The sequence below is a fragment of the Clostridium sp. YIM B02555 genome (assembly GCF_022320955.1).
In the GTDB taxonomy this organism is placed as follows: domain Bacteria; phylum Bacillota; class Clostridia; order Clostridiales; family Clostridiaceae; genus Clostridium; species Clostridium saccharoperbutylacetonicum.
In genome coordinates this window covers 57,672-115,342 of sequence record NZ_JAKJJY010000020.1, presented here as the reverse complement: position 1 = coordinate 115,342, position 57,671 = coordinate 57,672, and the positions used below count along the sequence as shown (strand labels likewise).

The 57,671-nt window shown below is 28.7% G+C and carries 52 protein-coding genes (2 of these 52 cut by a window edge); 6 read left to right on the top strand and 46 right to left on the bottom strand.

Features of this window, described 5'->3' with window-relative positions; genetic code table 11:
- The 14 genes from L3B98_RS22190 to L3B98_RS22125 all read right to left on the bottom strand — a co-directional run.
- On the bottom strand, nucleotides 1–461 hold the 5' end (the start) of the coding sequence (locus tag L3B98_RS22190) for an FtsW/RodA/SpoVE family cell cycle protein (RefSeq protein WP_238918282.1). It extends 670 nt beyond the left edge of the window; only the first 461 of its 1,131 coding nucleotides appear in the window; its start codon is at nucleotides 459–461; the stop codon falls past the left edge of the window.
- A 276-nt stretch (nucleotides 462–737) separates the two neighbouring features.
- Nucleotides 738–1,007 (bottom strand): cell division topological specificity factor MinE, encoded by a 270-nt coding sequence (gene minE / locus L3B98_RS22185; RefSeq protein ID WP_238918281.1) that lies wholly within the window; start codon nucleotides 1,005–1,007, stop codon nucleotides 738–740.
- A 14-nt stretch (nucleotides 1,008–1,021) separates the two neighbouring features.
- A complete protein-coding gene (minD, locus tag L3B98_RS22180; protein WP_015395285.1) occupies nucleotides 1,022–1,822 on the bottom strand; it encodes a septum site-determining protein MinD in 801 nt (266 codons plus the stop codon).
- A gap of 22 nt (nucleotides 1,823–1,844) precedes the next feature.
- A complete protein-coding gene (minC, locus tag L3B98_RS22175) occupies nucleotides 1,845–2,507 on the bottom strand; it encodes a septum site-determining protein MinC (protein ID WP_238918280.1) in 663 nt (220 codons plus the stop codon).
- Nucleotides 2,508–2,701: 194 nt separating this feature from the next.
- Entirely contained in the window at nucleotides 2,702–3,382 is a 681-nt protein-coding gene (gene sfsA, locus L3B98_RS22170) for a DNA/RNA nuclease SfsA (protein ID WP_238918279.1), read from the bottom strand.
- Between the two features lie 111 nt (nucleotides 3,383–3,493).
- Nucleotides 3,494–6,454, bottom strand: coding sequence for a penicillin-binding transpeptidase domain-containing protein (locus L3B98_RS22165; protein WP_238918278.1), 2,961 nt, complete (start codon nucleotides 6,452–6,454; stop codon nucleotides 3,494–3,496).
- Nucleotides 6,451–6,942, bottom strand: a complete 492-nt coding sequence (gene mreD, locus L3B98_RS22160) for a rod shape-determining protein MreD (RefSeq protein ID WP_238918277.1) — start codon at nucleotides 6,940–6,942, stop codon at nucleotides 6,451–6,453. Before mreD ends, L3B98_RS22165 begins: the two co-directional genes overlap by 4 nt.
- A 10-nt stretch (nucleotides 6,943–6,952) precedes the next feature.
- Nucleotides 6,953–7,801 carry a rod shape-determining protein MreC gene (gene mreC, locus L3B98_RS22155; RefSeq protein ID WP_015395290.1) on the bottom strand — a complete coding sequence of 283 codons (849 nt, stop codon included), beginning with the start codon at nucleotides 7,799–7,801 and terminating at the stop codon, nucleotides 6,953–6,955.
- A 3-nt stretch (nucleotides 7,802–7,804) separates the two neighbouring features.
- Entirely contained in the window at nucleotides 7,805–8,821 is a 1,017-nt protein-coding gene (locus tag L3B98_RS22150; RefSeq protein ID WP_015395291.1) for a rod shape-determining protein, read from the bottom strand.
- Between the two features lie 19 nt (nucleotides 8,822–8,840).
- Nucleotides 8,841–9,530 (bottom strand): DNA repair protein RadC, encoded by a 690-nt coding sequence (gene radC / locus L3B98_RS22145; RefSeq protein WP_238918276.1) that lies wholly within the window; start codon nucleotides 9,528–9,530, stop codon nucleotides 8,841–8,843.
- A gap of 46 nt (nucleotides 9,531–9,576) precedes the next feature.
- Complete coding sequence (locus L3B98_RS22140) at nucleotides 9,577–10,143, bottom strand: Maf-like protein (protein WP_238918275.1); 567 nt, start codon at nucleotides 10,141–10,143, stop codon at nucleotides 9,577–9,579.
- A gap of 326 nt (nucleotides 10,144–10,469) precedes the next feature.
- Nucleotides 10,470–11,144 carry an SPOR domain-containing protein gene (locus tag L3B98_RS22135; RefSeq protein ID WP_238918274.1) on the bottom strand — a complete coding sequence of 225 codons (675 nt, stop codon included), beginning with the start codon at nucleotides 11,142–11,144 and terminating at the stop codon, nucleotides 10,470–10,472.
- Between the two features lie 601 nt (nucleotides 11,145–11,745).
- The gene (locus L3B98_RS22130; RefSeq protein WP_238918273.1) at nucleotides 11,746–12,339 is read right to left on the bottom strand and encodes a C40 family peptidase; all 594 of its coding nucleotides are present in this window, start codon (nucleotides 12,337–12,339) and stop codon (nucleotides 11,746–11,748) included.
- 290 nt (nucleotides 12,340–12,629) lie between these two features.
- Nucleotides 12,630–14,084: an aminoacyl-histidine dipeptidase gene (locus L3B98_RS22125; RefSeq protein WP_015395296.1), complete on the bottom strand. Its 1,455-nt coding sequence runs from the start codon at nucleotides 14,082–14,084 to the stop codon at nucleotides 12,630–12,632.
- Nucleotides 14,085–14,408: 324 nt separating this feature from the next.
- On the opposite strand from L3B98_RS22125, the gene pyk reads away from it, so the two are divergent.
- Complete coding sequence (gene pyk, locus L3B98_RS22120; RefSeq protein WP_015395297.1) at nucleotides 14,409–15,827, top strand: pyruvate kinase; 1,419 nt, start codon at nucleotides 14,409–14,411, stop codon at nucleotides 15,825–15,827.
- A 61-nt stretch (nucleotides 15,828–15,888) separates the two neighbouring features.
- Here pyk and rpsA read toward each other — a convergent pair whose 3' ends face one another.
- A complete protein-coding gene (gene rpsA / locus L3B98_RS22115; RefSeq protein WP_238918272.1) occupies nucleotides 15,889–17,046 on the bottom strand; it encodes a 30S ribosomal protein S1 in 1,158 nt (385 codons plus the stop codon).
- Nucleotides 17,047–17,436: 390 nt separating this feature from the next.
- The gene (locus tag L3B98_RS22110; protein ID WP_157228389.1) at nucleotides 17,437–17,631 is read right to left on the bottom strand and encodes a hypothetical protein; all 195 of its coding nucleotides are present in this window, start codon (nucleotides 17,629–17,631) and stop codon (nucleotides 17,437–17,439) included.
- 433 nt (nucleotides 17,632–18,064) lie between these two features.
- Here L3B98_RS22110 and L3B98_RS22105 point away from each other — a divergent pair, with 433 nt between their 5' ends.
- Both L3B98_RS22105 and L3B98_RS22100 read left to right on the top strand, forming a co-directional pair.
- A complete protein-coding gene (locus L3B98_RS22105) occupies nucleotides 18,065–18,718 on the top strand; it encodes a PspA/IM30 family protein (protein WP_238918271.1) in 654 nt (217 codons plus the stop codon).
- A gap of 11 nt (nucleotides 18,719–18,729) precedes the next feature.
- A complete protein-coding gene (locus L3B98_RS22100) occupies nucleotides 18,730–19,383 on the top strand; it encodes a DUF1292 domain-containing protein (RefSeq protein WP_238918270.1) in 654 nt (217 codons plus the stop codon).
- Nucleotides 19,384–19,509: 126 nt separating this feature from the next.
- Here L3B98_RS22100 and L3B98_RS22095 read toward each other — a convergent pair whose 3' ends face one another.
- From L3B98_RS22095 to L3B98_RS22035, 13 genes are all read right to left on the bottom strand, one after another.
- Complete coding sequence (locus L3B98_RS22095; protein ID WP_015395301.1) at nucleotides 19,510–19,959, bottom strand: CBS domain-containing protein; 450 nt, start codon at nucleotides 19,957–19,959, stop codon at nucleotides 19,510–19,512.
- Nucleotides 19,960–20,083: 124 nt separating this feature from the next.
- Nucleotides 20,084–20,989: a 3'-5' exonuclease gene (locus L3B98_RS22090; RefSeq protein ID WP_015395302.1), complete on the bottom strand. Its 906-nt coding sequence runs from the start codon at nucleotides 20,987–20,989 to the stop codon at nucleotides 20,084–20,086.
- A gap of 25 nt (nucleotides 20,990–21,014) precedes the next feature.
- Nucleotides 21,015–22,811: a MutS family DNA mismatch repair protein gene (locus L3B98_RS22085; protein ID WP_238918269.1), complete on the bottom strand. Its 1,797-nt coding sequence runs from the start codon at nucleotides 22,809–22,811 to the stop codon at nucleotides 21,015–21,017.
- Between the two features lie 54 nt (nucleotides 22,812–22,865).
- A complete protein-coding gene (locus L3B98_RS22080) occupies nucleotides 22,866–23,327 on the bottom strand; it encodes a GNAT family N-acetyltransferase (protein ID WP_238918268.1) in 462 nt (153 codons plus the stop codon).
- A gap of 553 nt (nucleotides 23,328–23,880) precedes the next feature.
- Nucleotides 23,881–24,777, bottom strand: a complete 897-nt coding sequence (locus L3B98_RS22075; RefSeq protein WP_238918267.1) for a zinc ABC transporter substrate-binding protein — start codon at nucleotides 24,775–24,777, stop codon at nucleotides 23,881–23,883.
- Between the two features lie 77 nt (nucleotides 24,778–24,854).
- Nucleotides 24,855–27,587: an AAA family ATPase gene (locus L3B98_RS22070; protein WP_238918266.1), complete on the bottom strand. Its 2,733-nt coding sequence runs from the start codon at nucleotides 27,585–27,587 to the stop codon at nucleotides 24,855–24,857.
- Nucleotides 27,577–28,710 (bottom strand): DNA repair exonuclease, encoded by a 1,134-nt coding sequence (locus L3B98_RS22065; RefSeq protein ID WP_015395307.1) that lies wholly within the window; start codon nucleotides 28,708–28,710, stop codon nucleotides 27,577–27,579. Before L3B98_RS22065 ends, L3B98_RS22070 begins: the two co-directional genes overlap by 11 nt.
- Before the next feature lie 186 nt (nucleotides 28,711–28,896).
- Entirely contained in the window at nucleotides 28,897–29,085 is a 189-nt protein-coding gene (locus tag L3B98_RS22060) for an alpha/beta-type small acid-soluble spore protein (RefSeq protein ID WP_015395308.1), read from the bottom strand.
- A gap of 196 nt (nucleotides 29,086–29,281) precedes the next feature.
- Nucleotides 29,282–30,295, bottom strand: coding sequence for a hypothetical protein (locus L3B98_RS22055; RefSeq protein WP_238918265.1), 1,014 nt, complete (start codon nucleotides 30,293–30,295; stop codon nucleotides 29,282–29,284).
- Nucleotides 30,296–30,817: 522 nt separating this feature from the next.
- A complete protein-coding gene (gene lepB, locus L3B98_RS22050) occupies nucleotides 30,818–31,411 on the bottom strand; it encodes a signal peptidase I (RefSeq protein ID WP_238918264.1) in 594 nt (197 codons plus the stop codon).
- Nucleotides 31,412–31,505: 94 nt separating this feature from the next.
- Nucleotides 31,506–31,715 (bottom strand): helix-turn-helix transcriptional regulator, encoded by a 210-nt coding sequence (locus L3B98_RS22045; protein ID WP_077366328.1) that lies wholly within the window; start codon nucleotides 31,713–31,715, stop codon nucleotides 31,506–31,508.
- Between the two features lie 11 nt (nucleotides 31,716–31,726).
- A complete protein-coding gene (locus L3B98_RS22040; protein ID WP_077366329.1) occupies nucleotides 31,727–32,047 on the bottom strand; it encodes a DUF6442 family protein in 321 nt (106 codons plus the stop codon).
- A gap of 497 nt (nucleotides 32,048–32,544) precedes the next feature.
- Entirely contained in the window at nucleotides 32,545–33,582 is a 1,038-nt protein-coding gene (locus tag L3B98_RS22035) for a nucleoid-associated protein (RefSeq protein ID WP_238918263.1), read from the bottom strand.
- Nucleotides 33,583–33,845: 263 nt separating this feature from the next.
- Between L3B98_RS22035 and L3B98_RS22030 the strand changes: the two genes are divergently transcribed.
- A complete protein-coding gene (locus L3B98_RS22030) occupies nucleotides 33,846–34,406 on the top strand; it encodes a CYTH domain-containing protein (protein WP_015395316.1) in 561 nt (186 codons plus the stop codon).
- Nucleotides 34,407–34,459: 53 nt separating this feature from the next.
- Here the strand turns inward: L3B98_RS22030 and L3B98_RS22025 are convergent, their stop codons facing one another.
- Nucleotides 34,460–35,170 carry a GntR family transcriptional regulator gene (locus tag L3B98_RS22025; protein ID WP_015395317.1) on the bottom strand — a complete coding sequence of 237 codons (711 nt, stop codon included), beginning with the start codon at nucleotides 35,168–35,170 and terminating at the stop codon, nucleotides 34,460–34,462.
- A 244-nt stretch (nucleotides 35,171–35,414) separates the two neighbouring features.
- Between L3B98_RS22025 and nagA the strand changes: the two genes are divergently transcribed.
- Entirely contained in the window at nucleotides 35,415–36,557 is a 1,143-nt protein-coding gene (gene nagA / locus L3B98_RS22020; protein WP_238918262.1) for an N-acetylglucosamine-6-phosphate deacetylase, read from the top strand.
- 133 nt (nucleotides 36,558–36,690) lie between these two features.
- Here the strand turns inward: nagA and L3B98_RS22015 are convergent, their stop codons facing one another.
- The 8 genes from L3B98_RS22015 to L3B98_RS21980 all read right to left on the bottom strand — a co-directional run bounded on the left by L3B98_RS22015 (nucleotide 36,691) and on the right by L3B98_RS21980 (nucleotide 47,546).
- The gene (locus tag L3B98_RS22015) at nucleotides 36,691–37,593 is read right to left on the bottom strand and encodes an ROK family protein (RefSeq protein ID WP_015395319.1); all 903 of its coding nucleotides are present in this window, start codon (nucleotides 37,591–37,593) and stop codon (nucleotides 36,691–36,693) included.
- 13 nt (nucleotides 37,594–37,606) lie between these two features.
- Nucleotides 37,607–39,004, bottom strand: a complete 1,398-nt coding sequence (locus L3B98_RS22010) for a glycoside hydrolase family 1 protein (RefSeq protein ID WP_238918261.1) — start codon at nucleotides 39,002–39,004, stop codon at nucleotides 37,607–37,609.
- A gap of 202 nt (nucleotides 39,005–39,206) precedes the next feature.
- Nucleotides 39,207–40,085 carry an ROK family protein gene (locus L3B98_RS22005; protein WP_077366335.1) on the bottom strand — a complete coding sequence of 293 codons (879 nt, stop codon included), beginning with the start codon at nucleotides 40,083–40,085 and terminating at the stop codon, nucleotides 39,207–39,209.
- 71 nt (nucleotides 40,086–40,156) lie between these two features.
- Nucleotides 40,157–42,385 carry an alpha-galactosidase gene (locus L3B98_RS22000; protein WP_238918260.1) on the bottom strand — a complete coding sequence of 743 codons (2,229 nt, stop codon included), beginning with the start codon at nucleotides 42,383–42,385 and terminating at the stop codon, nucleotides 40,157–40,159.
- A 128-nt stretch (nucleotides 42,386–42,513) separates the two neighbouring features.
- Nucleotides 42,514–43,449 (bottom strand): type I phosphomannose isomerase catalytic subunit, encoded by a 936-nt coding sequence (locus tag L3B98_RS21995; protein ID WP_238918259.1) that lies wholly within the window; start codon nucleotides 43,447–43,449, stop codon nucleotides 42,514–42,516.
- Nucleotides 43,450–43,680: 231 nt separating this feature from the next.
- On the bottom strand, nucleotides 43,681–44,802 hold the full coding sequence (locus L3B98_RS21990; protein ID WP_077366338.1) for an SGNH/GDSL hydrolase family protein: 1,122 nt from the start codon (nucleotides 44,800–44,802) through the stop codon (nucleotides 43,681–43,683).
- Between the two features lie 60 nt (nucleotides 44,803–44,862).
- Complete coding sequence (locus L3B98_RS21985; protein ID WP_077366339.1) at nucleotides 44,863–46,665, bottom strand: ABC transporter ATP-binding protein; 1,803 nt, start codon at nucleotides 46,663–46,665, stop codon at nucleotides 44,863–44,865.
- On the bottom strand, nucleotides 46,662–47,546 hold the full coding sequence (locus L3B98_RS21980) for a 1,4-beta-xylanase (RefSeq protein WP_343073704.1): 885 nt from the start codon (nucleotides 47,544–47,546) through the stop codon (nucleotides 46,662–46,664). Before L3B98_RS21980 ends, L3B98_RS21985 begins: the two co-directional genes overlap by 4 nt.
- Nucleotides 47,547–47,761: 215 nt before the next feature.
- On the opposite strand from L3B98_RS21980, the gene L3B98_RS21975 reads away from it, so the two are divergent.
- Nucleotides 47,762–48,643 carry an AraC family transcriptional regulator gene (locus L3B98_RS21975; RefSeq protein ID WP_077366341.1) on the top strand — a complete coding sequence of 294 codons (882 nt, stop codon included), beginning with the start codon at nucleotides 47,762–47,764 and terminating at the stop codon, nucleotides 48,641–48,643.
- Between the two features lie 109 nt (nucleotides 48,644–48,752).
- Here the strand turns inward: L3B98_RS21975 and L3B98_RS21970 are convergent, their stop codons facing one another.
- The 8 genes from L3B98_RS21970 to ugpC all read right to left on the bottom strand — a co-directional run.
- Complete coding sequence (locus L3B98_RS21970; protein ID WP_238918257.1) at nucleotides 48,753–49,874, bottom strand: SGNH/GDSL hydrolase family protein; 1,122 nt, start codon at nucleotides 49,872–49,874, stop codon at nucleotides 48,753–48,755.
- Between the two features lie 84 nt (nucleotides 49,875–49,958).
- Complete coding sequence (locus L3B98_RS21965) at nucleotides 49,959–50,972, bottom strand: LacI family DNA-binding transcriptional regulator (protein ID WP_015395329.1); 1,014 nt, start codon at nucleotides 50,970–50,972, stop codon at nucleotides 49,959–49,961.
- A 405-nt stretch (nucleotides 50,973–51,377) separates the two neighbouring features.
- Nucleotides 51,378–52,394: a glycoside hydrolase family 130 protein gene (locus L3B98_RS21960; RefSeq protein WP_015395330.1), complete on the bottom strand. Its 1,017-nt coding sequence runs from the start codon at nucleotides 52,392–52,394 to the stop codon at nucleotides 51,378–51,380.
- A gap of 120 nt (nucleotides 52,395–52,514) precedes the next feature.
- Nucleotides 52,515–53,363 carry a carbohydrate ABC transporter permease gene (locus L3B98_RS21955; protein ID WP_077366345.1) on the bottom strand — a complete coding sequence of 283 codons (849 nt, stop codon included), beginning with the start codon at nucleotides 53,361–53,363 and terminating at the stop codon, nucleotides 52,515–52,517.
- 7 nt (nucleotides 53,364–53,370) lie between these two features.
- Nucleotides 53,371–54,297 carry a sugar ABC transporter permease gene (locus L3B98_RS21950; RefSeq protein WP_077366346.1) on the bottom strand — a complete coding sequence of 309 codons (927 nt, stop codon included), beginning with the start codon at nucleotides 54,295–54,297 and terminating at the stop codon, nucleotides 53,371–53,373.
- 178 nt (nucleotides 54,298–54,475) lie between these two features.
- Entirely contained in the window at nucleotides 54,476–55,762 is a 1,287-nt protein-coding gene (locus L3B98_RS21945; RefSeq protein WP_238918256.1) for an extracellular solute-binding protein, read from the bottom strand.
- A 135-nt stretch (nucleotides 55,763–55,897) separates the two neighbouring features.
- Nucleotides 55,898–56,578 carry a DUF624 domain-containing protein gene (locus L3B98_RS21940; protein ID WP_015395334.1) on the bottom strand — a complete coding sequence of 227 codons (681 nt, stop codon included), beginning with the start codon at nucleotides 56,576–56,578 and terminating at the stop codon, nucleotides 55,898–55,900.
- A gap of 251 nt (nucleotides 56,579–56,829) precedes the next feature.
- Nucleotides 56,830–57,671: the 3' portion of a sn-glycerol-3-phosphate ABC transporter ATP-binding protein UgpC gene (gene ugpC / locus L3B98_RS21935; protein ID WP_238918255.1), read on the bottom strand. The gene runs 271 nt beyond the window's last position; the window shows 842 of its 1,113 coding nt (coding positions 272–1,113); its start codon lies off the right edge, out of view; it ends in the stop codon at nucleotides 56,830–56,832.

Here is a 57,671-nt window from a genome sequence, read left to right as displayed (position 1 = left end):
GGAACTATACAATAAAATGCTAGTATAAAAAAGTTTTTAACATCATTTATTTTTCCATCCATCTCATCTAACTTCTTAGCCAGCATAAGAATAATTGCAAATTTCGCAAATTCTGATGGTTGAATATTACAAAATCCAAGACTAATCCATCCTCTTGCACCTTTTATAACTACTCCAATCCCTGGAATCCTTGTCAATATGAGAAGGACTACAACACCCCAATATATTATAGGCACATAATTAAATATTATAGTGTAATCTACTACCATAAAAATATAGAATACAACAATAGATACTACAATCCAAAAAAATTGTGCTTTTGCATAAAATTGTCCATACTGTCCTTTTGTACATAAGTAAATATTCAACGTACCATATAAAATTAAAAGAATTAAGGAAAATAGTAAAGTCTTATCCATTTCCTTAATTAATCTTGAATCTAACCTCAATAATCTAAACAATATTTCACCTCCAAGTTACTAAAAAATATATTTCAAACTAAATATATTTTCATACCTTAATTCCTATTAATTATACATTATTATATCTATATTCTCCACACTAATTAGAACCAGTAAATAAAACATAATAAATTTGTAATAATTTTTAAATACTTTTCCATTTTTATCTTTTAAATAACTATATTGAATTACAAAAATATAATAAGCATTATACTAAAGAACAAAACTTATTCTTCCTTAGTATGATGCTTATTATATTAGATATTAAGAATTATATTATCTTCCGCGTATATTTCTAATAGGAATATTAGCTACTAATGCAGAAGAGTTTTCCCCTTCTTCATCTCCACTTTTATTTACAGATATCTCAACATCATCAACTTGTATATCAATATATTTAGATATTACTTCTAAAATTTCTTCCTTTATCTTACTAATAATCTCTGGAGCAATTTCTCCCCTATCATGTATTAAAATCAACTTCAATCTATCTTTTGCAACTTCTTTAGGCGTTGGTTTATTATTAAAATTCTTAAAAAAACCCATCTTTACTTCCTCCTCTAATTGCGCTTAAATAGCTTCTTTAAAGAGCTAAAAAAACCTTGTTGCTCTTCAATATGTAAATTCATAAGCGGCACTTCTTCTCCAGTTATTCTTCTAGCAATATTTTTAAACGCTTGTCCAGCAAATGCGCCTTCTTCTAATACAATAGGTTCACCTTTATTTGTTGAAATAGTGATATTTCTATCATCAGGTACAACTCCTAATAATTCTATTGAAAGAGTTTCAATGATATCAGAAACATCAAGCATATCACCATTTTTAGTCATTTCATAATTTAATCTGTTAACTACAACTGCATGATCGTCTAATCCCTTTGCATCAAGCTTCCCAATAACTCTGTCTGCATCTCTAACAGATGTAATTTCAGGGTTTACTACAATAATTGCTTTGTCTGCTCCAATTACTGCATTTTCAAAACCTTGTTCAATTCCAGCTGGCGAATCAATTAATACATAATCAAATTCTTCTTTAAGTTCCTTAACTATCTTTAACATTTCTTGAGGACTTATATCATCTTTATCCTTTGTTTGTGCTGTAGGTAAAAGAAATAAATTTGAGAACCTCTTATCTTTTATAAGACCTTGCTTTAATCTACATCTTCCTTCTATAACATCGATAATTGTATATACAATTCTATTTTCTAATCCTAATAATACATCTAAATTTCTAAGACCTGTATCTCCATCAATAACAACTACTTTTTTCCCTAATGAAGCTAAAGCAGTTCCAATATTAGCAGTAGTGGTTGTTTTTCCAACTCCACCTTTGCCTGATGTTATTACTATAGATACTCCCATAAAAAAACTCCCTTCAACATTCTTATATATATTTATTTGGTAGATATGGTTCAACTATTATAAACCCATCTTTTATTTTTGCTAATTCTGGATACTTGGGTTTTTCAATATCATCTGGTGATATTGCTATAACATCTGCAATTTTCAATATTTCTGGCTGTAATAAAAATGCTGCAATTACTGCTTTGGTATTTCCGTTAGCTCCTGCAATTACTTTTCCTCGTATACGTCCTAAAACAATTACATTTCCTGTAGCATACACTTCTGCGCCACTATTTATGTCTCCAATTATAACTATATTTCCATTATAATTTATACATTCGCCACCTCTAACAGTCTTCCGTATAAATTTTGTTTTTCCTTCATATACACCTGAAAATATTTTAGTTTCTTTTTTCGATACTTGTTCACTTTCTATTTCTTTTTCAATATCTTCTAGCACGATATCTTTTAACTCTATTTCTGTCAATAAAGTTTCCTTAAGAGTTTCCACCTGCTTTTTATTAATAGACTTTAAATCTATTCTTAAAACCAATGTTGTATCTTTATAAAAATGTTTTCCTTTCGAAAGCTTTTTTATGAGCAGTAAAAGCATATCTTCAAAACAAGCAAAGCTATTCATATGAATAGTAGTATTTATTCCATCTTTATTACCTTTTATTAAAATTCCATCATTATTATACATTGATGACCTCCAACGAATTTTGCAGGTTAAAATAGTTAAATCTTTTGCAAATAGCAACCTCCTTAAAATTATATCATTTAAATAACTATTTTTGTATATATGTTTCAATTATTTTTGAGTAAATTTAATAAAATTACACAAAAAAGTTTATTATTCTATAAATATACTGAATTATAAATATACATTTTAATTTTTTATACTATAACTTTAACGTAATCCATTATATCAATTGTATCTTCTGTAACTTCACAGTCTAAGGCAAGTATGTGAACACCCTTTTCCTTAGCTTCTTTTAATGCATCTGCAAATTCTTTATGTGTTTCTGCATTTGGCTCAAAATGCACTACATCTTTCATTTGTATTACAAATATTATGTAAGCCTCAAAACCTTCCTTTATGCTTTCACAAAGTTCCTTTATGTGCTTAACACCTCTTTCAGTAGGTGCATCTGGAAATTTTACAATTCCTTCATTCTCAAGGGTTACGCCTTTTACTTCTATAAATGCTCTTCCTTTTTTGGTTTCAATGTAAAAGTCAAATCTAGAACTACCGTATTTTGTTTCCGGTTTAATTAGAGTAACCTCTGTAAATAGATTTCCCTTTAATATCCATTCATGAATAACTTTATTAGTAACTTGTGAATCCATATTAATTATTCTATTTCCCTTTCTGACCGCAATAAGTGAAAATTTTGTTTTTCTTTTTGGATTTTCGTTCTTTTCTACAAAAACTTCCACATTAGGAATCAATAGTTCTTTACATCTACCTGTGTTTTTAACATGGCATACTTCTGTGCATCCATCAATTTCTATATATGCTATAAATCGATTAGGTCTTGATATAAATTTTCCTTTAAAAATATTACTATATTTCATTTTCCACCTCTTAATAATATGAAAATATCTCTATTAGGATCAAACAAACAATTTTCAATCATTCTTATTCCTAATAGAGATATTTATTATTTTTGTACATTTAGATTAATTTTAATTTGCCTTGGTATTTGCTGATGTACTTCCTGTACTAGCATTACTTTGTTGCGATGTGGCGGCTGTTTTATTGTATGGATTATCAACAACGTACTTTTTAAATGTATCTGATTTAGAAGCATAGTTAGGATCTTTTTGTAGTAATCTATCCTTAAAATAAGCCTCATAAACTGCTTTAACTGCTGAAGCAATATTACTTCCATGTCCACCATCAAACACAACTGCAACTACTGCTATTTCAGGTTCACTGTTTCCATCTGCTGGAGCATAACTTACATAAGTTGCATAAGGATCTCTTCCAAAGTCCCTTTGGTCTGTTGAAACATCGGCTGTACCAGTTTTACCTGCAGTCTTTATTGGGAATGTTCCAAAAACAGTACTTGCTGTACCACCTTCTTCACTATTAACAGCTGTCATTCCTTCCTCTACTGCTTTCCTCGTACTTGGTGACATTTGGACTTTATTTAATACTTCTGGTTTAAAATCCTGCACTACATTTCCATTAGTATCAGTAATCTTATCAACTAAATGAAGTTTATATCTTGTTCCTCCATTTGCAAATGTTGATATATATGATACCAATTGTAATGGAGTAAAGTTATTCATCCCTTGGCCTATAGATGCATAAACAATCTGCGCCGGTGATTTTATTGCACCAACTTCATCATTAATTGTAAATTGTGCTATTACTTCTGTAATAGTAGAAGCCTGTGATTCTAAGTTTACCTTTTTTCCTGTTCTTGCTTCATAATCAGCAACATTTTGTTTATACTTATCAGAATTATTCATTATATTTAAAACATCACCTTTGATGCTTTTTATGAATTCCTCATGAGTTTGTATAGAATTATCATCTGTACCAACTTTGCTTAAATTCTCCGCAATCTTATCTTTTATAGCTTTTTTGGATTTTTCAACTTCCTTATTATCACTATCTGATATTCTTATATCAAATGGCACAAATGTATTTCCATAATACTCACAATCTTTTTCTAAAATTTGTACTAAATTGAGCTTAGCATAAGACATCTGAAGTTCTTTCCATGATTTAAAGTTATATGTTTGCCCAAAACTTTCTCCTATTTCTATGCCTGTTGAGCCCTTTTGATTGGTGTTTGGATCATACCCCAATCCAAATTTCCAAGCATATTTTGCAAGAGAATCTAATGCAGTAGTATAATTACTTTTCCCTCCTGCATTTGTAAACATTCTTGTGGCAGTTTCATAAAAATAAAAGTTTATAGATTGAGCAATAGCTCTTGTTAATGTTGTTGGTCCAGTTGGACCTTCTAATCCCTTTGGACCAAATGCTGTACCGAATATTTCTGGATGTATCTTAAATTCACCAACATCATTTATAACTGAATCTGGAGTAATTGCCCCTGATTCAAGTCCCGCAATAGCCGTTAAAGGCTTAAAAGTAGATCCTGGTGGAATCTGTGACATAGTTGCATAATTATAAGTAGGCTTTGGATACAAATCGTGTATGTCACTCCAATTTCCATTTGAATCCTTGAATAATTCATCAACACTTTTACTTAATCCCATTCTTTTTACATATTCTTTTCCAAAAGCTTCATAGTCTGGCTTAAAAAATTGATTTCTCTGCTCAGATGTCATCTGTCCAGGAACTGCAAACAAATTAGGATCAAAGTTAGGGTAACTTACTAAAGCTACTATTCTTCCAGTTTTAACTTCAACTGCAACTAAAGCTCCTCTAGTTGCATTTAAAAAGCTATGCCCATCTAAATCACTTTTAGTATTATTTCTTATATTTTGAATTCCATCAGCAAAAGCTTGTTCTGCTGCATATTGAACATCTCTATCTATAGTAAGGTGAACATCATTTCCTGGTGAAGGCTCCAATTCAAACAAAGTTTGTGTTTTACGTCCTTGGGAATTAACCTTAATTGTTGATCCACCTTTAACACCCTTTAATTGGTCTTCAAAAGCAGATTCTATTCCTGACTGTCCAATTAAATCTGATGAAACATCATATCCTTTAAGTTCATATTTTTCTTTTTGAGTATCATTAATTGAAGACACATAACCCAAAACTGAAGAAGCTAGATTCTTATATGGATAATCTCTTATCGGAGACAAGCTTACATTTATTCCAGATAAATCAAATTGTTTTTGCATAACTATTAAAGATGTATCCTTTTTAATGTTTTCTGCAAGTGTTACTGATCTATATCCTTTAACACTTTGAATTTTTATAGCATCCTTCACAACCATATATCTTCTAATATCATTTAAGGAATATCCTTGCTTGATAATTTCTTCTGTCAATTCCTTGTCAGACATATTAGCATATATCTTAGCCTTGTTTTTGTCATTATAATTTGGATCCACAAGTTGAATCATATTATATGCTCTTACTAAAAAATAAAATGAATCTTCTGGTGTGATTTTCATTAATTCCTGATCTAACTGAGCATTTTGAGCATCTGATAATTCTTCAACATTTTTAAACAACTTGTTTTTTAAGGAATCATTTAATCCTCTATCTTTTTTAAATCTTAATTCCTCAGCATTTTGAGAATCCTTATTATTGCTTGAGTATTCAAAATATATATTATTATTACCATCTATTTTTAATGGCAATGTATCTTGAACTGTTTCATTATTTTCATCCAATATTTTAAATAGTTCCTTCATAGTTTCATAAAAATGTTTATCTGCGTCTTCTGTCTTTGTATAGGTAATAGTATATGTCTGTCTACTAGTTGCTAAAATATTTCCCTTGTCGTCATATATTTTCCCTCTTGGAGCTTTATCTGCAATAAATCTTGTTGATGTTATATCTGCTCTTTCCTTATATTCCTGATAATTATATACTTGAAGATATACTAATTTTAATATTATGGCTGTAAATATAACCCCCATAATAATACACAAAACAGTATATCGCGAAGTTTTCTTTTTCTTTTTCTTTATTGGTTTACTTACTATCATTTAAACCTCCACCTTTGTTTTGTATATTCATCATCATATATCTTAATAACAATCTTATATACAAAAAACATCACTACTGCATTGTAAATTCCCATAATAATACTTTTAGATAAATCAACTTCCATATTTAGTAAGTGAAATATTGCAAAAATAGCTATGTATTTTATTATTGTAATGAAAAAGGTCAAAATAACAGGTATTAACCTTTTGTTTTTTATTATTCCAGCTCCAATTATACTAGCTAAAAGACATAATAATAAATTTACTAATGAATTTACTCCAAATCCATTGAAAAAGAAAATATCCTGCAACACTCCACTAACAACACCAACAAAAACTGCTTTCTCTTTTTTATTAATCAGCGAAAATGTTATAGCAAAGGTAAATAATAAACTAGGGTAAGCACCCTTTATTGAAAAAAACGGAACTAATGAATTATCTAATATAACTAATCCTATAGAAACTAAAATAATAATTAATTTTTCCATTTAAAAACCTCTAATTATATTTAATTTCTCTCGTATCTTTTGGAGAGACAATAAATAATTCTTGTAATTTATTAAAATCTACATATGGCTTCACAATTGCATTTTTCATAACTCTAACCTTATCTTCTTCTACAGAAATTACTTCTCCAATTCTAATTTTCTTTGGATAAAGCATTCCTACACCAGAAGTGAGTATCACGTCACCTTCCTTGACATCCGAGTCCATTGGAAGATCATATACTTTTGCTAAGTTTTTATTTTGTCCATCATTAAATCCTTTAATATAACCTGTAGCTTCACTAGTTCTTTCAACCATAACACTTACAGCTAAATTTTCATTAATCAATGGTTGTATTATACTCCAGTTACTATCTACACTTGTCACTTGTCCAACTAATCCTTGTGCAGCTATAACAACCATACCTTTTTGGATATTATCATTTTTTCCTTTATTAATTATATAACCATCCAAAAAGCTACCACCACTATGACCTATAATATTACACGCAATATAGTTATAGTTTTTGTTATCTTCTTCAAAATTAAGTACTTGTCTTAACCTCTCATTTTCATCTTTTAAGTCTGAATAAGTGGCTAATTTATCTTCAAGTTCTTGATTCTTATTAATCAATTCTTTATTTTGTGCTTTAACCTCAGAAAAATTCAAAAAGAAATCTAATGTTTCTTTAATTCTATTAGTTCCTTGATATAAAAGACTTTGTACAGGGTTTAAAGTACTACCGGCACCACTTTCAATAATACTTCGATTATCTCGCTTAACAGTATACACTATTAATCCTAAAAAGCTAACTGACAGTACCACAATAGTTACTGCCAGTTTATTTCTAAGAAGCCTCATAAATTAACCTCTTTGATCCCTACTAATTTTATCAAAATCTTCTAGTGCCTTCCCTGCTCCAAGTACTACGCAATCAAGAGGTGCCTCTGCAATATGTACAGGCATATTTGTTTCTCTATTAATTAATACATCTAAGCCTCTTAGGTAAGCACCGCCACCAGCAAGCATTATTCCTTTTTCCATAATATCTGCTGCTAGTTCAGGTGGTGTCTTTTCTAATGTAGTTTTAATCGATTCTATAATAGCATATACCGGTTCTTTTAATGCCTCTCTAACTTGAGTTTCAGAAATTTCAACAATCTTTGGAAGTCCCGTAATCATATCTCTTCCTTTGATTTCCATAACCATTTCTTCATCAGAAGTTTTGTAAGCTGATCCAATTTCCATCTTAACTTGTTCAGCAGTTCTTTCTCCCACCATTAAGTTAAATTCTTTTTTAACATAAGATATTATTGATTGATCCAATTCATCTCCTGCTACTCTAAGAGATTTACTAGTTACAATTCCTCCTAAAGAAATAACAGCTACTTCTGTAGTTCCTCCACCAATATCAACTATCATACTTCCTGTTGGTTCACTTACTGGAAGCCCTGCCCCAATTGCTGCTGCCATTGGCTCTTCCATTAATATTACATCTCTAGCTCCAGAAAGCTTTGTTGCTTCTTCAATTGCTCTCTTTTCTACTTCAGTAACTCCTGATGGATAGCAAACTATTATTCTTGGGTTCTTAAATGCATTTTTAGTTGACACCTTATCTATTAAGCTCTTCATCATTGTTTGAGCTACATCAAAATCTGCTATTACTCCATCTTTTAATGGTCTTATAGCTACAATATTTCCTGGGGTTCTACCAATCATAAGTTTTGCTTCTGATCCAACTGCTAATGTTTTTTTAGTCATGTTGTTCATTGCAACAACAGATGGTTCTCTTAAAACTATACCTTTACCTTTTACAAATACTAAGGTATTAGCAGTACCTAAATCTATCCCCATATCTTTTCCTGATCCAAAAAATCCCATTTGTTTTTCCCCTTCCGATTTATATTAGTCCTCTTTCTTTAAGACTAACAAATTTATTATTTCCTATTATAATATGGTCTATTAATTTTATTCCTATGATATTTCCACATTCTCTAATTCTTAATGTAATATCTATATCTTCCTTACTAGGCGTTGGATCGCCTGATGGATGGTTATGACATATTATTAAAGAAGCACTATTCCTATTTATTGCTTCCTTAAAAATTTCCCTTGGATGAATTATAGAAGTATTTAAACTTCCTTTGAATACATCCGTTACTCTAATAATCGTGTTTTTTGTGCTTAATAATACAACTTTTAAAACTTCTTGATTAAGCGAATTCATTTCTCCCATAAGAAGACTTGCTAAATCCTTTGGTGAAGTTATCTTTATATCTCTTTTTGCTGCTTTTAATGTTTTAAATCTTTTAAAGAGTTCAGATAATGCTAAAATCTGTGACGCTTTTCCATCTTTAATCCCTTTAATAGATATTATATCTTTTAGGTTTGCACTTAAAATCCCATCAAGTCCTTCTAATTCTGATAAAAGTCTATTGCTAAGTTCTAGTACATTCTCTCCTTGAGTTCCAGTTCTAAGTATAAGTGCCAATAACTCCGAATTAGTTAAGCTATCCGCCCCATAGGTTAATAACTTTTCTTTAGGTCTCTCATTTTGTGGTATATCCTTAATCTTAAGGCTATTATCCATATAATATAATCCCTCCACATATATGATATCCCTACTCCCTCAAATATCAATATACCTCTTTAAGCATACATTTTAATTTACTTAGTGGAAGACCAACAACATTATAATAACATCCTTTTATTTCTTCAACAAATATTCCGCCTATACCCTGAATTCCATAAGCCCCTGCTTTATCTAGTGGCTCTCCTGTTTTTATGTATTCAAGTATTTCATCATCATTTATTGTTGAAAAAATCACTTCTGTAGACAAACTCTCTTGTTTAATTTCATTAGTGGTTGTATTAATTACAACAATTCCAGAATAAACCAGATGTTTCCTGCCTTGGAGCGCCTTTATCATATAAAATGCATCTTCCTCGTCTTTAGGTTTTCCAAGTATCCTATTGTCTAAAGTAACTATAGTATCTGCTGATATTATTATTGCATTGTCACCTATTTTTTTCTTTACATCAAGTGCTTTTCCCAATGCTATCTCTTTAACATATCTATCTATAGACCCCTCAAAAGGAACTTGGCTTTCATCAAACTCACTAACAATTATATCAAAATTCTTAACTAATCTTCCTAAAAGTTCTTGTCTTCTTTCTGAAGCAGAAGCTAATACTATTTTCATATGCTCACATCCTAAAATAAAGAATCTATATGTTGTAACAATGAATTTTAAATTATAAACCTAAAATCAAAACTCAATTTTATTACTTATGTAAAAAAGAAATCACAACATATTATAATATATATAATTGACAAATTATATATATTATAGACATGTTAATTATTTAACCAAAAACATTTAATCAACAAAAGTATAGAAATGAATATATTCATCATTTCTATACCATATAGTTTATCATCTAAGATGTTCTTAAACAAGTCTGTAATAACAAGTTCTGTTTTTTTTTATATAAATGTAATTTTGTCGTAATAATTTAATACTTTTTCTTAGTTTTTTATTAATTTATATAACCCTTGCATATTTGAACTATTATTTGTTCTATCTATTTCATCAGGCAGATTATTTATATATTTATCTAAATCATCAAGTTTTTTAGTTTTAGTTGCACTATCATCATTTATAATTTTATCGGACCAAGTTTTAAATTCTTTTGTTTTTATGCTCTTAACTTCATTATCTTGGAATTTATTTATAATTTCTAAGAAACCATCTACGATTTCAATTATCTTTTTGTTTTCTATATTATCATTTGAAATATTCAAATCAATTTTTGCCACATCGATTTTCTTTTGTTTAAATTCATCGATTTTCTTTATTCCATCTTCTTCTGTATATAATCCTGCCATTACTCTATATTTACCATCATCCTCTACAATAAATGGCTGACAATACTTAGTTAATGAATTTATTAACTCTTTAGCATTTTCTTCCTTAGTATAATAACCACATTGTAACGCTATAACGTTTTGAATTTTACCATCATTATCTGATACACTTGTTTGCATTAAGCTGTTCCCATTAATATTTTGTAGTTCTTTTCCAGCAAAAATCAGGTTACTTACATATACTCCGCCCCCTAAAGACATTACTACAATAACAACAACGCTACATATAAATTTTAACCTGCCTGATTTTTTGTACTCATATCTTGTGTATCTCATAATATTCCCCTTTCCTATTTTTTTAAACTTTCACATTAATTTATTGAATGTGATTTTAAGTTCCATTTTATACTTATAGATATCCAAATTAATAATCAAACTTATTAATGGAGTATAAATGCATCATTGAGAAATTATAATCGTAATGCTACACTAGAAATCATATACATTTTTCTGGAAGCAGGCATGTGAAATTGAGCTGATGATGGTTATTAGTGGAAGGTTGTTTCATTTTCTGCTTGTCATAAATTTACTTTAGGAACATGCAGAAATGGGTGCAACCTTCCAGCGAAAATTTCACTAGTACTGTGGAAGATAAATGTATCTGATTTCGGTAATTGTTGCATAAGTCTAATTCTCGCTTTTGATATCTATATCTAATAAATATTAAGTTATCTACAAATTGCAGATTATAAGTCATTATATGAATTCTAATAAAAATTCATATAATTATATTTATTATGTTAATTGCCAATATATGAGTTATGTTAAATAATTCATAGTATTTATAATAAAGTTTATAGATTTCTCATATTCTTCTTAAAATAAAAAAAGCAAGCCTTAATTACTAAGACTTGCCTATAATAACTTTAAAATATTTCTACTTAACTATCCTTCTTGCCGTTGCATATCTTTGAGAATAATATCCATCACTCAATGAACTTATCATAACTGGTTTTCCAGTCCTTGGTGCATGTATAAACTCCCCATTTCCAATATAGATACCAACATGACTTATTGATCCTTCTGTATTAAAAAATATCAAATCTCCTGCCTTTAAATTATTTCTATCCACTTTTGTACCTTCATTTACTTGAGAGTATGTAGTACGTGATAGACCTATCCCAAATTTATTATATACATATTGAGTCAATCCAGAACAATCAAAGGCATTTGGTCCAGCAGCTCCATAAACATATGGCTTACCTATAAATTTAAATGCGTAATTAACAACTTCATTTCCTTTACTGACTGTTCCTCTTGAAATTTTATCATTATTATTAGTTTCTGCACCACCATCTGAAGGTGCTTGAATCACTTTATTTGTCTTAAGCTCACTTGCCTTAAGTATAATCCCTTTATTTGTTTTTAAAGTAGTATCAGCCTTTGCATTTTGAGTATTAATAAAACAAACTCCTGAAAAAACAATAGTTCCAATTATAAATCTTAGAAATAAATTTTTTTTAAATTCCATTTATATACCTCTCCATGATCTGATTTAATATACCTAAGAAAACATTTTCATTCCTGATTTCATTACCTTAAATTTCAAAACATGTTTTTAGTATATTCATTAATTGGATTTAGGTCAAACTTTTTACACTTTTATATTTCTATTTACAATAAAATATCTTATTTTTACTTGATAATTCTCTAACAAGCTATCGTTTACATCAACTTAAGATTTCTATAGCCAAAATAGTCTAATTATTATAATTTCCATTTAATAATTAGACTATTTTACAAATAACTTAAAATTATCTGTTACTTTATTTCTTTAAGAACTTCTAAAACATATTCGTAACATCTACGAGCAGAAGATATACTTAAGTGTTCATCTGGAGTGTGAATATCAAAGATATCTGGCCCAAAGCTAATCATATCTAGATCTCCCAATCTCTCTTTTAATAATCCACATTCTAGTCCTGCATGAATAGCAACAACTTCTGCTTCTTTTCCATACATTCTCTTATATATTTCTTTACATACTTCTCTGATTTTTGAATCTGCTTTATATTCCCATTCTGGATATCCTCCATGAGTTGAGAATGTTCCTTCAAAAATTTCTGTCAATGACTTATTTTTTTCAATAAGTTCTTGCTTTAATGATGCCACTGAACTTCTAACAGCGCTATGATATTCTATAGTATCTTCTTTCGTTATTACAACTCCAAGATTTGTTGAACTTTCTACTAACCCCTCTATATCTGCACTCATTGTACTAATTCCATTAGGGTATAAATATGATAAGTTGATTATCTTAGCTGTAGTATCATCTGATAATATTTTTTTGTTTTTTTCTTGAAAATCTGATAATTCCACTTTTAATTCCGAATCTCTTTTATGGAACTCTTGTTTTAAAATTCCAGCTATTTTTGAATTTACTTCGTATAATTGTTTTTCTTTTGATTGATCTACTGAAATTATTGCTGTTGCTTCTCTTGGGATTGCATTATCTTTTGCCCCTCCATTTAATGATATCAAATTAAAATCAACTTCTTTTGAAATTTCTTTTAATAATCTTCCCATTAACTTATTAGCGTTTCCTCTTTCAAGATGAATTTCGGCACCTGAATGACCACCCTTTAAGCCTTTAACCTCAATTTTATATTCTTTGGTATTTTCTTTTTTATTGATCCATTTTAGTGGTAATGTAGATTGAGTTCTAATTCCACCTGCACAACTAACCCAGAATTTCCCTTCATCTTCTGAATCAAGATTTAAAACAATTTTTCCATCAAGATGATCTCCTTTTAATGCATTAGCCCCTGTCATTCCAGTTTCTTCATCTGTTGTCACTAATATTTCAAGTGCTGGATGAGCTATTGTGCTATCTTCTAATATAGCCATTGCATAAGCTACAGCAATTCCATCATCTCCACCAAGTGTAGTTTCATCAGCATAAATATAATCATCTTTCACAATTAATTTTATTGGATCTTTCATAAAATCATGAACCTTATGGTTATTTTTTTCACATACCATATCCATATGCCCTTGAATAATTACAGTTGGTGCATTTTCATATCCTTTGGCTGCTGGTTTTTTTATAATTACATTTAATGCCTCATCTTGAAAACATTCTAAACCTAAATCCTTTGCAAAATTAATTAAATAGTCACTTATTTGCTTTTCATTCCCCGATCCTCTTGGTATTTTACTTATTTCATTAAAATGATAAAATATTCTTTCCTTTGTTAATTCCTCTAAAGTTTTCATTTTATACTCTTCCTTTCTACTATTTATGTGATAAAATATTATCATACATATCTTTTTTTAGTTTATCATAAAATACTGCTATATACTGCTATATTATGTATATTTTTATTATTTTATGATTTAAAATTTTTTCACACACTATATTATATAAAAAAAATAACAAGTCACAAATGCGATGTATATTTTTCCCAAACTAGTAATTGTGCTTATATTTAAAGTATACTTACAAAATATTGCGTAAAATAAACTTGTATAGTCTGTTATTATTTTTCTAAAAGTATAAACTAAAAGAATGATTTCTAAAATTTAATGTGAGGTGTTTATATGCAAAAAACTAAAATGATTTTTACAATTGGTCCAGCAAGTGATAATGAAGAAACATTAAGAAAGTTTATTGAAATTGGGATGAGTGCTGCAAGATTAAACTTTTCTCATGGTACACACGAAACACATAAAGAAAAAATCGAATTAATTCAACGTATTCGTAAGGATATGAATTCTGCTACAGCTATTGTCCTGGATATTAAAGGACCAAAGATTAGAACTCATAATTTCATTAATGATGGTGTAACGCTTAATGACGGAGATAATTTTGATTTCATTTGTGGCGAAGAAATACTTGGTGATGAAAAAAGATGTTCTATTTCATATGATATCCTTTATCAAGACATAAAGGTTGGTGGAAAGATTCTTGTTGATGATGGTTTATTAAAATTTAAAGTTACTGGTGTCGATGAAAAAACTATACATACAAAAGTTATTGTTGGTGGAATGATTAAAAATCATAAAGGTGTTAATGTCCCTAATGTTGTTATAAAATTGCCATCAATTACTGAAAAAGATATTGAAGATATTAAATTTGGATGTAAGATGGGTGTTGACTTTATAGCCGCTTCTTTCATAAGAAAAGCTAGCGATATCCTTGATGTAAAAAAAGTGCTTAAAGAAAATAATGGTGGGCATATCAAAGTTATAGCTAAAATAGAAAATCAAGAAGGCGTAGATAACATAGATTCTATAATCGAAGTTACCGATGCTGTAATGGTTGCTAGAGGAGATATGGGAGTTGAAATTCCAATTCAAAGAGTTCCTATAATCCAAAAAATGATCATAAAAAAATGTAATGAAGCTAATAAAGTTGTTATAACTGCAACTCAAATGCTTGATTCAATGATTAGAAATTCACTTCCAACAAGAGCTGAAGCAAGTGATATTTGTAATGCTATTTTTGATGGTACTGATGCAATAATGCTAAGTGGAGAAAGTGCTTCTGGTCTTTTCCCAATAGATGCTGCAAAAACAATGTCAAAAATTGCTCAAGAAGCTGAAGAATATTTAGATTATGACCACTTAACTTCAAGACTTAGAGAGCCATCTCTTAACGATTATGCTTCTGCAATAAGCTACTCAGCTTGTAGAACTGCAAATATGTTACATGCAAAAGCTATTGTTGCTGCAACTAAGAGTGGTGCAACTGCTAAAATTCTTTCAAGATATAGAGTTAAAGCTCCAATTATAGCTATAACACCATACGACCAAGTAAGAAGAAGCTTAAACTTAAGTTTTGGAATATGCCCTATGAAATGTGATATGTTTAATACAACAGATCAAATTTTAGAAGAAGCTAAGAATATATTACACGAATTAGGTATAACTCAACCTGGAGATGACATAATTGTAGCTGCTGGAATGCCAACAACTCATACTGGTGGAACTAATATGCTAAAGATAGAAAAGATCTAATTTATTTCATTAAATTATAATACCCAATGCACAATTGTGCATTGGGTATTCCAATTCTAATTTATTCAAATTTAAATCCTTTAAGCAAATCACCTAATGATGTTCCTGCTTCGTCTTCATCACTATCTATATAGTTCAAATATTCTTTACTACTTTCTATTGCATCTTTTATGCTTAAAGATATTCTCTTATCTTCTTTATTATAATTCAATACCTTTACCTTTACTTTTTGTCCAAGTTCCAATACATCTGAAGCTTTTGCTATATTTTCATTAGTAATTTCAGTAATATGAACTAACCCTTCTATACCATCAAATAATTCAACAAATGCTCCAAAATTAGTAAGGCGTACAACTTTACCTTCGAATATTTCTCCTTCTTTAATATCGTTGCTATGTATTGTCCAAGGTTCTTTAGTTACGTCTTTTAATATTAAAGATAATTTTTGATTTTTTCTATCAACATTACCTATGAACACTTCGACATTATCACCTTCTTTAACTACATCTTCAGGTTTGTTTACCCTTTCCCATGATAAGTCTGAAATGTGAATTAAGCCTTCAACTCCACCAATATCTACAAAAGCTCCAAATTTAACTAATTTTTTAACAATACCAGTTTTCTTTTCGCCTTCCTTTAAACTTTCCCAAATAATTTTTTTATTTTTATTATATTCTTCTTCCTCGATTACTCTTCTTGACCCTACTATTTTATTGTTTCTAAGATCTAGTTCTGTTATTCTTATTTCTAATTCTTTTCCAACTAAAGTGTTAAGTTCAACTCTCTGTCTACCTGCAAGTGACCCTGGAATAAATATTCTTATATTTCCATAATAAGCAATTACTCCACCTTTAGTTTCTTCTTTAATTTTTACAGTAATATTTTTTTGATTTTTATAAAACTCTTCTATATCTTCTTTTTCTTTAATTTGTAGAGCTCTAACTAAAGAAAGCTCAACGTAACCTTCTCCATCATTTGGAGATATTACATATACATCAATTTCATCATCTTTGCTAAGAACTTCCCTTGGATCTTTTCCATCCAATGATATTTCTTCCTTTGATATTAAACCATCAAAAGCATAGTTTATGTTAACAGATGCTTCCTTGTCATTAACATCTATTACTGTACCTTTTAAAATATCACCCATATTTAACTTCTTTACATCATATTCTTTTAAAAGTTCTTTCATGCTGTCTTGTACTTCTTCATTAAGCATTATATAATCACTCCTTAATTATGATTTATCTATTACAATATTAATCCAATAAAAACTTTTATACAATAGTTACTTATTCTTATTTCTATTCCCATTTCAAACTACTAAACTTGCTATTAAAATCAATTTTAATAACAAAGGTTATTAAATACCATTTAAAGTAATAGAAAATACTATTATTAAAGAGATAACTTAACCTATATTGAGCATATTCAATATAATCACATTTTTTAATCACTTTTAACCCAATTCCCATATTGTGTATGATGATTCTTTTTTATATAATAAATACATAATCTTTTAGGGGGCGATCACTATTCATAAGATTAACAAGAAATATGTATTAACTTTACTATTAACATTTATATTTACATTTTCAAGTTTACCAATTTATACACTACATATTACTAATATAAATCCATCTGATAGTACCACAGTATTTGCTAAATCTAGTGGTGGTAAATCGAGCTCTAGCAGCAGTAGTAAATCAAGTTCTAGCAGTTCAAAATCAAGTAGTGGATTTAGCTCCGGTTCCTTTAAAAGTTCGTCTGGCAGTTCTTCATCGAGTACAGACAAAGATTCCACTAGTTCTAAAAGTGCTGAAGGATTTAAATCTGGTAATTATTCAAATAGTAATAGCAGTAATAGTGATAACGCCTCTTCAAAATCAGATTCTAGCACTACATCAACAAGTGATGGTGCTTCAAAGGGCTTCCATAGTGGTTCCTACTCAGCTACTGATAATGGTAATTCTTCAGGAGATTCTTCAAAATCTTCTAATTCTGCTAATAACAGCAGTAATAACACTCAAACATATAACAGCGGTGGTTATGGACATAGCTCATTTTGGCCATCCTTTGGATGGGGTGGTGGATACTATAGACCCTTTTATTTTGGATCACCATTAAGTTCATTAATTAATTCTTTAATTCTAGCTGGTATCTTTATATTAGCTATTATATTAATAAAAAAATACTTAAATAAAAGAAAATAATTTGTAAATTTTGGAGGTATTAATATGGGAATTTTCACAAGAATGTCAAACATGATCAAGGCAAAGGTTAACGATACATTAGATGAGATGGAGGATCCAGTTGAATTATTAGATCAAAAATTAAGAGATATGGATGAACAATTTAACAAAGCAAAATTAAGTTCAGCTCAAATTCTAGGCAACGTTCATGAAATTGAAAAAAAATTAGAGTTGGCTAAAAAAGAATCTGAAGATTATGATCAAAAAGTAAAATTAGCTTTAAGCAAAGGTAATGAAGATTTAGCTAAAAGAGCATTAGCAAAAAAAGTTGAAACAGATAAGAAAGTTTCTTCATTGCAAGCAAGCTATGATAATTCTAAAACTCAAGCTGAAACATTAAAAGCAAACCTTCGTGCTCTAGAAGAAGAAATTACAAAAACTAGGAACTATAGAGATGAAGCTGCAGCAAGATTTGCAAATGCAGAAGCTTCTCAAAAGGTCAATGAAGTTCTTGCAAATGTTCAAACAAAAAGTAACTCAATTCAAATCGACAGTATAGAAAGAAAAATTCAAAGAAAAGAATCTCTTGCACAAGGTTTGGGAGAATTAAGAGACTTAGATAATTTTGATAGTGAATTTGAAAAGTTAGATGAAGTTGATTTAGATCTTGAACTTGCAAAATACAAAACTAATAACTAGGTTGTGATACTATGGACAATAAAGATATTGATTTTATTAATTCAGAAAGAAGACATTGGGGAAAAATATATACTGATATAGCTTATGCAATAAATGAAATATCCCCATTCCTTTCTGAAAAAGATTTAAATTCAAGAAAATATTTTTCAAAAGCTTCAGTTCTTCAGCAATACACTAAACTTTTAGATTCTGCTGAAGCTGATTGTAAAAAGAAATCGTTCTTTTCAATGTTTACTTCAAGCCCTTCAATTAGTCTTCTTCAAGATTATAAGACTAAAAATATGGAAACCTTTAATCAATTAGAAAAATGTTCAAGCTGTGAATGCTTAAGCTGTAGTTTTGAATGTAATTTCAAAAAATGCTCTAGCTGTAGAAAAGGTTCAAAGATTTACTCATGTGATAGAAAAAGAGTTAATGTGAGAAAGTTTGACAGTTACACAATTGATTTAACTAACAATGAAACTGGTCGTTCTTCAAGATATGAAGTATTAGCCATGGTAGAAGATTGTTCTTTAGACAACATATACATCTTACTAGAAAACATGAATGATTCCAATGATAAACTAGTATTATACTATTATCCTGGAATTAAAGAAGATTCCTATGGTGAAATAACAGATCCTAATGAATTCGACTTTATAGTTGAAACTTATCAAAATTCATAACAGCCAAAATAAATAAACTATTGTTTTCCTATTTCGTTGAAAACAATAGTTTATTTACTTCTAATACCATTATTGAATTTCTAAACTAGGTTCTATAGTTTGTACATTTAGTCATCAGTATTTCTATTATCCTTCATCATACATTAAAAATTGTTGAACTTCTAAATGCTTCCTTCTTTCCATCTCATTAAAACAATAATTTATTATATCACTTCTTTTTATTATGCCTATAAAAGTTCCTTCATCATCTGTTACAGGTACAAAATTTTGACTTACTGCTAATGATATTAAACTTTCTATATTAGAGGTTATAGAAACAGATTTGTGATTTATTCTTCTTGGAATCTCCTTAACCTTAATAGATTCTGTATTCTTAAAATTTAAATTGTGCGTATTTTTTAATTTCCACAATAAATCGCCTTCAGTTAGTGTTCCAACATACTTCCCTTCTCTGTCTATAATCGGTATTGCTGTATATCCATGGTGTTCCATTCTCTCCATAACTTGTCTCATTGTTGACTCTTGATTTTCGCATACGACTTCATGCTTAGGTGTAAGAAAAAAGGCTATATTCATAAATAAAATCCTTTCCTTAATTGTATTCATTTGATTTTTGTTTATAAATCTATTTTATCATACTTCAAATAAAAATTCTCCAGGTAAACCATTGCTTATTAGTAAATATTCGTTTATTCGGCTTTTAACTTCTGCTATTCTCTAATTTATAAATGTAATCTAGATATTTCTCATTTTTTAAAATACTATTAACCTCACAATACCCTTCTTCTCCCTGAAGAGTTTTTTTAACTATAACTTCGCATAAAATATTACTTTTACACTTTGGACATGTACCCACCGCTGCAAATCTCCAATTTAAAAGTTTTATTTCTGTTTCTAGTTCAATTTTCTTTCCGCACTTAGGACATTTTAACATTAGTTTTTCCTCTTCAATTTTTACATCTTCTAAATTTGATAAATGTATAGCTGGCATATTATAAATATCTTTAACTATATAATTATTAATAATTCTCGAATTATATACTCTTCTAAATACTTCTACTGTATATTTTGCATCATTTAATGCATCATGCAATTTTGTATCATCAACCTTAATTTTCAATTCATCTAAAGCTACTTTTAATCCTAATGCATTTTTATGTCCTAATATTTTTGAAACATATTCTTGAACATCCAAATATTCGTTTAGCCATTTTAAATCACTAAATTTATAATAATTTGCATTTATAATTAATTCTGCAATATCATCTTTAGCCCAAGAACATAAAATATCACCTTCTTCAAACATGCCTTTTAATTTATTTATAGCTTCTTCAAAAGGTACTCCTTTCTCATCAAGAATATCTTGATTTATCTTTGTTATTTCTGTTACTACAGGATTAATTACTGGAAATATTGTAGGTTTAACGTACTCTCTAAATTCACTTATTGGTTTCATATATTTATCAACTTTTATAGCACCTATTTCAATAATTTCATTTTCAATTCCAACATTTTTGAAATCTCCATATCTCTCAAAGAAATCCTTATGATAATTTGTTATATTTTTCAAATTATTAAATTCTAAATCAATAATAATGTACCCCATATTTAATCCTTTCTAATCTTTATATTTATTTTTCAATCTCAATCCCAGCTAACTTCATTAGCTGAATTGCATTTTGTGTTTCACTTTTTCCTCTTCTTAATATATAATCGAATTTTATTTTATTTTTTTCATAGAATTCTCTAAAATTATAATTCACTATTCTTCTATCTTCATTTTCTAAATCACATAATTCTAAATCATGAGTTGAAACAAGGCCAAATCCCCCATATTGAATCAACTGCTTTATAAGAACAGTAGCTCCAGTATGCCTATCCTTTGAATTTGTTCCTTTAAATATCTCATCCAAAAGAAAGAATATTTTTTCTCCTTTTTTACATGCTTCTATTAAAATTTTTATTCTTAAAATTTCTGCATAAAATGAAGAAATGCTTTCTTCTAAATTATCCTTTGTTCTCATACAGGTATATACATTCATAATTCCACAAGAAAATTTTTCTGCACACACTGGTGCCCCTATATAACTAAGTATCAAGTTAACTCCTATCGTTCTTAAAAATGTACTTTTCCCTGACATATTAGAACCTGTAATTAATGCAACTCTTCGATTATCAATTAGTGAAAAGGAGTTTTTAACTGCTCTTTTTCCTAAAAGTGGATGCCCTATAACTGCTCCTTCTACTCCATCAGTATCTAATATCACTGGATAAATCCACTTATCATTTTCAAAGGATAAATTACTAATACTACTTAAAGCATCTATTTCATGCATAACCTCAAGCCAAATATCTAACTTGTCACCATTTTTTTCTCTCCATTTTTCCAAATTTCTCATTAGAAATACATCTAAGAAAATTATAACATTGAATAAAAGATAATATGCATTATAAGAACTATTTCCTGCCCAATCTACTATCTTGGAAAACTTTTTCATTTCTTCAGTACAGCTGGTGGTTTCACTTCTCAATTTATCCTGCAATCTTTTCAAATAGATAGAATTAAAATTTTCATTTTCAATAAGTTCAAGAATTCTGCTATAACTATAGATTGCACACTTTGTATTTTCAAATAATTTTATTTCCTCTTTTATACCTTTAGACATTATCTTAATAACTAAATAATTAACCATAAGATCTAATAATAGAAAAGCTGCTGGAATTTTTTGTACTGCTATTAAGTATATTGAGCAAAGTGTTACAAAAATGAAAGTACATGCAATAGCAATTCTTAAATAACTTGAAGACTCACTCACTTTACTCCACTTAAGCAAACCATTTAAATCTATATCTTTTGATCTTTTTAGTTTTCCTTCAACAATTAACTTTTGCCTCCATGAAACCTTTTCTCCTAGTTCCTTTATAGCCTCCTGTCTTTCTCTTATTTCTTGTACAACTAATATTTTTTCCTTCTTTAGTACTCTTGATAATTCTTCACGACCACCTTTAGTCACTGTAGAATTAATATATTGAAAGACTGAATTATTCCCAAATATATCCAAATCATTTATAAAGGAATGTTTATTGTCTAAATACTCCTCTCCATTATCTTTAAAATATTTAAATTCACCATTTAATCTTTTAATTCCCTCTTCATTTATTTCTACTAGCAAATCAAGTTTCTTTTTACATTCAAATATATTATTATGATAAAATACTAATGCTAAAAATATAATCGAAAAAATTATAGTTACTAGTATAATTGTCTTTAAACTATTTTGAGTATATAATATATAATCAATTACAACCGCTAAAATTACTACAACAAGTCTACTCCATCCAACTATACTCACTTTTACATTTAGCTCTTGGCTTTCTTTCCTATTCTTCTTAATATTATTTTCATAAAATTCTTCAGCTAAAACCATATTACCTCCTAATTATTATTTTCAATCTACTTCATTCATTAAAATGAATAATCTTTATTCACAATTATTTTCTCTGAAAATATCTTTCGTCATTAATGCCATATCCATATCCTCATAAAAATTATTGTTCAGATAAAATTTACTTGTTCCATTCCCTTTTGAAGTCACCAGAATAATTTTAGTTACATCAAGTTCTATTAACCGTTCTTCTAATGCATTAACCAACTCACTTCCTATTCCTTTCCCCTGAAGCTCATTAGAAATAAACAATTCTTTTAAGTTATAATGAATGCCATTATAATACTGCTCACAATTACCAAGGATAGCACCTTTAACATTTCCATCTTCAGCATATAAAATTCCCACAAAATTTGGCGTCATATAAATATCGTTTAATCTTTTTTTAGCAGTTTCTGACGTCCATTTATCATTCCAAGGTTCATTGTTAAATGCTTCCACAAAAAGTTCTGAACACTTCAATATATCTTCTTTATTAATCATAAAAATTTGACCCAAAACACCTAACTCCTCCTATAATTTACTCAATCTAATAACAAGAATATTTTTAATTTAATTTACTACGCAAGTTTATTCCCAGTTACTTACCATTTCAATAGTACCATTTTATATAATACATTTCAAACCTATTCATCTTTTATCCTTATATAGATATCCAAATTAATAATCAAACTTATAAATGGAATATACATCCATCATTGAGAAATTATAATCGTAACACTAAACTAGAAATTAGATACATATTTGTGCAGGCGGCATATGAAATTGAGCTGTGATGGTTATTAGTGGAAGGTTGTTCCACTTTCTGCTTGTCATAAATTTACTTTAGGAACCTGCAGAAATGGGTGCAACCTTCCACTTAGAACACATCCAGCGAAAATTTCATAAGTCCGCTGTAATAAATATGTGTTTAATTTCGGTAAGTTCCGCATATACCTAATTCTTGCTTTGGATATCTATACAGAACAATAATATTCTTCCCTGTAAATATAATGAAGAAAGCATCAATAAATCTAAATTGATTTATTTGATGCCTCACAAACTTAACTATCTATTCTTTTGATAAACAGTCATATATTTCATTTAAATTATATTTCATTGCTTCTATATAATTTTTATCATCTTCTTTAGATTCTAAAGTTAATATTGGAACCACCTTTGCATCAACTTCTTTTGCTAAAGTTTGTGATACTTTGGGACTCGCTAATGATTCTGAAAAAACTGTTTTTATGTTATTTTCTTTACAGAAGGTTACTAATTCTTCTAATTGTTTTGGAGTTGGTTCTCCCTCTGCAAATAAATTTTCAACTGACTTTTGCGTTAACCCAAAATCTCTGCATAAATATCCAAAAGCAGCATGACCTGTTATGAAATTCTTTTTATTTAATGCATCAAATTTAGGTTTATATTCATTATACACTGCCTCTAACTCTACTTTAAACTTATTATAATTTTCTTCATAATAATCTTTATTTTTTTCATCAAGCTTAACAAGAGTATTTTTTATATTTTCACATTGTATTTCTGCATTTTTAGGACTTAACCAAATATGTGGATCAATAGCATTTCCTTCTTTCCTTACATCAACTCCTGCACTTGAATCAACAATCACTACCTTGCTATCTTTAATTGACTCATTAACTTGATCTACCCATTCTTCCATACCTAATCCATTATAAATGAATACCTTACTATCAGTTAATGTCTTGAAATCTTTAGTCTTTGGTTCATAGTCATGGGGTTCCATATTATCTGCAACTAAGCAGGTAACATCCGCTTTATCACCAGCAATTTTTTCTGTAAATTCTTTTAGTGGATATATTGATACAACAATATTTAATTTCTCATCTGCAGTATTTTGCGTTACCGTTTTTGAATTAGTCTGACAACTAATAAGCATAACTCCTATTAATAGCGCTAATACTCCTGAAATGATCTTCTTTTTCATATCTTACCTCTCTTTGCATTTGATTTGCATTTGCATCTCTGGTAATAATATTACTATTTATGCTTTCATATGTCAATTCAAAGATTAATTAAATTATATTCATATTGCTCGTCGTCCAATATATCTTTTTCTATCTCTTGGCAAGTAAAAAATATTATTTGTTCAAAATTCTCGCCCGCTAAAAGCTCTATAGCCTTTTTTCTTCGCTCATCATCATATTGAACAAAAGCATCATCTAAAAATATTGGGACATCTTTATTTTTAAACAGCATATTAATAAAAGAAAGTCTTAAAGCTAAGTATAATTGATCTTTAGCTCCATTACTTAATATTTCTGCTTCAAATAATAGTCCTTCATTTCTGATCTTCAGTTTATATTCCTCTGATATTTTAGCTTCCTCATAATGTCCATTAACTAAAAAATTAAATTTATCAATAACTTTTTTATTTAATTCTGGCCCTACATTTTTCTTGATTTCATTAAAAGATTCTTGGAGAATATCACTTGCAAGCTCTATTGCTTTAAATTCCTTTTCACGTTTTAAAGTTTTCTCTGTATTTATTGATATTTCTTCTTCAATTTCTGAAATCTCTCTTTTTCCCAAGTATCTTTTCTCTATTAGATATTCTAAGTCCTTTATTTCTTTTTCAGTCTTTAATAATTCATTAGACTGCTTCCTAATTTCAATATCTATTTCTTCTTCTGATTCATATGAATAATTTATATCGTTATTTATTATTTCCTTCATTTCTTGCTTAATTTCGTCTATGTTCCGATCCTTTATTAAAACCTTATAAGTTTCTTCAACATTTTGTAAAGCACTTCTAATTTCTTTCATTTTATTTATTTTTTCTTTATATTCCTTTAAGTTCATATGAAGATCAGCTATTTCAATATTTTCTAATCCTAATATTGAAGTTTTTTTCCTTATTTCTTTTTCTCTTTCAAGCAGCTGCTCTGCAATATTATATATTTCTTGATTAACTCCATTAATTTCATATTCATTTCTAGATATTTCTTCCCTTAATGCTTCATAAATTTCTAATTTTCCTAATACCTCATCTAAAGAATTACAAGACAATACATTACATAATGAAGAAATTACACCTTTGTTTCTATTATACTCAGTTTTTAACTTAGTAATATCAAATTTATTCAGCTCATCTTCTTTATTCTTAATAATTATCTCCATACTTTCTCTATAACTTTTATACTTATCATATTGAGCAAGCTTACTTATAAATTCTTCATATGATACACACTCTAATTGATTTATATAGTTATTGAGTTTTTCCTCATACCCTGAAATCTTTTTCTGTAGTTCATCTATGAATTCTTTATTTTTCTTATTAATCTCCTGCTTTTTTATTTCTATAGAATATTTTAAATATAAGCTCACCAATAAAATAAATATAGGTATACATACAATCATAACAGGCATAACTTGCTTTAACACACTATATACAAAAGCAACTATACTCATACTTCCAATTACATAAACAAATTTTATTTTTGTATAAGCATTTTTCAAGTTTGTCTTAACTTTATGGTAATCTTGATTTTCTATTTTATATTTTAACTCTGTCAAACCATCTCTATAACAATTTATAAGCTCTTCAATTTCTTCTCTGTGTTTGCTTATAAATTCTAAATTTCCTATTGCTCTCTCGCTTTTATTAATTTCCATTTTCAGTCTAGAAATTTCATTTTGGACACTAATAAAACCATTAATCTTTTCCTCTAAGTTTTTCACATCAGCTTTTAGAGTATATATCTTATCCTTTATATTATTGCCCATTGATAAAAACACACTATAAATCCTCATATTTTCTTTCTTTTGATGTATTTGTTCTTCTAACCTATAGAGTTTATTCAATTTTTCTTGCTTCGCATCTAGCAAACTTAGATATTTTGAACTCTTTTCATTAATTTCTTCTAGAAATTCAACTGTTATATATTCATTACCTTTTTTCAATTCTTGACTTATTACTTGCTGTTCTCTTTTAAGTTCTTCACCTTTTATTAAATAACTACTTATTTCTTTATAATCCTTTTTAAGCTTAATCTTTTTTACATACTTCTTATATAAATCTAATTTTTTAATTTGTTCTTTTATATTTTCCTTTATATCTCTCTTTTTTAGTAAATTTTCTTCATTATCTACATTTTCTTCTGCCAGTTTATAAGCTTCCCATAGCTCTGCTTTTAACAACGCATTGCCTTCCTTGAGCAAGTCAAGTTCTCCACCTTTTCTCACACTAGATAACTGCTTTTTCCTTTTCTCTAATCTCTCGAGCACTTTTTTTACTGAAGTATTTTCATCTCCAGTATTATAAATATTAGTCATCTTTTCCATTATCTCTTCTTCTTTGTCCTTTAATATCATAACCCCTAACTGACTTATAAATAGTGTTTTCATAAAAGTAGATAAATTTATATTAAAAAAATATTTTCCTGGCTCATTTGCATATTCTATATCAATTGTTTCACCAGTTATTTCATCCAAAATTTCACAGGTGTCATCTTTCCTACTATTTCCAAAGCTTCTTTTTATAATATATCCTTTTCCATTGTACTCCATTGTTAATTCACCAGAAATCTTTTCTCCGGTCAAAGGCATATACCTTTTTCTATCATTAAAACGTCCTCTTGAGCCATCAATTCCATAAAACCATATTCTAATAAAATTCTCAATAGTGCTTTTTCCCTTTTCATTTCTCCCATAAATTAAGTTGAAACCATTTGAAAAATCTAAACTTTTACTTTTTAAACCTGCAAACGCATGTATATCAACTCTTTTAATTATCAACTATCTTCACCTCATCTCCTGAAATACTTTGAAGTCCTATTTTGAGGGCTAAAGTTATAATTTCTTTTTCTTCTTTTGTTTCTGCATTTTTTAATTTTTCATATATTTTTTTTGCAAATACATTTTTAAGTGAATATCCTTTAATCAACTCAGTTATATCAAGTTTAATTTCACTTTTATCAACAATTTTTATAAAATAAAATTCATTCTTCAATAGTTCTTCCAATACTTCTTCATTTATAGTAAATTCTTCACTTACCTGCCCTATTAAAATTATTTTGTAAAAATTATTTTTTCTTTCATAATTGCTTATCTCATTCAATATGATATTTTTCACTTCATTATATCCAAAACAATCGTCAATATTTATTTCTCTTTCATAATAATTTCTAATTGAAGTCTTATTAAATTTACTTTCTACATATCTGTCCTTAAGCTGTAATAAAACTACACCTTTATCATCTAATTCATCAAACCCTCTTCCTTGTGGACATCCACTATAACTATAATAAGTATTTTTTATTCTTCTAACTTCAGAAAATTTATGTCTATGTCCCAAAGCTATATAATCCATATTGCTATTACCCATTTCTTCTTCAGTAATAGGATTATAATCATTTCCTTCACTAATTGTAGAAATCTCACCATGAAGTACCATTATATTATTATACCCTTCTACTCTTTCAACTTTACTTAATAAAGACTTATTGATATGAGTAGTATTAAACCCCGCCCCCCATACTACAGTATTTAAATCTTCTAAAAATATTTTCTCCATTTCTCCTTTGAAAATATAAACGTTATCTGGCCATTCCACAATGCTATAAAAGGATTTTTCATTAATTGGATCATGATTTCCTGGACTTATAAACACTTTGACATTCTTTATTTTTTCAAGACAATTTTTAATAAAATAAAGAGTCGTCTTATTTACAGATAGATTATCAAACACATCACCTGCTATCAACAATATATCTATTTCATCATCCAATGCTATTTGCATTATTTTTTCAAAAACTAATTTTAATTCCTCCTTATTTTTCAAAGCTTGTTTTGGTGTCATTCCACTAAAAGGAGTATCAAAATGTATATCTGCTGTATGTAAAATTTTTATTTTCCTCATAATAATCACCTATAACTTCATATCGAACTTTTGTTCTAATTTTACCACGAAAATTTAGAACAGTCCAAAAATCTTTATAAACACACAAAGAAGAGATACATTTCACTTTTGTGTAATGTATCTCCCTGCTTTAGAATATGATTATGTTTTTTAACACATAGGATATAGCTTAAAAAATGTTTTTAATTATATTCTATGTTCATATTCCTCTACCATTCTTTTTACCATTTCTCCGCCTACTGAACCACATTGTCTAGAACTTAGTTCTCCATTATATTCTTTAAATGGAACTCCTAGTTCTTGAGCTACTTCGTTCTTGAATTTAGATAAACCTTGTCTTGCTTCTGGAACTAATGCCCTATTACTATTTGACATGACGATCCCCTCCTCGGTTAATTTGGTATATATATCAGTAAACAAAGTATTTTCACTTCATCTGCCGACAATAGTATTTTAACCTTAAACGGTCATATCATTCACGTTAATTTAAGGGTAATATTAAAATTTTTACCATAATTATTCCTATTAAAAATAACTTCATAATATATATTTATTATTTTCTCTGTTTCTACTATACGACTATTTCTTTTAATACAACTTGTATCTCTCGATTTATCTCAAAAAGAAGATTATCCTTTTTATCTATTATAAATAGATTTAATAAATCAACTGCCAATATATTTAATTCATTAATATCCTTATCATTTAATACAGCTTTATTTTTAGCTTTGCTTAAATATTTATTAATATCTTTATAAAGTCTAATCATTTCATCTTTTATTTGTTCTTTTGATATTAATTCTCTATTCAATCCAGACGATATTTTAATGAAATCTATTACCTTCATTGGAATTAGAAGGTACATACTACTTTCAAATAATTGTTTAAAATCATATTTCCAACCCTTAATTATATTAACTTTGTACGCTACATTTTCACCTTCACAGTCATCTCTAAATTCATATTCATCAGGTACTTCAATACTTGAATTTAACATTATTAAGCACTTTGTAGAATCTTCTTTTAAATTGTTCTCGTTAACATATTCTTTTCTTTTTTTATTTAGACTTATAACATTATTATCATCAGACAAATCAACTTTACTTATTATTATCCCTATATTTTGTTCATCTTTTGCTTGAAACTGTATTTTATATTCAATTTTTTTATATTCATCTTCTGCTGATACTTTCAAATTATAATTTGAATCCTTCAGTATTATTACTTCACTTTTAGAACCTTCTCTATTTTTCGTAATATTAACTTTTGCAGTTTCATTAAAATCATCATTATATATCGAATTAATTAATTCCATCAATGGCATATAATTTTTTAATGAAAAAATTCTTTCCATAATCTTAATTAACTTTTTTTCAAAAACACTGCTTTTTGCTTTTGCATCATTATCATTATTTAAACTAAATAATCCTTCTCTATTTTGCAAACAGTTAAATTTTTCTTTGAAAGTAACATAAGAATTCTTATACTCTTGCTGCTCTGCATCATCTTCAATGACAGTTAACAATTTATTTCTATATTTAACTTTTTCTTCTCTTACTTCATTTAATAAAATTAACTTATTCATAACTTTTCCACCTCTACCATGGATTATTACCATAATATGCTTATATTATACGATTATTTCGAGGATTTCAATGTAAATTTATTCCATGGAAAGATTAAAATTATATAAAATTGATCTTTTGTTACTATAATTTTATTATTTTAATAAAATCATCACCTTTTCAAATATTAAAAATATAATTACTATATGATTTTTTTTATATTATTTAAAAATTCGATATTTTTCTACTTTCTTTCGACATTTACCAATAATCATATTATTATTACAATATGAAGTTTTAGTTTTTTAGAAAGATTTAAAGCATTATAATAATAACACTTTAACTTTCTAAATATATTGCTTAATTATAACTAACTTCTATATGTAGATATCCAAATGAATAATCAAACTTATAAATGGAATATACATACATCATTGAGAAATTATAATCGTAACACTACACTAGCAATTAGATACATATTTGTGCAAGCGGCATATAAAATTAAGCCTATTCTTCTGATAATCTCTGATTAGTCTTAATTATTAGTTTATACTTCCAAAATGCTCCAATGGATAAAATTTAAATTGTACTTTTCCTTCTATATAAGAAGCATCAATATAAGGATTATTCCAGCGTCTTGAATCAGCTGAATCTGGTCTATTATCTCCTAAAAAGAAGTACTTTCCTTCTGGCACTTGAAAGCTTCCATTATAGTTGTCTTTATTTTTCACATAATCTTCATTTAATTTTTCTCCGTTTCTAAACACTACTCCATCTTTTATATCAATTTTATCTCCTGGAAGTCCTATTAATCTTTTTACTAATCTTTCTTTGTATTCATCTGAATGAAAAACTATAATGTCGCCTTCTTTAAGATTTTCTGTATTGTATACTCTAGTTACAGCTAATCTGTCTTTTACGTTTAAAGTTGGAATTAATGAACCACTCATTACTTCCACATTAAAAAATAGAAATTTATGTACTAATAAAGCTACTCCTATTGCAACAATTATTGGTATAACCCAGTCTTTGAAGAAATTTTTATTACTTCCTCTAATAGATTTATCATCTGTATTTTTTTCCGAATTATTACTTACAAATTGCTTTAAATTAAGCATTTTACTATTCCCATTCATTCTTGTCACTCCATTCTCAAAAATTTTGAATAAATTCTTATCACTAAAATCAAATTTGCAATCCAAAACGACTCATATATAATAACTTATCTTTTTATTCAAAATAAAATAATTCTTCAAATTTTTTATCTAACGCTATACAAAGTAATAATGCTAGCTTTGCACTTGGACAAAATTGCCCTGTTTCTATAGAACTTATTGTCTGCCTAGATACATTAACTAGTTCTGCCAAATCTCCTTGTGATAATTTTTTTTCGGCTCTAGCTACTTTCAATCTATTTTGTAAAATCAACTTTTCTTCCATAACTCTCCCCTTTATCTAGATGCCATTATAAAAAATTGAAGCAAAGAGCACATAGATGCCACACTAAAAAGAACTCCTGATATCAATAGTTTCTTATGTTTCAAATAGTAATATTTATAAAATGATTCAGTTGCTCCATATGCTGTGAATATTGCCCATATATCTCCTGTTGGCATATGTTTATAATTCTTAAATAGTACTAATATAACAACTACTGCACTAAAAACAAGCTTAGCATTCATTCCCGCCTTACCTTCAATATACTGTTCCATTTCATCTTCGCTATCTATATTACTCTTTTTATTTCTTTCTAGTATTTCCTCTTTATTCACAATATAACTCCTCCTTCATGTCCTCATATCATTACCTAATATCCTAATATTATATAAAATGCCTTGCATTGTCAAGTATACTTGTCAAAATTTCTTTTATACTTGGCAAAATGACAACTTTACTTGAATTTTTTTCATTATAAAGGTTAATTGAAATACTAGATAAAATTTTACTGTACAATTTCAATTACAAATAACGCAAATAAGATTATCCATATTTCAAAGAATTATTAAAACTCTTTACAATATAGATAATCTAATTTATTTAATTGATATATTTTAGAAAAAACCTGTTCAATTTATTAAGACTTTAAGTATGAATTTTATTTGCGCTTTACCACTTCAATTGCTTATTGTTGGACCAATAGCTAGAGGTATTTTCTTTAAAATGCACCCTCCTATTATCAATGTTTAAAAACCTTAATTTAAATTTTATTTAATAAAACCTATAGTAATAGATAATCAAAATATTGCTATAGGTTTCTCATTTAAATTTCTTACTTTTCTATATAATTAATAACATTCTTTACTATCAAATTAATGGTACCATCACCATTCCTTTGTATTTCAAACTTGCTTGAATCATGATAAGTATCTTCATTAATATACAAATCTATCCGCTTATCTATGTTTAATCTAACTCGCTTCATCTTTTTTTCAACCCAAGTTTTATCTACTGCTACTTCTTCATTTAATCCTTGCTGCTTTATGTAACTTGAAAAGTCTTCTTTTATTTGAGGATGTTCATTAAAAATTTCTGCCGAAAGCTCATCAATATTTATAGTATCTTCTTCTTTCAGCTTAGCTTTTATGGCAGTTCTAATTTCTTCAGCTTTTCCTGCATCTTCAGTAATATTTTTTCTAGTCCAGTTCTCTGCTGCCTTCACAAAAGTTCTTGTCATATCTCTCTCATTAGTAACAATACTTGCGCCTAAAAAAGTATTTATAAAATAATTAGCTCCATATTCATCTTCTTTGCTGCTTTTTTGCTTATCTAAAATCATCAAATTATATCTGTCTTCTTCATTAATAGGTTTTATAAATGCAGCTTTTTGAATTTTTTGTCCACTACCTGGAAGCCCTGCTGATTGTGGAACTATACCTATTCCAATTTTTTGATCTATAAACTGAATTTCATGAGTAAAGTTCTTAACATAATCCATCTTAAGTATACCTATCATAGGACCTTGATCTGTTGTTAAAGATACTATTATTAAGTCTCCTGATGGAATATTTACATTGGCCTTCATTATTATGAATAATTGCCTTGCTAATTCTTTAGATAAATTAATTAAATCATTATCCACTCCATTTAAATAGTCTTGAACTACTTCCTTAACTATATTTCTTTCTAAATTAAATTTTCCATATTTAAGCTCTTCATCTTTAAAGCATTTTTCTAAGTGTTTATATAAAAAAGCATATATGTCCTCACTTAATTCTAAACTGTATTCATTTAAAATAGGATCTTCTCCATTACTATCTAATATGTGAATAATTGCTTGATTTATATTAATTTCATTTATATATTCCATAGTTTCACCATCCAATAAAATTTATACAATAGATATTATAAACTTTTATCGATTAATTTACTACAATGTTTTACTAGTAAAGAGATTTGAACTATAATAGTATATGTTCTAATTATCAATGTTCTCAATTATCAGCTTATGATGAATATTTCATTTTCTTTCAGAATCTCTTAAATTGAGATGTATAATATTGATTAGGACTTATAGGTAGTTTTAAAACTATCCTAATACTACGTTATAATTTATACTAAGGAGATTATATTATGCAGGAATTAGAAACAAGAATTATTGACATTGATGTTGATAATATTAGAAAGATTTTAATATCAAATGGTGCACAAAAAGTTAAAATGGAAGATCAAGTTAATGATATATATGATTTTGAAGATGACAGACTTTTGAAAAATAAGGGATATGCCCGTATAAGAACTGTTAATGATATGCTTAATAATAAAATTGTATATTATATGACTACCAAAAAAATGATATCTCAGGAAAGATTTAAAATCATGGAAGAAAACGAAGTTATAATTGATAATAAAGAAATGGGAGAAGGAATATTTAAATCTCTTGGATTAGTTCTTAAAGAATCTAATAAAAAATATAGAGAAAGTTATAAATTTGATGAATGTTTAATTGAAATAGATATAAATGATAAGACTTTTTGTCCATTTCCTTATTTGGAGATAGAAACCAATTCTGAAGAAAACTTAGAAAAGGCAGTTAAATTGCTCGGTTATACACTAGAAGATACAACTTCACAAACCATTTATGATATTTTAGCCCAAAAAGGTATAGTTAATAGTACACCAAAAGGCATTTAGAATATATATGGTTCCCTCTAAAGGGACCATATATTTTTAATATATTTTCTATACTACTTAATACTTACTGTTCTAAACTCTATTTTATCACTTCTATGATGTGCTATCGAATATTCGAAAGGTTGCCCATTATCTAAAAATCCTACTTGTTCAACTTCTAATATTGGGAAATTGCTATCTATTTTTAATTCTTTTTGTTCTAATTCATCTGGTAAAATAGCCCTAATAATTCTATGTGCACTTTTTATTTTTAACTTCAAAGTATTTTCTATGTAACCATAAACTGAACTCATTAAAATATCATTTTTAATTCCTGGAATGAGTACAATAGGCATATATGTATATTCAATTACGAATGGTTCATCATTACTATATCTTGCTCTTATCAAGTAATATGCAAAATCATCAACCGTTATTTTTAATTTTGTAGCAATCTCTTCTGTTGGATGCACTACTTCAAATTTAATAATTTTTGAAGTTACCTTTTTATCATTATGACTTTCAGTAAAACCTTCAAACTGTTTTGCCATGCTTAGCTTTTGAACATCAGTATCATCAAGAGCTTTTACAAATGTTCCAGCTCCTCTTCTTTTTATTACCAACCCCTGTGTTACAAGCTCATCAACTGCTTTTTTAATAGTAATTCTACTAACTCCATACTGCTCACACATTTCTTTCTCTAAAGGCAATTGTTCATTAGTATTAAATTTACCATTTAATATTCCATTTCTTATATCTTCAGCAATTTCTTCATACTTTGCCATTATATCCCCTCAACTCCTCACAACATAACTTATTCACTTATTGATTATATCATTTATTTATAATATTATACAAATAATTCGAGTAAATCTTCAAATATAATCTTTTAAAAAATTCACTTACCTTCTTTTTTTCATATTTTTATGACAAGTTTCTAAACATTTTATTAATCCTACACTCTATTTATCAAAAAATGATATACTTGACTTAATCCACTTATTAAATTTCACTTAAAGGAGAATTAATATGCTAATAAAAAATTGTAATATTGTATATTTAGATAAAATTGAAAAAGGCACAATACATATTGAAGACGGAAAAATAAAAGAAATAAATCCAATTAACTGTAGTGATAAAAATATATATGACGCTAATGGATTATATATATCTCCAGGATTTATTGATGTTCATATACATGGTGCTGGTGGTTTTGACACCATGGATGGAAGTAGTGAAGCTATTAAAGGTATCGCTAAAACAATAGTTAAACATGGAACAACTGCTTTTCTTCCTACCACTATGACTGTTTCTGTTGACGATATAAGAAAATCTTTAAAAGTAATAAAAATGCTCAAAGAGAATAGTTCTGATATTCCTCATGTTTTAGGGGTTCATCTAGAAGGACCTTTTATAAACCCAAAAGCTATTGGAGCACAAAATCCTAAATACGTTTTATCACCTTCTATTTCTCTGTATAAAGATTTAATAGATAAATATGAGGATATTATTATTTCCATAACATTGGCTCCTGAAATTGCTGGAGCAACTGAACTAATTCAATACTTTTCTTCAAAAGATATTATCTGTTCAGCAGGTCATACTGCCGCAACTTATGATGAAGCAATATTAGGCATAAAACATGGTATTTCTCACGCAACTCATCTGTTTAATGCAATGACTACTTTAAATCATAGAAGCCCTGGAGTTGTTGGAGCGATATTTGATAGCAACATTACAACTGAAGTTATTTGTGATGGAATTCATATTGCATATCCTGTCTTAAGAATTGCATTTAAGCAAAAAGGAACTGACAATGTTTTATTAATATCCGATGCCATGATGGCTTGCGGTATGAAAAATGGAGAATATTCTTTAGGTGGGCAAAAAGTAATTGTAAATAATGATGAAGCTCGTTTAGAAAACGGTGCTTTAGCAGGTTCTGTTCTTACAATTGATAAAGCTGTAAGAAACGTATATAAAAATTCAAACTTACCCTTATACGAAATAATAAAAATGGCTACATACAATGGTGCTAAGCATTGCAAAGTTGATAATCATAAAGGTTTAATCAAAGAAGGTTTTGATGCCGATTTAATATTATTTGATGAAGATATCAATATAAAGAAAGTCTTTATATTAGGAAAAGAAGCTTATTCTGCAATAAATTAATTCAAGTAGCCATATTTAAATGAGAAACCTTATACATATCTTGATTTACTTTTACAAATCAAAAATAAAATGTATATTTATAAAAAACTACAGCTATTTTTTTATAAGCTGTAGTTTTTACTATGTTAATTAATTATTCCTGTCTTTGAAGGTAATTATATAATGCACCTAACTTATTTGCATCATTTCCAAATTCACATTTCTTTAAAAATGGCTTTATTGTTCCTTCTAAATCGCTATTCATGAGAATATCTAATCGTTTATTGATCTCATCAATATATTCTTCTCTTTCACTTATAGCTCCACCTAAAATTATAACTTCCGGATCAAAAGTATATTGAATATTATAAATTCCTACTGCCATAATAAAATAATATTTATTCACTTCTTTAATGGCAATTTCATCACCATTCTTACATAATTCAAATACTCCAATCCCATCTAAGCTTCCTTCTTCTAATCCTTTTAATCTTGCAACTCCTTTTGCTAATGCTATGGTAGACCCTGCTTGACTCCAGCTTGTAAACTTTGGTTCTCCCTCAAAATCACAAGTTATTGAACAATATCCAAATTCTCCACCATGTTTATGAGTTCCACCATGAATTTTCTTATCTTTAACAATCGCTCCACCTATTCCTGAACCACATACAACAAAAGCCAAGTCATTATTATTTTTACCAGCACCAAGCCAACATTCACCTAATGCTGCACAATTTGCGTCATTTTCAAGTTCAGTTTCTAAACCTGTAGTTCCTCTTAGGATTTCTTTAAAGTTTGGACCATGTATATATGGAATAGCACTTACCCCTCCAATTATTCCTGTTTCACTGTCTACTGCTCCTGGTGCACTTATAGCTATTCCTTTAACATAATGGACTTTCTTCATCTCATTTGTTATTTTAGATAACTCATTAAAAAATTCACTTTTATTTTCTGGAACATTAAATTTATTACTTTCAACAAATTCTCCATTTGTATTAATTACAGACCACTTAACAGAACTTCCACCAATATCAAAAACCATAAAATTTTTCATAATTATCTCTCCTCTAGAATCCCTTGTTTTGAGCAACTTCTTTAATCCATCTTCCTGATTTTTTTATTGTTTTCTTTTGAGTTTCTAGATCAACAGCTATAAACCCGTATCTATTTTTATATGCATTAGACCATGACCAACAGTCAATTGGTGTCCATGTATGATATCCAAAACAGTTAGAGCCTTCACTTATTCCCTTGTGAAGATATTCTAAATGTTCTTTATAGAAATCTATTCTATAATCATCTTCTATTATTCCATCTTCATTTATATATTTTTCTTCTCCTTCAACACCCATGCCATTTTCAGATATGTACCATGGAATATTATCATAATTATCCCTTAAATTAATTGCAATATCATACATACATTTTGGATATATTTCCCAACCCCTATATGGGTTCATTCTTCTTCCAGGCATTTCATAGTTATCAAAATATTTATCTGGCATCCATCCTTTTGATTCATCAAACTCTGATTCTTTTGCCTTTACTCTTCTAGGCTGATAATAATTTACTCCAAGAAAATCAACAGTATTATTTTTAATTATTTCTAATTCTTTTTCTGTTGCCTGCCAAATCACTCCATCCTGCTCCAATATATCAAGAAGAATTTTAGGGAAATCCCCTTTAACAGCTGGGTCCAAAAATGAAGTATTGAAATAACTATCCGCAATATTAGACGCCATAGTATCTTCATCATTATTTGATCTTGGATATGCTGGTGTTAAATTTAAAACTATTCCGATTTGTCCACCTTCTTTATGGAATCCCATTTCTTTATACGCTTCAATAACTTTTGCTGATGCTAGATTTAAGTTAAACATTACTTGAACAGCTTTTCTTCCATCTACAATTTTAGGATAATGGAATTGATATAAATATTCTCCTTCAACTATTACCATAGGTTCATTAAATGTTGTCCAATGTTTAACTCTGTCCCCAAATAACTCAAAGCATTTTCTTGCGAATATCACAAACAAATCAACAACATGCTTTGACTCCCATCCACCATATTTATCATATAATTCAACTGGTAAATCAAAGTGATGCAGATTCATAACAGGAAGAAGATCATTTTCAATACATTCATCAATGACTTCATTATAAAATCTCACTCCATCTTCATCTACTTCACCAGTTTCAAAATCTTTTATAAGCCTTGTCCACTGAATTGAAGTTCTAAAACTATTTAACCCTATTTCTTTTATTAATTTTAAGTCTTCTTTATGACTATTATAGAAATTAGATGCTACATTAGGACCTACTCCATTAAAAAATGCTTCTGGTTCTATATCAAACCAATGATCAAATACACTATCATGTTTCTTATTAAATCTACCTTCACTTTGCGGACCTGAAGTTGCTGATCCCCACCAAAAATTTTCTGGAAACTTATATTTTATACTCATATCTTGTCCTCCTACTTTTTCTTGTTTAGCATTATTTTTTACAAGTTAACTAATTGTGCTAATTTTAATATTATTATTTTGAAAAGCCATTAGACTTTTCTTCCAAAATTCTAAACTCTTAACTAATTTTTAGTTCCGTATTGCATAAATGATCCGTATTGCAGCATAGCTGCTCTTTTTATAGGTGTAACTCTTAACTGAACTAAAGCATTGCTGCCCCTATAAGTCCTGCATTATCTCCAATTTCAGCTATTCTTATGTCTACCATTGAAGGATCAGCTACTTTTGTTTTCGTACATTCAATTATCTTAGGTAATAAATAAGTGTTATATATTAATACTGCTCCGCCAATAACTACAGTTTCTGGATCTACTACGGATATTATATTAGCTATTCCAATTGAAATATTATCAATCCAATTTTCTATTACTTGTACAGCTTTTTTATCATTACTTTTATATAACTCAAACACTTCTTTTGTACTTAATTTTTTTCCGTATGCTTCTGATGCTATTCTAGCTATATTAATGCCACTGCATTGTCCTTCTAATCCTCCCTTATTTGCACCTGCATGACTATACCTATCCTCATTAATTATCATATTGTAAATTTCTGCAGTTTGGCTGTGTGCTCCATTTATAATTTTATTTTCAAGAATTAATGCACCACCTACACCAGTTGAAACAGTTATATAAAATACTGATTCACAGTTCTTGGCACTACCAACCAAGCTTTCTGCAAGACCCGCTACATTTGCATCATTATTAACCTTAACTGGTAAGTTTAGTTTTTCACTTAAATAATTTTTAATATTAAAATTTCTCCATCCTTTTAGGTTAACAGGATTCAATAATTTACCCTCTCTCAAATCTAAAGGCCCTGGTACACCTACTCCTACTTTTTCTATTTCATAATTACTCCATTGTCCCTTTATGTGATTAACTAATTTGTCTAAGTTATAAGTAGGACCTTTTTCTACTTCATTTTCAACTTTGAATATTTCTAATATGTCTCCATCCTTAGATATAACTGCTGCTCTTAAGTTTGTTCCACCAATATCGATTCCTATTAAATTAGACATGTTACTCCCCCTATAGTTTTTCAAAATTGTTTTTATTATTTCTTGATATAATTATAACTACAAGCAATTTTTTATTTACATTCATTTAATACAAATAATTGTGACATAAAATCTTCACGTTTTCTTGACCAATATTCATTAGAGTTATCTGTATAATCCTTTGATAATATTATTCCTAAATTCATAAGTTCATCACCGTAATAAGTTCCTTCTCTGCCCTCTATTGAATATAACTTATTAGAATCTAACCCTTGTAACTTTATACGATTATATTTTTCATTCGGTATGCATAAAGCTTGATAATAACCTACGATAGCTCGTGATTTATCCTCCGAAACAACCATCCATGACGTTTCATTTCTTTCAAAAGGATTTAGTATTCTGTAAAAATCACCTTTTTGAAATAATGATTTATTATTCTTAACGAATTCAACTTGTTCTTTGACTATTTCTTTTTCTTCATCACTCAAAGTATTTAAATTTAGTTCATAACCAAAGGTTCCAAAGTATGCCACATTAGCTCTTGTATTAAGTGGAGTAAATCTTCCTACCTGGTGATTTGGCACTGCTGATACATGGCTTCCTATTGCACTTAATGGATAAATCATTGAAGTACCATATTGTATCTTTAATCTCTCTATAGCATCTGTATCATCACTTGCCCAAGTTTGTGGTGCATAATAGAGCATTCCAGGATCAAACCTAGCTCCACCACCTGCACAGGATTCAATTAATATATTTGGATATTTAGCAATTATCTTTTCAGCTAACTTATATACTCCAAGAATATATCTATGGAATACTTCACCTTGTCTATCTGCTTCTAGTTCTAACGAATAAGGCTCTGTTATATACCTATTCATATCCCACTTAATATAAGAAATTTTAGAGTTTCCTATTATGTTGTCCATCAAATTAAATACATGTTCAATAACTTCATCCCTTGAAAAATCTAGGATAAATTGATTTCTTCCATGAGACATATTTCTATTAGGTGTTTGAATAGTCCATTCTGGATGTTCTTTGAATAATTTAGTATCCTTACATACCATTTCTGGTTCAAACCACAATCCAAATTTCAGACCCATTTCTTCTACTTTTTTAGATAAGCCTGCTATACCGTTTGGCAACTTCTCTTTATTTACAAACCAATCTCCAAGAGAACTTGTATCATCATTTCTTCGTCCAAACCACCCATCATCTAATACAAATAGTTCTATGCCTAAGTCCTTTGCAGTTCTTACAATTGAAAGAATCCTTTCCTCATCAAAATCGAAATATGTCGCTTCCCAATTATTCACAAGAATTGGGCGTTCTTTATCCCTCCAGATTCCTCTTGCAAGCCTTGTTCTATAAAGTTTATGATATGTTTGACTCATTGCATTTAAACCATCACCCGTATATACCATTACACATTCAGGTGTTTGAAATTCTTCCTTTGAATCTAATTTCCACTTGAACTCATAAGGATTTATTCCCATCATAACCCTTGAAATACCATAAGAATCAACTTCTACTTGCCCTAAAAAATTCCCACTATATACTAAACTAAAACCATAAACTTCTCCATTTTCTTCAGTTGTTTCCGGACGCTTTAATATCATGAACGGATTATGAATATGACTGCTTGCCCCTCGCAAACTATGAATTCCTTGAATTCCCTCTGTTAATTTTCTATTTTTCAAATGACATTCCCTTGCCCATGCACCTGATGTATGTATAAATTCGAAATTTGAATCAGGCAAATCAATGCTCATACTCATAGCATTATCAATATAAAACTCATTTGATCCTTCATTTGTTATTTTTGTATTTCTACATATGGCATCAATATCTTTGTAAATAGTATAGCTTAGAATAAGTTTGCTATTTAGCCCCTCATCAAATAATATGATTTCTAATGTTTCCGCTTCTGAATTATCTTCAACATAGGTTGCTGGTAATCCCTTCAGTTTATTTTTACCACAATATATGTTATGTTCTACATACTTATAATTACTTATTCTACTTCCATTCTTACTTATTATCGTATGTGCTGGATACCTATAATCTGTTGTCCCATAGCTTGGATAATCCTGTTTGATATGTTCTAGTGATGTTGTGTGACTTCCTTTAAACATATTACATGAAGGTCTAAGTTCCCGTTCCATAATATGTTTAAAAGATTCTCTGTGCGTTAATCTTTTTCCATAATAAACATTTTCAACTTGTTCTATACCAGCAATTATTCTTGCAATATAGCTTATATTATCATTATAAAGATGAAATTCTCTTGTACTCTTATTAAATTTAATTCCCATTTTAATTAAGTTCCTTCTTAAATTAATATTTATATAATAATAAAATCTAATATTCTTAAAAATATTTAAGACCTATTTCTATATATTTCCCTAAACTAACAAATAAACGCAGTTCAGATTTAATTTTTTTATACCACTGGATAACTCTTAAGTATTGTAAGATGTCCAATTATTTCATACTTGCCCAAAGTTGCAGGGATCAAATAACTATCACCTATTTTTATCTTCTCCAGATAACCATCTCCTTTTATAGTTCCTTCTCCATCAACACAGGTTAAAATATCAAATTTTTCTTTATCACTTTCGTCTTTTAATGTCTCATGTATAATGAATTTTTCCATTCCAAAATATTCATTTCTACACAACAAACTTCTTTTGAACCCATCAAATGAAACTTCCTCACCTTCAAGATTTTCACATTTAAGATCAAAATTTATAACTTCTAATGCCTTTTTCACATGTATTTCTCTTGGTCTTCCATAATCATAAACCCTGTAAGTAACATCACTATTTTGTTGAATTTCTGCTATAATAACTCCTTCACATATTGCATGGATAAGCCCACTATTTATTAAAAAGCAGTCACCTTTTTTTACTTCTATTTTGTTTAAATAATTTTCTACTTTTCCTGACTTTATTGCTATCTCAAACTCTTTCTTGGTACAATTCTTAGTTCCAACTATTAAAGCTGCATTAGGTTTGGCATCTACAACATACCAAGCCTCAGTCTTTCCATAATCGCCTTCATATTTAGCTGCATATTCATCTCCCGGATGAACTTGAACTGAAAGCTTTTCTTTTGAATTAATAAGTTTAACTAGTAGAGGTAGCTTCTCTGTAGAGACTTTACTACCAACTAGAGCATGTTCATATTTATTTATTAACTCATCAAATCTCGTTCCTTTTTCTTCTCCATTTTCTACAATTCCTATTCCATTTGGATGACAAGCTATATCCCAGCTTTCCCCAATACCACCACTTGGAAGATTATCTCTAAATTTTTCTAAATCTCTTCCTCCCCAAATTTTTTCATAATATAAATTTTCAAATTTTATTGGATACATTTTCCCCCTCCATATAGTTTCCATATTTCTTCAATTAAAATTTAACTAAACTTCATAATTAACAACGTTTTCAACTAGTCAATTGTAATATAAAAATCACACTTTTAAACAGTTGACTTTTTTAGCTTAACGATTAATTAAACAATTATATTATACAGCTAATTAGTAAACATATCAATATAATTTCTATTAGCCGTTTTAATAATAAATTAAGTTTGATATTCTTTGCTTTTACAAAATTTCTTTTAAATATCCAATTAACTCTATTGCTGCTTTTTCATGCGATAACTTCCCAGGATGTTTTCTTGAACCTACAGTTTCTTCGTTAGTATTTGGCAGTTGGAATACCGAAACCTTTTTTTCTCCTGTATTTTTAACATAAATATCTACTGCACGGTAAATTGCTGGGAGCATCTCCCCACCAAGCATTCCATTTACCCACACTATATTTGCGCTCTTATTAAATTTCCTAAGCTTAACAAGAAAATCATACACAGCCTTTTCAAATGTTTTTAAATCTTCTTCATTAAATGTACCATCTTCATTTAATCTTTGCTTATAAGTTTCACCAGTTACCTCATCTATCCATTCAGGAGAATTAAACGCTCCTCTATCATTTGTTCCAAGATTCACCACCACAACATCTGGCTGCCAAGAATCAAAGCCATTAGCTTTAAAAGCTCCTAAAGCTTCATTTTTCTCTCCAGTGAGAATACCACAAACTTTTTCATAGTACTGTGGGATATTAAAATGTGGATTATTGTCCCAACTAGTAAGAACTCCCCATCCACTTTCTGAAATGACTCTATAATCAGCATTCAAAGCCTTTGCTACTATTGTACTATAATTATCTATTGCACTAAACCACATAGAAATCCAATCATCTTCTTGCTTAGCTCCTATCACTCCTTCTCCTGACGTTATACTATCACCTATAAATTCAATTTTATATTTCTTTTCTTCTATTGGTAAAAATTCTCCATCAAATTTTACAGCATGTATTTGCATAAAACTTGCTGGATCTCCATTCATAGCTTGAACATCTCTTACTATGCAAACATTCTTCACTTCATTTTCATTCATGCCTCTAAATACACATATCCAATACCTTCCTGCAGTAAGCATCTGTCTGCTCACCGGAGACGAGTTAATAACTACACTTATCCAAGGTTCATACATATCGTAATCTACTTCTACTTCAATCCAAAGTTCAGAGCCTTTTGCATTTAACTCAATACCACTACCTGTCCAAAATACTGTTAATGGAGAAAGACATCCTGTTGTTCTGCCATGAACTTTTAAGTTTTCAATATCTAATAATGTATGCACTTTTAGATTCCTATTTTCTTTCATCTTATTTTTCCTCCTAAAATACTCTTTATCTAAAAAAATATTTTTACTATTAAATTTATTTTACATTTGTAATTTTTTCAATTTATAAAATTCACCTTTTTTCTCCATAAGCTCCTCATAAGTTCCAAACTCTTCTAACCCACCATTTCCTATAACCGCAATCTTATCTGCATTTCTAATTGTAGACAATCTATGAGCAACCACTAATGTTGTCCTATCTTTAACTAAATTCTCAATTGATTCCTGTATCTTTTTTTCCGAAATACTATCCAAAGCAGATGTTGCTTCATCAAGAATTAATATTTTAGGATTTCTTGCAAATGCCCTTGCTATAGATATTCTTTGACGCTGACCACCAGAAAGATTCATTCCATGCTCAGTTATTTTAGTATCTACTCCATCTGGAAGCGACTCTATTAATTCTTCTAAATTAGCAGCCTTGATTATTCTATTTAATTCTTCATCTAAAATACTATTTGTTCCATAAATAATATTTTCACGAATAGAATCAGAAAATAAAATTGCATTTTGTGGAACAACTGCAATATGTGAGCGATAACTTTGAAGATTAAGTGTTGCAATATCTTGATTATCAATAAGTACTTGTCCTTCTGTTGCTTGAAAAAATCCAATTACAAGATTTAGAATAGTTGATTTCCCAGCTCCTGAAGCGCCTACAAAAGCTATTGTTTCACCTGGATTTATAGTAAAATTTAAATTTGTTAAAATTTGGAGCTCACTATCTTTATATTTAAAATTAACATTTCTAAATGTAATTTCACCTTTAACCTCTTTAATTTTCTTTTTCTTACGATTATTTTCTATATCATCAGAAAGAAGTATATCTCCAATTGAAGACACTGATTCTAAGCCTTTTGCAATAGTAGGCAGCATTGTTATAACACCTGCTATCTGAGCAACTATTGATCCAAAATAAGTTTGATAAAGTACAACTTCACCTATTGAAATATAACCTTTTACTGCTATATATCCTGTAAATCCAAGGCATATTATTTGGAATACTTGAAAAGCAACCCAACTTATTGATGAAAAATATGCCTGAATCAGATCTAATTTTAACCCCTTTTTTGCCACATTAACTAGCTGTCTGTCTATTTTCTTCGTTTCTTGTTTTTCTAACGCATGAGCTCTTGTAACAGGAATTAATTCTACCATCTCCATTACACTAACTGAAGTTTCTTCCATCTCTTTTCTATAATCACTATTATATCTTTTAATTTTCCCACTAAATACAATAATAATAATTACTGCTACAGGTATAGTTCCAACAAAAAATATAAATACTGTTAAACTTTTAAAAATTACAACACCCAAGGCTACAACAATATTTAAAGCTATGCCTAATATAGTAATAAAAACTTGAGATGATAAATTTTCGATTTGCTCCACGTCACGCATAATTTTTGATTGCAAACGTCCTGATTGCATTTCATTATGATATGCAATAGAGAGTTGCTGCAATTTTTTAACGAGAGTGCTCCTTAATTTTCTTTCAACACTTCTTATAGTTTTAGCATATAACACTGTATGTATATAATTTGTTGGTACATTTTGTAATACCATAACGAGGATTATAATAATATTTACTATAATTATATTAACAGCATTCTCACCCTTATCAGTTGCAGCATTTATAATATTTGCTGATACAACTGGCATAACCCACACTGGAGAACTTTTAATCAAAAAGAATATAACTGAAAAAAAGAGGCTTAAATAATGTCCTTTATATATTCCAATAAGAGTTTTCAAAGTATTATTTTCATTTTGTTTGAATATTTCTAAAAGAGCTTCTTCTTGTGGTTCTAATTTGTCATCTAATTTATTTTTAAATTCTATCACTCTTTCACCACCATATCATAATATTTCTTTATAATTTTTTCTGCTGGTTTTCCATATACCTCATATCCTTTATCATTTTTAGCTCTACTTAATAAATACTGACTTCCTGCCCAATCCCACATAGCAAAACCAGATACCCATTCACGCTTAATTGAAGATTCAAACATAGTTTTATACCATTCTGCTTGCTCATTTAAATCTATGTTTCCTTCAAGACTCCAATCATTCGGAACCTCTGAAGAACCTTTTGTAGACATACAACCCGCTTCTGCAAAGAAAAATGGTTTATTATATTTCTTCACTACCTTTTCAATACGATTCAATTCTTTTTCCCAATCAGAAATAGGATAGTAACCACTCGAAGAAATAACATCTATACAATCCCACCATTTTACATTATGCTCTTGATATTTATCTGTATTATAAGATACAATCCCTTTGTAAACATTTCTGATATCTGAAATAAGTTTACGCCACTCATTTTCTCTACGCTCTGCCATAACCATTTCACAACCCGCTATAAACATTTCACAACCTGTTTTTTGAGCAATAGTAGCATAATGAAGTTGAAAATCTGTATATGAAGCAAACCATTTACTCCATTTTGGCTCACAGTGAACATCTTCATCAAAAAAATTAATATGTGCTCTCCAAGTTCCATTTTTACAATTAACCGTTGGCTTAATAGCTACTCTAAGCCCAATATCCTTTGCATAATTTATAATATCTTCTAATTCTTCATCTGATACAGTTGAATTAGATATATAACAAATCTCTTCTGATTGCGGAGTATCCTGTAATCCATTTGGTACAAGTATTATAAAATTAATTCCAATTCTTTCTTTTAAATTATCTAAACTCTCATAAGTTTTCTTCTTCAAATAGCTACCCCTCCTAGCAAAAGGTGCAAATGTAAATCCTTTTATAAACTCCATAAGATTCATTCCTTTCTTTTAGTTAATACAATAAAAAATAATATTCTTGTTTACTATTTTTTTATTACACCGTTATCCACATATACTATATCAATTCTATTTTTTATCTGATATAATACAATTATTTAAAAATAGAACAAATCTATTTTATGGAGGCTATCATGAATTATTTATTTGAAGAGATTAATGTTTTAGTATCACCCTACGAAGCTTTTATAGCTGGTACCAAATATGGAAATTTCCCAATCAAAGCTCATTGGCATTATTATATGGAAATTATTTTTATCCTTAAGGGAACTTCATTAATAAACTGTAATAATAATGAATACATTCTTGAAGCTGGTGACTTAATTTTATTCCATCCACAAGTAGTTCATTCAATTTTTTCAGTCTCCAATGAACCACTAAAATACGGAGTGCTAAAGTTTGATATAAACAATCTTCACATAAACAGTAATTATACCCCAAAGCTTAGTTCAATCTTTAAATGTGCAATAGATAACCCTTATGCTGCTATATTAATTTCTTCAAAAGCATTTAATAGTTCAATAGAAAGTATATTCACAAGTTGCATTGAAGAAGTGGCCAATAAAGATTATGGCTACGATATCCGTTTTCAATCTCTAGTTTCATCATTATTGATAGAAATTCTTAGAATTTGGAGAAAAAATGGATTTGATACAAATAATATAATGTTAACTCCTTATGACACTGATTCATTACACACAATATTGCAATATATAGATGAACATTCACATGAATCAATAAAAGTTGAATTTCTTGCCGAGAAGTGCCACATGAGTTACTCATATTTTGCTAAGAAATTTCACGAATTATATGGTCAATCCTGCAAGGATTATATTGAATTTATAAGATTGAGTAAAGTTAAAGATTTATTGTTATTCACAAATTTTGACCTTAACTATATCAGTCAAGAAACAGGCTTTGCGGATTGTAGTCATTTAATACGAACCTTTAGAAAAAAGACAGGTATAACTCCAAAACAATTTAGAAAACAACACATTATAGATACCAAATATTAAAATTTGCAAAAAAAAGAAGGCCTCAGTTACTTAAGCTTCAAGAATATTGATATAAACCTATATATTCTCGATATAATACTACGTAAAAGAGTTCCTTTTTTCTACTTTACTATGATACTAATATTCCTAAAATAGTCACTTCACTTGCAATACTTTCTTTAATTACATTTATTTCGATTTTATATTTCTTAACTTCATCACTTAATTCCAATATCTCAGTTGCAGAATAATCTCCCCAGCCATCTTTAAAATAAGTGTCTAATAATACCTTTTCTTTATCATTAACTTTGACACTAATTTTTCCTGAATTCTCAGAAACACTCTTTTTATATAGCAAGATAATATTTTTTGCAGATAGCTCAAAAAACAATCTTCCATGATCAGCAATTTTCCCGTCATATTTCCATCCATTCTTAAATACTTGAAATCCTTCATCATAATTATCAAACCCTAGGATTTCTTCTGGTTTTATACTAGAATTATTTATAATTTTTCCGTTTATATATCTATCCTCAAATACACAAGGTATATCTAAAATATTATCTAAACTCTTTATTTGTTCTCTTTTTTTATAGTCATTATTATAAATATTATTAATAAAATGAACTAATAGCTGCGATATTATATAGTGCCCATCATCACTTGGATGAACCTCATCAGTTAAAACATCAGAAAATTTCATTTTATTTTTTTCAACTTCACATTTAAGGGCATCTCTAAAGCTTATCATTGATACATTATATCTATTACCTATTTCTACTTGTTGTTCTTGAACATTTAATCCCGTATCCATAGTCATAAACACTTCTACTACTGCTGGTTTATTTTCACTAGCCAATAATCTTCTAATTAAACTTTCATAAGCAACTTTACAGGAATAATCCTCATCATCATTTACAGCTGCATCAACAAAAACTATATCTGGACTTTCATTTATCACCTGCATCTCAGCTCTATGCACCCCAATTAAAGATCCCGTAGCACCTACCCCTGCATTTATATGTTTCACATTTACATTATTAAACTTGTTTTCAAACCACTTATATGTCAATTCAACATAGCATTTTTCTGGAACTGTAGAATTACATCCTTGTGTTATTGATCCACCTAAAAATGCAATTGTTATATTCTCACCTTTTTCAATTTTAGCAAATAATTTTAATATTCTACTTATATCGCCCTTATTTACTAATGAACTATCAAACATCTCTTCTGTAATTTTAAATTCCACTTTTCTCCCTCCTAATGAATTCATTAATAAAGTCAATAATAAAACACAAGATAATTTACACAAGTGTTATGAATTATCTTGTAATTATTTTTTTAATTCTTTAACTGTGTCTTTTATAACTATTTTCCCACATATAACTCTTCTTGCTGGTTTATAGTCAACTTTACGAACTTTTTTAAGTATAACATCAACTGCTGTTTCTGCCATTGTTTTCATATCAACTTCAAAAGTTGTTATTCCTAAATCAGATATTTCTGTAATTAAATAATTATCAAATCCAACAACTGAAATATCTTCAGGAACTTTATATCCTTTATCTTGAAGTTTTTTAATTAGAAGATATGCTACTGAATCACAATTACAGGCAAAAGCAGTAGGCATTTTTTCAGGCAACTCAAAATTTAATTCTTTTTTACCTATCTCCCTATCTGAAATATAACTATTAGAGGTATATTCAATTCCTCTTTCTAGCAAAGCTTTTGTAAAACCTAAAAATCTGTCTTGAATGCTACTAGTAGCACGTGGATTTCCTACAAATAGAATGTCTCTATGTCCCATTTCAATTAGATAATCAGTTAGTAAATACATTCCATAATAATTATCTGAAGTAACTGTATCATAATCAATGTGCTTATCATATGTATCTAGCATTACTACTGGAACATCATCAAGACTATTTAAAAATTCAACATACTCTTTCTTTAATTCCCCCATAACAATGATCCCATCAACCTTACTATCCTGTAACATCCGTGGGACCACATTATTATTTTCATCTTCTCGATTTACTACCTCCATGATTCCATAATATGATTTTTGGGTTAATGCATTTAATACATTTTGATATAACTCCCAATAGAAAGAATGATACATTTCAACAAATCCTTCTGGAATTAGTACCCCTATATTGTATGTGTAACCATCTCTTAGAGATCTTGCAATAGAATTTTGGCGATATCCCATCTCTGCTGCAACTTTTTTAATTTTTTCTCTTAACTCATCACTAACTCCATCTTTATCTGATAGAGCCTTAGAGACTGTTACTTTACTCACCTTTAAAACTTCAGCAATATCAGCAAGTTTAATTGCTTTTGCCATATATTATTCATCCCCTTCCTGTATATGTAAAACTAATTCTCATAAATGCTTTCATTAAAACAATATTATATATTCCAATTATAAATCACTTAAGAATTTCTTGAATTGAGATGTACAAACTTAATTAGTGTTTATATATACCGAATTATCAAAATATCTCTCAATATTTAACACTTAGTTTACCCCTAATTATTATATTTATCACTTCAAATTACGCTTTATATGAATAAACGATTAGTTTTCACAATTATACCTTTATTATACAATAAAAAACTGTATTTCGCTATTAGTATATACTCTAAACGAGTTTACAATATTAGCTAAAAATACAGTTCAATTATTTTAACTTATTAACCTTATCACTTTATATTTAAAGTTAACGATTAATTACGAGGTATAATTCTACTATAATCTTCCTTCTAGACTATCTATTGCTCCAAGTTCATTATGTTCTTTTATGAATTTTACAGTTTCATCAATAGTAGTATATGCTAAACCTACATAAGTATCTGCCGCACCATAATAAATGGCTATTCTTCCTGTTTTAGCATCCGTTAAAGCTGCACATGGGAAAACAACATTTGGAACAAATCCACGTTCTTCATACCATTCTTCCGGTGTTAACATTATGCTTCCAGCTCTATATAAAACTTTAGATGGGCATTCTTTATCTAAAAGTGCTGCACTCATAGAGTAGACTAATCCGTTGCATGTTCCAGTTACACCATGATAAAAAATCAACCAACCTTCATCTGTTTCAATAGGTGCAGGGCCACAACCAATTTTTACTGACTGCCACCATCCATTTCCACCTTTTTGCATTACAATTCTATGCTTTCCCCAATAGTTCAAATCCGGACTTTTACTTAAGAAAACATCACCAAAAGGAGTATGACCATTATCACTAGGTCTTGATAGCATAATGAATTTCCCATCAATTTTCTTAGGGAATAAAACTCCATTACGATTAAATGGCAAGAACGGATTTTCCAATCTTGTAAATGTCTTAAAATCTTGTGTCTTAGCTAATCCAATTGCTGCTCCATCAAAATCTCCACACCATATAATATAATATGTGTCTTCTACTTTTACTAATCTTGGATCATATGCATATAGAGGTTGATAATCCTCTCCATTCTCATCAACAAATTTTATTCTTTCTTTATCAAAATTCCAGTTAATTCCATCTTTGCTGTGACCTAAATAAATATGAGGTCTTCCATTGATGGTTTCTCCACGAAAAACTCCAATAAACTCTTTATTATATGGCATTACTGCACTATTAAAAATTCTTGATACACCTTCTACAGGATTTCTCCCTATAATTGGATTTTCTGTATGTCTCCATATTGGACCTTCAAAGTTATTTGGCTTTTCCTGCCATGGCATATTTTCTAGTTTTTCACCTAAAATTTTACTCATATCAATTCACCTTTCTCAAGAAACTATTAATATTATGCAATAAACCTTTATTAATACATAACTTAACATTACTTCTCACTTCATATTTTATTGTTTTACAACTTTTATTAACTTATCTTATTATTCTTTTACCGATCCAGATACTAGTCCACTATAAATATATTTTTGTAATGTAATAAACACAAGGAAGGTTGGAATCATAATCAGAACCATCCCAGCTGCTATTATTTCCCAGTGAGCACCATATGGTCCCTTAAATTTAAATAGTGTTGTAGATATTGTTAATAATTCTGCTTTTGGAGTATATAAAAATGGAGTATAGAAATCATTATAAACACCAACTCCTTTTGTGATCAAAACAGTTATAATTGCTGGCGAAAGTAGTGGAAGAATTATTTTGTAGAATATTTGAAAATAATTAGCACCATCAATTATTGCAGATTCATCTAATGAAACCGAAATATTTTCCAGGAATTGCAAGAATATATAAATACTCATTATATCTGTACCACAATATAATATTATTGGGGCTAATCTAGTATTAAATAACCCTAATCCAGATACTATTTGGAATGTCGCAACTTGTGTTGCAATACCTGGAATCATTACTGCCACTAAAAACATTCCATTAACAAATTTACTAAACTTTGTTTTAAATCTACTAAATATGTATGCTGCCATAGAACCAGTAAGAACTGAACCAAAAAGAGAGAATACTAAAACAATTAACGTATTTTTAAAACCATTAAGCATATTTCCTTGGTTAAATACCACTTTAAAATTATCAAAATTCAAAAATGATTTAGGTAATTGTAATGCATTTGTTGAAGAATATTCCGTACTTGTCTTAAAGGCTGCAAAAAATACACTTAAGATAGGAATAATGAATACTAGTAAAAAAAAGATTAATACAGCATATTTAACTGTTTCATAAGCAATCTCTTTTCTATTCAACTTTCTTTTACTCATGTTTTAATCACCCTTTCCTCTTCATAACTGCATTTTGTATGCTAGTTATAATAATACACATTGCTAACAATATCATTGCCATTGCAGAAGCTAAACCAACTCTATGATTTTGGAATGCATATTGTACAGTTTGAATTATAAAAGTCATACTTCCATTTCCACCATTAGTCATTATATAAGGGGTTTCAAATGCTGATAATGCTCCTGTGAGTGCTAGGAATAATTGTAATCCCAAAATTGTTGAAATACCTGGTATTATTATATATCTGAGCTGTTGAAATCTACTAGCCCCATCAACTCTAGCTGCTTCTAAAATATCTGATGAAATTGAAGCCATTGCAGCTGAAAACATTACGATGTTATATCCAACATATCTCCAAACTGATACTGAAGCCAAAGATATGTTAACAATCTTTGGGTCTTGTAGCCAATACTTTATAAATCCACCTAAACCAATAGCGTTTAAAATAGTATCAAAGGTACTTCCTGGTTGAAAGAAGAATATGAATACAAAACTTATTGCAACACTATTAATTAATGATGGGAAAAAGTATACTCCTTTAAATAAATTAGAAAATTTACATTTAAAGGATACTAAGTATGCAATTAAAATACCTAATGCAATTTGCACAAATGATGCAACAAAATAATATATACTTACAAATAAAGGTTCAAAATACTTCGTATCACTAAGTATAGTTTTATAATTTTTTAATCCTACAAAAGTTTTAGTTTTGCTAACTCCATCCCAATCTGTAAAACTATATCCTGCCATTGCTACTGCAGGCAAATATGTGAATACTACTAATAACACTACTGGAACAGCTAAAAACAAAGCAGAAATTATTATTTTTTGTTTCTTATATGGCAAAGAAGAAAAACTAAATTTTTTCTTAGTTGTACTAGGTGTTATATGCTTAGCATTTGTTACCACTAATAACACTCCTTTACTTTTAATTTGAAGCACTTAAATCAGTTTTCTGATAACCTCTCCCAGTTAACAGTTATTAAAAGTAAATGTATATTACTATTTTTCAACTGATTTAAGCCTTACTACATCTTATTTAAAAAATTATTTTTTAATAAATAATTTTTCAAGCAACTAAATTTTACTATTTTCCAATAGATTCAATTCCTTTTGTCCAATTATCATTCAAAGAATTCATATATTGATCAAATGTTTGTTTTCCATTTCCTAATCCAATTTCTATAATAGTTTTAACCCATTTGCTATCACTAAGGTTAATTAATGATTCTTTTTGTACTTTGTCTAAATCAACAGCATTTTGAGTAGCCCCCATCTTTTGCTGAACTAATTCAGCATTACTTCCTGATAAGTAAGCAGGCAATTTAGCACCAACAATAGATGAAATCATATTAGAATCATTTGGATATTTTTCTACGAAATATTTTACAAATTCTTTTGCAATATTTTTATTTTTACTGTGAACATTTACACCCATCATAAAATCAGAACCCATCTGAATAATTTGTTTACCATTATGATTTACAGGTGCACTCATAAACTTAATATTTTCAGGTGTTTTTGATTTAGCTTGAATTTGTCCTATAGCCCATGAACCTAGTGCCATTACGCCTATTTTATTATCAGCCATATCTTGTTTTGATTTTTCCCAATCTGATGTCATCGGATCTTGCTCAACATATTTATTAGCTACTGCATCATTTAATAATTTTAATGATGTATAAAGAGTAGATCCTTGCTTAAACGCATTCTTGTCATAAGTCACTTTATTTGGATAATCTACATCTCCTGAAACATTAACAAATTGTGCATTAGTCCAGTTAGTTAAAGCCCAATCTGCTACATAGTTTGTATATAAAGGAACTGCAGATGTTTTTTCTTTTATAGCTTTTAAGGCAGCCATAAATTCTTCTGGGGATGTTGGTATTTTTGTAATTCCAGCATCTTTAAAAACCTTTTCATTATATACAAAACCATTTGCATTAGCACCAGTTGATAAACCATAAACTGTTCCATCTACATTAGCATTATCAAGGAACGCATATTTATCTTTAAGTTCTGATTCAGTTCCCATTGGTTCATAAAAGTCTTTATATTGATTTTTTGTAATATTAGAAGGCATCATTAGAACATCACCATAGTCCTCTGTTCCCATTCTAGTATTCATTGTATTTTGATAATCGTTTACTGATTCAAAATTAACTGTAGTTCCAGGATGTTTTGACTCAAATTCTTCTTTATATTTTTTAAAAACTTCATCCATATCAGTTCTATGTGTTAATACTGTAAGTGTTGATCCTGATTTTCCATCGTCTTTACTAGATGAGCTTGTACCACTACTACCACAACCAGTTAAAGTTCCAACAGCTAGTGCTCCAGCAATTAATATTGCTAAATTTTTACGAATTTTCATTTTACATACCCCTTTTCTAAGTTTTTAAGTTAACGTTTAACTGGTTTTAGTATATATAAAAATTTAATCGTTGTCAATAATTTAAGTTATCATTTTTATATTTAAGTTACTCTTTTTGATTTGTAAGTTAACATTTTACTTTTCTGTTTTTATAATATATTTCTTTATTCCGCTCCATGCACAAAAGCTGCAAAAAAAACTAACAAATGAAAATGTACAAAATAAAATTGCTAGTAAATTAAATGGTAAAAATACAGCACTTGCTTCGAGTAATCCCATACATATTATCAATGTTATAATAGAATATTTAACATATATAATGCTTAATAAAAATGAATTCTTAAACATTTCTCTTAAGGTTAAATTAACACTTACACTCATTGGATAAATATATATTGACCAAATGCCGAATAATATTCCAGCTATAACTAAAATCGAAATTATAATATTATAAATCAAACCTTCTGACCTAACACAAAATATTAATGATTTACTCAAAATCACAACAAATATAATTTGAAAAATAAAAATAACAAAAGAAGATTTCCAATTCTTCTTAATAGCTTCCTTAAAGTCATAATATAAGTCTGAAGGTTTATCTTGCACCATCTTGATAGTAACTGCAGTCATTGCTCCAATAGCTGGTCCAATTGTAACTATAGGTATACAAGTTATAATAAATAGTAAATTCAGTTTAAAAAGCGAGGTAAATTCACGTAAAAATATATTCCAAAACAAAGCCATTCCTTCCTTTGGAGGTGCATCTTTTGAAACACCTGGTCCCTCTCTATTGTAGTCAAAGAAAAATAATCTCATAGTACACCTCCATAGTTTTTTTGCTTATCTTAATATATATTATTACAATTATCCCCATTCAATATTAAATTATCAATGACTGATGATTTTCTTTGCAAATCTATAACTTTTTAACAATTCTTTTTGCAACATATAAATAAATATATATATAATTCTAATGAATATTAATTTTTTTAAATACAATGCTAATCATTAAGGTGATTTTAAGCACAAAATCACCTTAATAGTTGCTAATTTTATATTAACTTTAATTAATTGCAAATAGTTTTACTTGTTTCTTTATCAAATAAATGTATTTTTTCTTCATCTATAGCAACTTTAATTGCATCTCCTGGATGCATAAATGTACTTGCAGATGCACGAATAGTAAGTTTTTTATCATTACAATTAACGTGGAGATACACTTCAGCTCCCATTAATTCTTGAATAACTATTTGCGTAGCTAATACATTCTCTTTATACTTTTCCAAAAATTCTTTTTCTATGCCAATATGTTCAGGCCTAATTCCAAGAACAACATCCTTCCCAACATATGATTCAAATGTTTCTTCTCCACCTTTATTTTTAGGAATCAAAATACTATACTCATCAAACTTAACATAGTATTCTTTTTCTTTTTTTTCAATAACTCCATCTATAAAATTCATTTGTGGTGATCCAATAAAACCAGCAACAAATTGATTAGCTGGTAAATTATATAGCGTCATTGGTTTATCAACCTGTTGTATGTATCCGTCTTTCATAACAACAATTTTATCTCCCATTGTCATTGCTTCTACCTGATCATGAGTAACATATACAAACGTAATTCCTAATTTTTTATGTAGCTTAGTTATTTCCCCTCTCATTTCAGCACGAAGTTTTGCATCTAAATTCGAAAGTGGTTCGTCCAAAAGAAAAACAGCTGGTTCGTGAACCATAGCTCTTCCTAATGCTACACGTTGCCTTTGACCACCAGAAAGTTCCTTAGGCTTACGATTCAATAAATATTCAATATCAAGAATTTTGGCTACATTTCTAATTTTTTCATCTATTAATTTTTTATCCATTTTTCTTAAATTCATACCAAATCCAATATTTTTGTATACAGTCA

Coding starts and splice junctions, on each gene's coding strand:
- minE (WP_238918281.1), bottom strand. CDS start 1,007: ATGGGTTTTTTTAAGAATTTTAATAATAAACCAACGCCTAAAGAAGTT.
- minD (WP_015395285.1), bottom strand. CDS start 1,822: ATGGGAGTATCTATAGTAATAACATCAGGCAAAGGTGGAGTTGGAAAA.
- minC (WP_238918280.1), bottom strand. CDS start 2,507: ATGTATAATAATGATGGAATTTTAATAAAAGGTAATAAAGATGGAATA.
- sfsA (WP_238918279.1), bottom strand. CDS start 3,382: ATGAAATATAGTAATATTTTTAAAGGAAAATTTATATCAAGACCTAAT.
- L3B98_RS22165 (WP_238918278.1), bottom strand. CDS start 6,454: ATGATAGTAAGTAAACCAATAAAGAAAAAGAAAAAGAAAACTTCGCGA.
- mreD (WP_238918277.1), bottom strand. CDS start 6,942: ATGGAAAAATTAATTATTATTTTAGTTTCTATAGGATTAGTTATATTA.
- mreC (WP_015395290.1), bottom strand. CDS start 7,801: ATGAGGCTTCTTAGAAATAAACTGGCAGTAACTATTGTGGTACTGTCA.
- L3B98_RS22150 (WP_015395291.1), bottom strand. CDS start 8,821: ATGGGATTTTTTGGATCAGGAAAAGATATGGGGATAGATTTAGGTACT.
- radC (WP_238918276.1), bottom strand. CDS start 9,530: ATGGATAATAGCCTTAAGATTAAGGATATACCACAAAATGAGAGACCT.
- L3B98_RS22140 (WP_238918275.1), bottom strand. CDS start 10,143: ATGAAAATAGTATTAGCTTCTGCTTCAGAAAGAAGACAAGAACTTTTA.
- L3B98_RS22135 (WP_238918274.1), bottom strand. CDS start 11,144: ATGAGATACACAAGATATGAGTACAAAAAATCAGGCAGGTTAAAATTT.
- L3B98_RS22130 (WP_238918273.1), bottom strand. CDS start 12,339: ATGGAATTTAAAAAAAATTTATTTCTAAGATTTATAATTGGAACTATT.
- L3B98_RS22125 (WP_015395296.1), bottom strand. CDS start 14,084: ATGAAAACTTTAGAGGAATTAACAAAGGAAAGAATATTTTATCATTTT.
- pyk (WP_015395297.1), top strand. CDS start 14,409: ATGCAAAAAACTAAAATGATTTTTACAATTGGTCCAGCAAGTGATAAT.
- rpsA (WP_238918272.1), bottom strand. CDS start 17,046: ATGCTTAATGAAGAAGTACAAGACAGCATGAAAGAACTTTTAAAAGAA.
- L3B98_RS22105 (WP_238918271.1), top strand. CDS start 18,065: ATGGGAATTTTCACAAGAATGTCAAACATGATCAAGGCAAAGGTTAAC.
- L3B98_RS22100 (WP_238918270.1), top strand. CDS start 18,730: ATGGACAATAAAGATATTGATTTTATTAATTCAGAAAGAAGACATTGG.
- L3B98_RS22095 (WP_015395301.1), bottom strand. CDS start 19,959: ATGAATATAGCCTTTTTTCTTACACCTAAGCATGAAGTCGTATGCGAA.
- L3B98_RS22090 (WP_015395302.1), bottom strand. CDS start 20,989: ATGGGGTACATTATTATTGATTTAGAATTTAATAATTTGAAAAATATA.
- L3B98_RS22085 (WP_238918269.1), bottom strand. CDS start 22,811: ATGGTTTTAGCTGAAGAATTTTATGAAAATAATATTAAGAAGAATAGG.
- L3B98_RS22075 (WP_238918267.1), bottom strand. CDS start 24,777: ATGAAAAAGAAGATCATTTCAGGAGTATTAGCGCTATTAATAGGAGTT.
- L3B98_RS22065 (WP_015395307.1), bottom strand. CDS start 28,710: ATGAGGAAAATAAAAATTTTACATACAGCAGATATACATTTTGATACT.
- L3B98_RS22060 (WP_015395308.1), bottom strand. CDS start 29,085: ATGTCAAATAGTAATAGGGCATTAGTTCCAGAAGCAAGACAAGGTTTA.
- L3B98_RS22055 (WP_238918265.1), bottom strand. CDS start 30,295: ATGAATAAGTTAATTTTATTAAATGAAGTAAGAGAAGAAAAAGTTAAA.
- lepB (WP_238918264.1), bottom strand. CDS start 31,411: ATGAATGGGAATAGTAAAATGCTTAATTTAAAGCAATTTGTAAGTAAT.
- L3B98_RS22045 (WP_077366328.1), bottom strand. CDS start 31,715: ATGGAAGAAAAGTTGATTTTACAAAATAGATTGAAAGTAGCTAGAGCC.
- L3B98_RS22035 (WP_238918263.1), bottom strand. CDS start 33,582: ATGGAATATATAAATGAAATTAATATAAATCAAGCAATTATTCACATA.
- L3B98_RS22030 (WP_015395316.1), top strand. CDS start 33,846: ATGCAGGAATTAGAAACAAGAATTATTGACATTGATGTTGATAATATT.
- L3B98_RS22025 (WP_015395317.1), bottom strand. CDS start 35,170: ATGGCAAAGTATGAAGAAATTGCTGAAGATATAAGAAATGGAATATTA.
- nagA (WP_238918262.1), top strand. CDS start 35,415: ATGCTAATAAAAAATTGTAATATTGTATATTTAGATAAAATTGAAAAA.
- L3B98_RS22015 (WP_015395319.1), bottom strand. CDS start 37,593: ATGAAAAATTTTATGGTTTTTGATATTGGTGGAAGTTCTGTTAAGTGG.
- L3B98_RS22010 (WP_238918261.1), bottom strand. CDS start 39,004: ATGAGTATAAAATATAAGTTTCCAGAAAATTTTTGGTGGGGATCAGCA.
- L3B98_RS22005 (WP_077366335.1), bottom strand. CDS start 40,085: ATGTCTAATTTAATAGGAATCGATATTGGTGGAACAAACTTAAGAGCA.
- L3B98_RS22000 (WP_238918260.1), bottom strand. CDS start 42,385: ATGGGAATTAAATTTAATAAGAGTACAAGAGAATTTCATCTTTATAAT.
- L3B98_RS21995 (WP_238918259.1), bottom strand. CDS start 43,449: ATGTATCCAATAAAATTTGAAAATTTATATTATGAAAAAATTTGGGGA.
- L3B98_RS21990 (WP_077366338.1), bottom strand. CDS start 44,802: ATGAAAGAAAATAGGAATCTAAAAGTGCATACATTATTAGATATTGAA.
- L3B98_RS21975 (WP_077366341.1), top strand. CDS start 47,762: ATGAATTATTTATTTGAAGAGATTAATGTTTTAGTATCACCCTACGAA.
- L3B98_RS21965 (WP_015395329.1), bottom strand. CDS start 50,972: ATGGCAAAAGCAATTAAACTTGCTGATATTGCTGAAGTTTTAAAGGTG.
- L3B98_RS21960 (WP_015395330.1), bottom strand. CDS start 52,394: ATGAGTAAAATTTTAGGTGAAAAACTAGAAAATATGCCATGGCAGGAA.
- L3B98_RS21955 (WP_077366345.1), bottom strand. CDS start 53,363: ATGAGTAAAAGAAAGTTGAATAGAAAAGAGATTGCTTATGAAACAGTT.
- L3B98_RS21945 (WP_238918256.1), bottom strand. CDS start 55,762: ATGAAAATTCGTAAAAATTTAGCAATATTAATTGCTGGAGCACTAGCT.
- L3B98_RS21940 (WP_015395334.1), bottom strand. CDS start 56,578: ATGAGATTATTTTTCTTTGACTACAATAGAGAGGGACCAGGTGTTTCA.